This is a genomic window from Nocardioides sp. Root140 (assembly GCF_001426745.1).
Taxonomy (GTDB): domain Bacteria; phylum Actinomycetota; class Actinomycetes; order Propionibacteriales; family Nocardioidaceae; genus Nocardioides.
Window position 1 is genome coordinate 57,043 of the sequence record NZ_LMFI01000016.1, and the last position, 54,794, is coordinate 111,836.

Genomic DNA, 54,794 nt, shown 5'->3' on the forward strand with positions numbered 1-54,794 from the left:
CTCATCCCCGTCGAGCAAGGTCACCGCCTTCGCGGACAACCGCATCAGTCGACCGGGGCTGCCACCGACCAGGACGCGTCCGCCGTCGTACTGCCGGACGTGGGGGTTCATCCGCAATCGTGCGCCCTCGGGGAGAAGCGGCGGGCGCGGCACTCGCTGCGGCGCGGCCAAGGTCGGCGGCACCGGGCTCACCCCGAGAATCCGCCGTCGGCGGCGACCACCGAGCCGTTGAGCACACCGCCGGCCGGTGAACAGCAGAACGCGATCGTCGCGGCCATCTCCGCCGGCTCGATGGTCCGCTTGATCAGCTGGGACTCGGCGAGCTCTGCCGGGTCGGTGAGCCCGTAGATGCCTGCGGTGGCGGCCAGCATCGCGGTGTCGGTGGAGCCGGGCGAGACCGCGACCGCGGTGACGCCGGTGCCGACCAGGTCGGCAGCCAACCCGCGGATGATCCCGAGTGCCGCGTGCTTCGACGCGTTGTAGGCGGCCAGGTGGAACAGCCCACGGCTCCCGGCGGCGGAGACGACGGCGACGAACCGGCAGTCCGACGGGTCGGGCTGGGCCAGCAGCACCGGCACGCAGGCGGCGGCGGTGTGCCACACGCCGAGTGCGTTGACGCTCCACTGGGTCTGAAGGTCTTCGACCGGCGTCTCCCACAGCGGCGCGCCGCCGGCGATGACACCGGCGGCCGCGACCACTGCGTCGAGGCGGCCGAAGCGATCCACCCCGGCCGCGACCGCCTGCCGCACGGAGGCCTCGTCGGCGACGTCGGCCTCGATCGCCTCGACACGCGCGGGGTCGAGTCGGGCGACGGCGGCGAGGTCCTCACGCGTCGCCAAGGGGTAGGACAGCCCGCTGTCGGCGCCGCGGCAGGAGTCGATCGCGATCACCCGGTGGCCGGTGTCGAGCAGCTCCGCCACAGTGGCCGCGCCGATCCCCCGGGCGGCGCCGGTGACCAGGACGACTCGTTCGGTGCCGGTCACGGCCGGCTCCCCGCGACCAGGCAGCCGCGTTCGTCAACCGCACCCGAGGCCAGGCGTCGGAGTGCCTTCTCGACGATCTGCTCGAGCAGCCGCTCCCCCTCCGCCGCAGTGGCAGTGGTCGGGTCACCCAGGACGCCGTTCGCACTCACCCCGATCACGCCCTGAGCCATCAGCGTGGGGAGTACGTCGGCCAACGCGCGTGTGTCACCGACCTCGGCGGCACCCATGTCGACGGCGGCGGGATCAAGGTGCAGCATGATCGAAGTCTCGACGTGGCCGGCGTGCAGATCAACCTCCTCGGTGGCACACGGCAGCCACCGCACGTTGTGCCCCTCCGTGCGCATCCGGGCGACGGCGGCAGTCAATGCGGTGAGGTTTCCCCCATGGGCGTTGACGAACGTGACCTCTCCAGCCCAGTCGCGCATCGACCGGACCAGCTCGACCAACATGAGCTCCAGGGCCTCGTTGCCGATCGACATGAGGCCGGGAAAGCCCTTGTGCTCGCCCGATGCGCCGAAAGCGATCGGTGGCGCGACGTACGCCGTACCACCGATGCGTGCGGCCAGCCGGTCGGTGACGGCGACTGCGATCGCCGTGTCCGTGCCCATGCCCAGGTGCGGCCCGTGCTGCTCGGTCGACCCGATCGGCACCAGCACATGGCAGTCGGCGGCCAGGGTCGGCCAGTGCGCCCGGGCCAGCGGAGTCATGAGCGGGACCTACTCCCCGAGCCGACGTTCGAAGCCCTCGGGGATGACGAGGTCGGCGGGGCTGAGCTGGTCGATCGAGGAGTGCCCCATGCCGAGCAGGGCGCTGTCGATGCCGCTGCGCAGGAGGTCGAGGACGTTCTCCACGCCGGCCTGGCCGTTGGCGCCCAGGCCCCACAGGTAGGCGCGACCGATCATCACCGCACGGGCGCCCAGGGCCAGCGCCTTCACGACGTCGCTGCCGCGCCGGATGCCGCCGTCCAGCACCACCTCGATGTCGTCGCCGACCGCTTCGGCGATGCCGGGAAGGACCCGGATCGGGGCGGGGGTGCCGTCGAGGTTGTTGCCGCCGTGGTTGGAGACCGAGATCGCGGTGACGCCGAGGTCGCGCGCCCGCTTGGCGTCGTCGAGGCGGCACACGCCCTTGAGCATGAACGGGCCACCCCACTCCTTCGCCATCCACTCGACGTCCTCCCAGGTGGGCGGCGGCGTGGTCATCCACTCGTAGTAGGCGGCGAAGAACGTCGGGCCCTTGCTCTCCCCGGGCGCGGCCAGGTTCGGCGCGGTCAGGTCCGGGATGTTGCGTTCCTTGGCGAACTGCCACGCCCACCGGGGACGGCGCGCCACCTCGGGAGCCAGCCGCAATGCCGACTTGAAGTCGATCTTCTCGGGGATCTCAGGGCTGCCCCAGTCACGTCCCATCGAGAAAGACCAGTCCAGGGTGGCGATCAGGCCCTTGGCGCCAGCTGCGCGGGCACGCTCCATGCGCTGGACCATCACCTCGCGGTCACCGGTCCAGTACATCTGGAAGAACGTGTTGGGGTTGGCCTCCACGACGTCCTCGACCGATCGGCTGGCGAAGTTGCTCAGCCCGATCACCGTGCCGCGCGCTGCCGCGGCCCTGGCCACCGCGACCTCACCGTCGGGGTGCACGGCTTGTACGCCGGTGGGCGACATGATCACCGGCAGGGAAATGTCGATGCCCATGACACTGGTGGCCATCGCACGTTCGGGGCGCTGGCCGGCGACGTGCGGTGCGAGTCCGAGCTCGCGGAACGCGGCCTCGTTGTCGGCAATGCTCTGGCCTCGTTCGGACCCGGCGACGAGTGCGCCGTAGACCGACTTCGGGAGCCGCTTCTTCGCGCGCTGCTGGGCGATCGCGACGGACTCGAACCAGGGATTCTGGGCCCAGGGGTTCTTGGACATGGGAGGAAACCTCTCGAAGGAGCTGGTGGATCTGGATCAGGCAATGGGCTCTGCCCGGCCAGCCGGCCAGACCGAGCGCACCGGACAGATCAAGGAGTGAAGCCGGCCAGCGGGTTCTCCGCGCACGCAGAGACCGGCGCCGACGTGGGCGGCGTGAAGTCGGTGGGTCGCTTCCCGAGCGTGAGCATCACCGGCTGGTTGCGTCCCGGAGTGGCCCGCGAGTGGTCCTGACTGGCGGCGGGAATGCTGCGATCAGCAGCCAGCGCGGACTCGCCGTACCCCTGCACGCACTCGGGGTCCGGACCGTCCATCGGCAGACCGGTGAAGAACTTCGCAGCCATGCAACCACCACGGCAGGAGTCGAAGAACTCGCACTTCGTGCAGGCCCCGGAGGTCTGCGGCGCGCGCAGGTCCTGGAACAGCTCGGAGGTCTGCCAGACTTCTGCGAAACCACCGTCGGCGAGCAGGTTGCCGGCCAGGAAGTTGTCGTGGATCGCGAACGGGCAGGCGTAGACGTCTCCGATCGGGTCGATCAGGCAGACCACGCGTCCGGCGCCGCAGAGGTTGAGGCCGGGCAGTGCCTCGCCGAATGCGGCGAGGTGGAAGAAGGAGTCTCCGGTGAGCACGTCCTCACCGTTGGCCATCAACCAGTCGTAGAGCTCGCGCTGCTGCTCGGGAAGCGGGTGCAGCTCGTCCCACACGTCGGCCCCGCGGCCGGAGGGACGCAGGCGGGTGAGGCGCAGCGTGGCGCCGTAGTGGTCGGCGATCGCCTTGAACTCGTCGAGCTGGCTGATGTTCTCCCGGGTGCAGACCACGGAGATCTTGGCGTCCTTGAAGCCGGCTTCCTGGAGGTTCTTCAGGGCCAGGATCGCGGTGTCGTAGGAGCCGGGGCCACGGACGTAGTCGTTGACCTCGGCGGTCGCGCCGTCGAGCGAGATCTGCACGTCGACGTAGTCGGTGGAGGCCAGGAAGCGGGCCCGTTCGGGGTTGAGCCGCACGCCGTTGGTGGAGAACTTCACGCCCACCTGATGGTCGACGGCGTACTGCAGGAGGTGCCAGAAGTCGGGACGGATCGTGGGCTCGCCGCCGCCGATGTTCACGTAGAACACCTGCATGCGCTGCAGCTCGTCGATCACCGCCTCGCACTGCTCGGTGGTCAGCTCGCGCGGGTCGCGGGTGCCACTGCTGGAGAGGCAGTGCGCGCACGCGAGGTTGCAGGCGTAGGTGAGCTCCCAGGTCAGGCAGATCGGCGCGTCGAGGCCGAGCTCGAACTGGTCGACCAGGGTGCCGCCCTGCGGTCGGGGTGCCTGCGGGCGTGGTGCGGTGATGGTCATCGCTGACCCTCCTTGCGGGGGTGGATCATGTCGGATTCGGCGAGCGTGGACAGTGCGCCGACGTACGCCGTGAACTGCTCTTCGGGCACGCCCGACTCACGCAGGGCTGTGCGTACGTCGGGTGCCGCGGCGAGTGCGCGTACGACGGTGACCAGCTCGGGTCGGCGCAGGAAGGACAGGCGTCGGTTGCCGAAGTGGTAGGCCAGGGCGCCGAACGGTTCGGGACGCAGCGCGACCCGGGGGTTGAGCCGCCACCCGTCCTCGAGACGGACCCCGACCCCGGCTTCGGGCAGGGCGTCGGGCGCGGTCTCGAGGACGGGCGCTGGTGCGGTGACTGACATCGGCTCAGTACACGCCGCACATGCCGTCGATCGAGACTTCCTCGACCAGCATCTCGGCAGTGAGCTCGTCAGTGTCGGCGGTGGTGTTCTCCGGGTTCTGCATGGTTCCTCCTCGGCTCGTATGACGTGGCCCACACATTAATGGCACTCAGGTGCGAAATGGAAGGGCGTCTCGGAAATCCTGTCCGAGCGGGTAGGTTCGCCCCGTGCAGAAGACAGGGCCGGGTCGTCCTCCCGCGACAAGTCACGCCCGGATCGAGGAGGTGGCCTTCCGGCTCTTCGACGAGCAGGGCTTCGAGAACACCACCGTCGACGAGATCGCGGCGGCCGCGGCCGTCAGCCGGCGCACGCTCTTCCGCTACTACCCCTCGAAGAACGACATCCCATGGGGTCGGTTCGACGAGAGCCTCGAGAGCCTCGCCGAGCACCTGCGCGAGATGCCGGCCGACCTCCCCGTCGCCGAAGCGGTCCAGGAGTCGGTCAAGGCGTTCAACTTCGTCGACCCCGATGCGGTGGTCCAACACCGACGCCGCATGCGGCTGCTGATGGAGACGCCGGCACTGCAGGCACACGCGGCACTGCGCCATGCCGCCTGGCGCGGCGTGATCGCGTCGTACGTCGCCGAGCGGCGCGGCCTGTCGCCCGACGACCTGCATCCACGCACGGTCGGCCGGGTCGCGCTGGCCCTCGCACTGTCGGCATACCAGCAGTGGCTCGAGGACGAGCGGGCCTCATTGCCCGACCTGCTCGACGAGACCTTCGAGGCCCTCCGAGTCCACGTCTCCGACGTCAGCGGATGAACCAGCGCCCGAGCAGCGTGCCGTCCTCCTCGAGGAGCAGCGCCAGCTCAAGGGGTACGTCGAGGGTGAGGCCTGCGGTGATGCGGGTGTGCGTGCCACCGACGAGGCGCGGGATCTGGGTGGCGCACAGCTCGTCGGCGACACCGGAGGCGAGCAGTCCGTCGAAGAGGTGGGGTCCGCCTTCGCAGAGCATGTCCCGGAACCCGCGCCCAGCAAGGGAATCCTTGAGTGCGGCGAGATCAACTCGTTCCTCACCCAGCACGAGCACGTTGTCCTCACCCAGCAGCGACCGGGCATCCGCGAGGCCGGGGGCCGTCGAGACGGTGGCCATCAGGACGCGACCGGGCTCGGCCTCGCGCAACAGGTCAGGCACCTGACCGCTGAGGCTGACCACGACGACCGGCTTGTCGGAAGGGCGGTAGTTCTCGGCGCGGGCGGTGCCGGCGCCGACGATGACCGCGTCGCACAGCTTGCGCAGCAGGTGGAAGACCCGGCCGTCCGCATCGTTGTTGATGGAGCCGCTGCGTCCGTCGCTTCCGGTCGCCGCGCCGTCGACGGTGCTGACGAAGTTCACGCGTAGCCACGGCGCGGACGGCGCGGCGTACAACGCGAGCAGGTCGTCGTCGGTGACAGACCCGCTCGTTGGTCGAGTAGGGCGTTCTGCGCCCGTATCGAGACCTTGGCCAGCAGACATCAGGACGCGCATTGCCACCTCGCCACCCAGTACTGGACGCCGAGCGGATCGCCGGAGTAGGTCATCTCACATGTGTGCTCGGCGCCGCCGGCCAACGCACCGAGCGCGCGGAAGGCCGGGACCCCGGCGGCCAACAGCTCCGCGCCCAGGTCGACCGACAGCGTGGCAAGTGTGTCCGCATCGCAGGCACGAAGCGCCGACTCGATCGTGGAGTCGAAAGTGAAGGCACGGTCGTCGAGGTGCCCGGGCGCCTTCTCCCCGCGGCGGGCAGAGCCGTCGCCGACGATCAGAACCCCTGTGCTGACTGGCGATTCCGACTCCGAGGTGGACACGACGATCTCGCGGTCGAAGCCCGCAGCCGACAGCAGCGACCGCGCCACTCGCTCGCCCAACGGCGTGGTGACCCCGCGCGCGACGTTCGCCGGATCAGCGGGCGAACACAGCACCTGGATGCGGTCGGGTGACGAGGCGACCAGCCAGCGCACGGAGTCCAGCGCCAGGGCGCGTACGCCGGCCAGCGGGTCGGCCGTGCCACCGGCGGCGATCATCAACGGTGTCGACGGGACGACCACCGCGTTCCAGCCGGATGAAGGAGCAGGGGTCATGCCAGGCCTCGCGTCACTCGGGCGGGCTGCCGGGAGCCCATGATCGTCGCGACCATGTCGACCACCTGGCGGGTCTCGACCACCTCGTGCACCCGATAGATGCGGGCGCCGGCCTGGGCGCAGAACGCCGTGGCGGCAAGGGTTCCGATGAGGCGCTCCCCCACGGGCAGGTCGAGGGACTCGCCGACGAAGTCCTTGTTGGACAGGGAGACCAGCACCGGCCACCCGGTGTCGACCATCTCGCCGAGGCGCCTGGTGACCTCCAACGAGTGCGCGGTGTTCTTGCCGAAGTCGTGGGCCGGGTCGATCACGATCGAGTCGCGTGAGACGCCCGCGGCCAGTGCGCGCTCCGCGTACGCCGTGGTGTCGGCGATCGCGGCGGCGACGACGTCGGCGTACTCAATGCGGTGCGGGCGGGTGCGCGGCGTGACGCCGCCGGTGTGCGTGCAGATGATGGCCGCGTCGAACTCCGCGGCAACGTCGACGAGCTCGGGGTCGGCGCCGCCCCACGCGTCGTTGAGGAGGTCGGCGCCCTCGCTGCACACCGCGCGGCCGACCTCAGCGCGCCAGGTGTCGACGGAGATCACCAGTGAGGGGTACGCCGAGCGCACGCGGCCCACGAACGACCCGACCCGGCTGATCTCCTCGGCGGCGTCGATCTCGACACCCGGCGCTGCCTTGATGCCGCCGATGTCGACGATCTCCGCACCCTCGTCGACGACCTGCGCGACCCGGTCGAAGGCACTGTCCTCCGCCCAGGTGGCGCCCTTGTCGTAGAACGAGTCGGGCGTCCGGTTGACGATGGCCATCATCAGGGAGGCGTCATCAGCGAACGCCTGCCGGCCGAGCTTGAGGGTCATCAGGCGCCTTCCGACAGGTCAGACAGGTCTGACGGGTTCGACAGCGAGGCAGCCGGCGGGCGTTCGGCGACCTCGACGGTGCGGGTGCTCGGCTGCACGCCCTCGCCGTCGGTGACCGGCACGAACTGCCGCAGGTCGACCGAGGAAATCGAGGAGCCGGAGACCCGCGCCTGGACGGCCGCGAGGATCTGCGTGGCCATCGCGCCCAGGTCGAGCAACGCCTGGTGGCTGTGCGCCCGGCGTCCGAGGTCGACCTGTGCGATCGCGTCCAGCCCCGGCCCACGCAGGGTGTCGATGAGCGCGGCCAGTTCGACGGCGTACCCGGTCGGCACCGACAGTTGCGCGAACCACGACCGGCGGACCGCCCACTCGCCGGCCAATGGCTGCACGAGACCGGCCAGCTGCGGGAAGAGCAGCGCGATCAGCGGACGGGCGACCAGCTCGGTGACGCGTCCCCCGTCGTACGAGGGCACGGCGGAGCCGTCGAGGAAGGGACGCTCGTAGAAGCCCTTCACCAGCGCCACGTCGGGCTCGGTGAGCAAGGGACCGAGCAGGCCGGGCACGAAGTGGGTGTCCCAGTCGAGCAGGTCGGCGTCCATGAAGACGATCACCTCGCCGGTCGTGACGAACTGCGACTTCCACATCGCCTCGCCCTTGCCGGGGCTCCAACCGAGATCGGGACGGATGTCGACGGCCCGGTGCACGACGGCCCCGGCGCCCTGCGCGATGGCGATCGTGTCGTCGGTCGAGTCCGAGTCGATGACCACGATCTCGTCGAGCAGCTCGACGGTCTCCATCAGCGCCTCACGCACCCGAGAGACCTGCCCGCCGACCGTGGCGGCCTCGTTGCGGGCCGGCATCACCAGACTGACCTTGGTCTCGCCCTTCGCCTTCATGAGATCGGCCAACGACCAGTCGCACCAGCGATAGGTCCGCCGCGCCGCCCAGTCGTCGATCACGCTGTCACCCTAGTTCGGCGCGTGAAGGGACCGCGCACAACCCCGCTGGTTGGGAAGGTCGCGCAGCGAGCGGCTCGGACCGGAGATGTGGCGTGGACTCACCCGCGCTCGAGCTGCAGTCGTCCCACCTGAGCGTCGGAAACCCGCACTGCCTTGAATGAACGTTTGTGCAAGACAGACTTTGAACAAACGTTCATTCAACGTGGGTCAGTCGTCGTCGAGCAGGCCCTTCTTCGCCGCTTTGGCGACCACACGTCGTACGTTCGTCAGCGAGCCGCAGCCTTCGTCGATCAGCTGGTTGCGTCGCGCGGCCCACTTCTCGCCGAGCTCGCGACGGACCCGGTCCGAGACCTCCTCGCGGGCAGGCGCGATGATGCTCAGCTCCTCCTCCGCGATGTGGTGGGCGACCATGTTGCTGAGCTCCTCGACGGCGTCCACGAAGGCCTTCGTGTCGGTGCCCTTCAGCTCGAGGACGGCGAGCAACGCCTCGTTGCCCTCGGCGTGCTCCTCCGAGCCGTGCTCGATGTCGTGGGCGTCGACGTCCTCGGCCTTGCGACGGAGGACCGGATAGACGATCTCCTCCTCCGCCTCACCATGGGCGATCAGGACGTCGGCGAAGGCATGGCGGACGGCATCACGATCGGCCGTGCCCTGGCGCAGCTGGGCCAGCAGCCGCTCGAAACGACGGTGGTCGTCGACGATCAGGTCGAGGACGTCGCCCGAAGTGGGGCGACCCAGGTCGATTCCAGTAGTCATGGGTCGACCGTACCTGCCCGGAGAGGCCCGATGGTCGAGCAGCGACGAAAGAGCCTCCGTCCCCGGTGGTCGAGCAGCGACGAAGGAACGTCCGTCGAGGCCACTCAGAACCAACGCTCGAGCTCCACGGCCACGCCGTCCTCCACCACTGTCCCGGTCGAGGCGTCGGCGGCATCATGCACTTCCTGCACGGCCTGCCCCATGGCCACTCCGCGGCCGGCCCACTGCAGCATCTCGATGTCGTTGTGCCCGTCGCCGATCGCCAGCACGTCGTCCCGCCGTACGCCGAGCTGCCCGGCGACGTACGCGAGCGCCGCGGCCTTGTTCACTCCCACCGGCGAGATGTCGAGCCAGCTGGACAGCTGCGCCACGTAGTCGGTGCTGGACAGCCCGAGCTCGTCCGCCAACGACGCGAGCGCGTCGGAGGAGCCTTCGGGGTGCCGGATCATCACCCGGCAGGCGGGGCGTACGCCGAGCTCGGCCGGGCTGGTCACCACGGACCCGCCGGACAGCTCCCCGCGTGGGAACAGGCGATTCACCCGATAGTCGAGCCCCGGCTCCTCGACCGCGACCATCGCATCGGGGAACCTCTCGAGCACCGCAGCCACGGCAGGTCGCGCGTCGAAGGTCGTGGCCCGCACGACCTCGAGCGGCGCGAAGCGCGCCACCACGGCACCGTTCGACCCGACCAACCAGCCGGGTGACGGCAGGCTGGCCAACCTGGCGACGTCCACGAGCCCGAGCGGCGATCGCCCGCTGGCGAGTACGACGGGAATGCCGGCACGCACCACGCGGGCCACGGCGTCGACCACGGCCGGCGCAATGGCCTCCTCGGACTTGTCGGTGCCGCGGACCCACTCCAGCAGGCAACCGTCGACGTCCAGCGCCACGAGTCCGGGTCGCCAGGTCATGCGAGCACAGTAGCGACCACCCTTCCGTGCGCCGCTATCACCCGAAATGGCGATTACCCCTCACTCCTGCCGGGTCCAGAGTGAAGCCATGAGGGCGGACAAAACGGTCAGCGCGCTCGCCGGCTTGTGCGCGGTTCTGCTCCTCTCGGCGGGCAGCTGCGTGGACGACGTGGCCAAGGGCGCCTCGAAGGGCGGCGGCGGGCTGGTCCGCTCCGAGGGAGATGACGCCATCGTGCTCGGGACCAGGCGCGCGGACGACATCCTCCTGCAGGTGCCGACAGCGATCCAGCCGACGTTGGGCGCCCGCCTCCGGTCCAGCGTCGACCAGCTGAGCAGCAACACCGAGGTGCAGGACGCCTTGGAGGGCCTCGCATGGGAGACGACGTGCGCTCTGGTGTTCGACAGGGTGCCCACGAGCCTCGACGAAGTCGCCAGCTTCCTGGTGGAACGGGCCGTCAGCTTCGGCATCTCGTTCTTCGACGAGGGCGAGCAGCAGATGGCCGAGATCGTCCTCGACGCGTTCAGCGAACAGGGAAACGAGGCCCAGGACGCATGCAACGACATGTACTCCCAGTAGCCGGCGATCCACTCGAGATCCGCGTGCACGGCATCGGCGACCACGACGACTGGTCCCAGTTGGGCAGCCCCACCTTGCTCGAGCGGCCACCGGAAGGACCCGAGGCGGCGCTCCCGCCAACTGTGCCTCAGCACGACCTCCTGCTGGTCAACTGGTCCCGCGCATCGCGTGGCGTTGCCGGCTTCCTCTGGTACGTCGCACTCCCATTCACCTTGGTCAATGCGGCGGGCTACATGACACCGCCCGACGGCCTTGGCCCGACGGCCGAACGACGCACCAGGTTCGCGGTCGTGCTCACCGGCCTGCTGCTCAGCCTGCTGACGTTCGTGTGGGCACTGGCCCTCGCGGAGACGATCGCGAGGCGGACGTTGGTCACCTGGACGTCCTCACCGGACGCCGGGCGCTGGCTCGCGGGGGCGATCGGGTTGGCGCTCATCGCGGGCATGCTGGGCCGGCAACGACGTACGGCTTCACACACCAAGCCCTTGGTGCTGTGGCTCAACGTGCTGCTGGTCGGCAGTGCCGCGGCCGTCACCGCGTTCACCCGGCCGGCCCACTGGCAGGTGACGTGGTCGAAGATGCCCGACTTCCTCACCACGTGGGGCCCGAGCGCGACCTTCGTGCAGGCGCCTGGGGACCAACCACCCGGTGAGTTCAAGGCCCTGGTCGCCAACGGCCAGCTCGTGCCGTACGTCGACCCGGTGGTCAGCGTGAGCCTCTTCTGCATCGTGGTCGTCGTGCTGACGGGTGCGGTCTTCGCGATCCGCGGGCTCATCGCGGCCGGAACCGGACGGCCGGCCACGCCGGAGTACGTCGTCGACGTGGCGCTGGTGGGCTCGGTGCTCCTGATGGTGTCTGTGGCGTCGGCGCTGCGGCTCTTCGCGGACAACCTCGTGCTCTACCTGTCGAACCATCACGTGCCGTTGTTCGCGGAACCGGGCGAGACCGCAGGATTCGGGAGCCGTGCGCTGCTGCCGCCCCGGAACAGGTTGTACGTCGGGCGGGACGACGCCCTGGTCGACATGCTTCCCCTGGTCGGACTGCTGGCCCTGCTTGCCTTCGCCCTGGCCTTCGTGGTGGCCAACTGGACTCCCCGAGGCGCAGGACGTCCGCGGTTCGGCAAGCGAGGTTCGACGCTCGCCAAGCGCCTTGCCGCCGCACGGTGGCACCGCCGTCTGGTCCTGAGTCTCGAATCGACGCTCGGTCCGACGATCCTGCTGTCGACGTTCCTCTGGGGAGTCTCCATGGCAATGGTCGTGAACTGGATACTGGACGGTTCGAATGCCACATGGGACCGCGCCATCTTCACGGTGCAAGCACTCTCGGTGCTGGCGATCTTCATGGTGGTGGCGGGGCGCAGCCTCCAGAAGGTCCGCAAGGTCGTCGGCATGGTCGCCGACGTGCTGGGCTTCTGGCCGGTCGCCAGCCACCCGTTTGCGGGCGCTTCCTACCGGAACCAGGTCGTCGACGGCATCATCGACGAAGTTCGTACAGCGGGCCGTCGCCCCACGGTGCTGATCGGACACAGTCAGGGATCCGTTCTCTGCGCATGGGCCGTGCACCGGATCCGCACGGAGGAGGAATTCCACGACACCGGCCCCGCCCTGACCCTGGTCACCTGCGGCTGCCCGCTCGAGTCGCTCTATCGCGAAGTCTTCCCTGCCTACTTCCCCGGCTCGTTCTACACCTCGATCTGGGCGACGACGCCGTGGCTCAACTTCTGGCGGGCCACGGATCCGATCGCGACTCCCCTGCCACTGCCCCAGCCTCAACCAGTGGACGCGACCACGGACAACCTCGAGATCGCCGACCCCGACGCGGCCCGCCGGCTGCAGGTCCACTCCGACTACTGGATCGCACCGGAACAGGTCGAACGGGTCGCGCTCTGCCTCCCTCAAGCCGGTCGACACCGGGACGTCGGTCGCAGGCCGGACGTCGTTCCAGCGGCCGGCAAGGCCAAGGGTTGAGGGCAAGGATCACCCGTCGGGTGCGGCGACACCACCCCGTCTCATGCCGCCTCGAGCATGCCGGCGCCGACCCACAGCGTGACGATCGACCAACCGTCGGAGTCAGGCGCAGCCACGGCGATGTGGCCCTCCCAACCGGCCGTCGGGCTCACTCGCCGCCAGCCGATGAGCAGGGCGGCCTGGCGGCCGTGCGGGCCGGCGTACCAGCAGTGCCGCAGGTCTGGTCGTTTCGAGACGGTTCCTGAGGAGGCGAGGAACGAGGCGTCTCGAAGGACGGGCGCCGGAGCGCCCTCCTCGCCCATCGAGTTGCGGCGGGTGGCGGCCACGCGCTCGGCCATCGTGCCGTGATCACCGAACCTGCGCGCGCCTCCTGCCATGCGGCAGATGCTAGGTCGACGTGGGGACAGCGGTCCCCGGAATCGACCTAGGAGGCCTCGCGCTCGGAGACCAGGTTGAGCGCGATGTCCATGATCATGTCCTCCTGGCCACCGACCAGACCACGGCGACCGCACTCGACCAGGATCGTGCGGACGTCGAGGCCGTAGCGCTCGGCGGCGGTCTCGGCGTGGCGCAGGAAGCTGGAGTAGACCCCGGCATACCCGAGCGTCAGCGTGGCGCGGTCGACCCGCACCGGGCGGTCCTGGAGCGGCCGCACGATGTCGTCCGCGGCGTCCTGGAGCGCGAACACGTCGCAGCGGTGGTCCCAGCCGTAGATGTCGGCGACCGCGATGAACGCCTCGATCGGGCAGTTGCCCGCCCCGGCGCCGTGACCGGCCAGGGAGGCGTCGACCCGGTAGATGCCGTTCTCGACAGCGACGACGGAGTTGGCCACCGACAGCGAGAGGTTCTCGTGCGCGTGGATGCCGATCTCGGTCTCCGGCTCGAGGATGTCGCGGTAGGCCTTGGCCCGCGCCTCGACGTCGGGCATGGTCAGGCGGCCGCCGGAGTCGGTGATGTAGACGCAGTGCGCGCCGTACGACTCCATCAGCTTCGCCTGGCGGGCCAGCTCCTCCGGGGGCGCCATGTGGCTCATCATCAGGAAGCCCGAGACGTCCATGCCGATCTCGCGGGCGGTCGCGATGTGCTGGGCCGAGACGTCGGCCTCGGTGCAGTGGGTGGCGACGCGCACGGAGCGGACCCCGAGGCTGTAGGCGTGCTTGAGCTCCTCGATGGTGCCGACGCCCGGGAGCAGCAGGGTGGTCAACCGGGCCTTGTCGATCGCGTCGGCCGCGGCCTCGATCCACTCCCAGTCGGTGTTCGAGCCGGGACCGTAGTTGACCGACCCACCGGCCAGCCCGTCGCCGTGGGCCACCTCGATGGCGTCCACGCCGGCGGCGTCGAGCGCCGACACGATGCGGCGTACGTCGTCGGGCTTGATGCGGTGGCGCACGGCGTGCATGCCGTCGCGCAGCGTGACGTCCTGGATGAAGAGCTCGGTGCTCATCGGCTGGTCTCCTTCTGGGCCGCGATCCGCTCGGCGACCTGGAGGCCGGCGGAGGTCATGATGTCGAGGTTGCCGGCGTACGCCGGGAGGTAGTGGGCCGCGCCCTCGACCTCGAGGAGCACGGTCACCTGGTGCGTGGGTCGGGTCGTGGAGCCCTCCGCGAGGAGCGTCTCGACCGGGGAGTCGGCGGCGATCTCGGTGATCTGCACCTGCTGCTTGAGCCGGTAGCCGGGCACGTACGCCGACACGTCGCCGACCATCTTCTCGACCGACGCGCGGATCTCGTCGTGCACGGACTCGTCAGCGGCGTCGACCAGGCAGAACACGGTGTCGCGCATGATCAACGGCGGCTCGGCCGGGTTGAGGATGATGATCGCCTTGCCCCGCTTCGCCCCGCCGACCGAGACGATCGCGTTCGACGTGGTCTCGGTGAACTCGTCGATGTTCGCGCGCGTGCCGGGGCCGGCCGACTTCGACGAGATCGAGGCGACGATCTCGGCGTACTGCACCGGCACCACCCGCGACACGGCGGCGACGATCGGGATCGTCGCCTGGCCACCGCAGGTCACCATGTTCACGTTCTGCGCGTCGATGTGCTCGTCGATGTTGACCGCGGGCACGACGAACGGGCCGATCGCCGCGGGCGTGAGGTCGATCAGCCGCTTGCCGTACGGCGCCAGGCGGGCGTTGTTGGCGATGTGCGCCTTGGCGGAGGTCGCGTCGAAGACGATCTCGATGTCGTCGAAGCCGTCCATCGCGATCAGGCCCTCGACACCCTCGGCGGTGGTGGGCACCTTGAAGCGTGCGGCGCGGGCCAGACCGTCGGACTCGGGGTCGATGCCGACCATGGCGCCCATCTCGAGGTGCTGCGAGTGGCGCATCACCTTGATCATCAGGTCGGTGCCGATGTTTCCGGAGCCGATGATGGCGACCTTCGTGCTCATGCGTTGTCCTCCTGCGTCGTGGTGCCGAACCGGGTGGAGACCGTGCCCAGTCCGGTGATGGTGGCGGTGACGTGGTCACCGGGTGCGAGCGGGCGCATCGGGCCGAGTGCGCCGGAGAGGATCACCTGGCCGGCGCGCAGCGGCTCACCGAACGTGCGGGCCTGGTGGGCCAGCCACGCCACGGCCTTGAGCGGGTCACCCAGGCAGGCGGCCCCGTTGCCGGTCGAGACCTCCTCGCCGTTGATCGACATCGTCATGGTGACGTCGACCGGCTCGACCTCGTCGAGCGTGAGGTGCTCGGTGCCGAGCACGTAGAGGCCGGACGAGGCGTTGTCGGCCACGGTGTCGGCGAAGGAGATGTCCCAGTCGCGGATCCGGCTGTCGACGATCTCGAGCGCGGCGACGGCGTAGTCGATCGCGCCGCGGATCTGGGCGTCGTCGAGCGGGCCCTCGGCCAGGTCGGCCTTCAGCACGAACGCGACCTCGGCCTCAGCCTTGGGCTGGATGAGTCGATCCGACGGGATGACCTCGCCGTCACCGAAGCCCATGTCGTCGAAGAGCACGCCGAAGTCGGGCTGGTCGACACCGAGCTGGGTCTGCACCGCCTCGGAGGTGGCGCCGATCTTGCGACCGACGACGCGCACGCCGCGCTCCACCTTGGCGGCGTTGAGCCGCTCCTGGATCTGGTAGGCGGCGGCCACGTCGTCGCGTCCGATGAGGTCGCGGACCGGCGTACAGGCCTCTCCGCCGAAGTGGGCGGCGACCAGGCGGTCGGCAGCCTCGGCGATCGCCTCCGGTGAGACGTCGGTCGTCGGCGCCGCGGCGGCGGCGGGGTGCGGGCTGGTGCTCATCAGCGACCTTAGGTGCGTGGGGGCGGGAACGTGTGACCCACACTCTCGCGTCGATTCACCACCGCGCGAGGGAAGCGTCCCGCTCAGCGATACGCTCTTCCGCGGAGGTTCCGATGGCCGAGGACGTTGACCTGGACACCGTCCTGGGCAAGGCGGTGACGATCCTGCGCGCCTTCCGCGCCGAGGACAAGGCGTTGCCGCTCGCCGAGCTCGTGCGGCGCACCGGCCTGCACAAGGCGACCGTGCACCGCCAGGTCGGTGAGCTGGTCGCGACCCGCCTGCTCGACCGGGTCGAGGGCGGCTACCGGCTCAGCGGCGGACTGTTCGAGCTGGGCATGCGGGCCTCGGTGGAGCGCAGCCTGCTCGAGGTGGCGATGCCGTTCCTCCAGGACCTCTACGAACGCACCCACGAGACCGTGCACCTGGGCATCCGTGAGGGCCACGAGGTCGTGTACGTCGCCAAGATCGGCGGCCACCGCCAGGCCGCGGCGCCCTCGCGCACGGGCGGCCGGATGCCGGTGCACTGCACCGCCATCGGCAAGGCGCTGCTCGCGTGGGCCGATCCCGAGCTGCGCCGCGAGGTGCTGGCCGGCCCGCTGGAACGACGTACGCCGCGCACCGTGGTCGCACCCGGCCTGCTCAGGCGACAGCTCGACGCCATCGTCGAGCGCGGGGTGTCCTACGAGCACGAGGAGTCGGCGGTCGGCATCGTGTGCGTCGCCGCGCCGGTGCTCGACGCCGACGAACGCCCGCTCGCCGCGGTCAGCGTCACCGGCCCGGTGACCCGCTTCCACCCGGAGTCACACGCCAACGCCGTACGCGCCGCGGCGGCCGGCATCGCCGCCACCATCGCCCGGCGCCGGGTGATGACCGACCGCTGATCGTCGCTTCGGGGCCGGCGCTCCGTTGCTTCGGGGGCGGCGCTGCCATCGGCGTTCACTTGAACCTGCAGTTCACACCGCTGGTCCGCTGATTGAGCGCGGGCACAGGACGTCGTACGGCGAACTGCATGCTCAGGTGAACGGATCCTCGAGACGCAGGACCAAATGCGGAGCGCCCGCCGCCGAGGGTTCCTCGGGCGACGGGCGCTGCACACCGGGTCAGGAGACCGGCGTCGCCTCACGTTGGTCGAGGGCGGGCTCCGTAGGGGCGTCGGCGTCCTTGCCGAACGTGCGCTTGAGCAGGGCACGCGAGGCCACCAGCGAGATGAACGTGGTGATCACGCCGAACGCGACCGGCAGCACGACGGTGCCGGAGGAGTCCAGCAGCCACTGGAGGATCAGCGGGGTCATGCCGCACAGTGCGCCGGACAGGCCGTAGGCCACCGAGATGCCGGTGTAGCGCACCTTGGTCGGGAAGGCCTGGGCGAGCATGCCGGCCATCACGGAGTAGAACATCACGTCCGGGATCGTGGCGACCACGGCGCCGAGCATGGCCAGCCAGTAGTTGCCGGTCGCCATCAGGATGAACATCAGCGCCAGCGCCGGGATCTCGATGCCGAGCAGGACCGTGACGATCTTGCGGACGTCGTACCTGGTGGTGAGCAGGGCACCGAAGGGCTGCACGAAGAACTGCAGCACGCTGGCGACCAGGATGATCGACAGGAACGAGTCGCGGGAGAAGTCGAGCTCCTTGGTGGCCCACGAGAGAGCGAACGTGTCACGGGCGTAGACCACCACGAACACGCAGAGGATCGAGAAGACACCGAGCGTGACCTCGCGGCCGTTGTGGCGGAACAGCTCGACGACCGGGACCTTGGCGGTCGCGTCGTTCTTCTTCAGCTTCTCCATCTCCGGCGACTCCTCGAGCCGGAGCCGGATCACCAGGCCCACGACCACGAGCACGGCGGAGAAAAGGAACGGTACGCGCCAGGCCCAGTCGAGCAGCGCCTGCTCGGGCAGCAGGCTGGTGACCGCGAGGAAGGCGAGGGTGGCCAGGATGCGGCCGGCCGGCGAGCCCTGCTGGGCGAAGGCACCGAAGAGGTAGCCGCGGTCCTTCTTGGTGTGCTCGGTCGCGATCAGCACCGCACCGCCCCACTCGCCGCCGACGGCGAGGCCCTGAACGAGCCGGAGCACGATCAGCCCGATCGGCGCGAGTGCACCGATGGTGGCGTACGTCGGGAGGAGGCCGACGCCGAACGTCGTGACACCCATCAGCATCAGGGTGAGGATCAGGGCGCGCTTGCGGCCGATCTTGTCGCCGAGGTGGCCGAACACCACACCGCCGATCGGGCGGGTGAGGAAGCCGACCGCGAAGGTCGCGAACGAGAGCAGGGTGGCCACGGCGGGGTCGGAGCCGCTGAAGAACAGCGGACCGAACACGAGGGCCGAGGCCGTGCCGTAGATGTAGAAGTCGTACCACTCGATGGTGGTGCCGACGAAGGCGGCGATGCCGGCCTTCCTCGCCATCCTCTCATCGGGGTTGAACCTGGTGGTGCTCGACATGGGGGGCTCCTTGGGGATGGTGCTAATTCGTGGCTGGCCGGCCTGTGACCGCATTCACGTTAGGTGGGTTTCGTGATGCACGTCCAACACCAAATCCGCACACCATTTGTGCCGTTTGAGGTATGAATACGGACGTGTGCGCCCTACTCGTCGGTCACTTCACCGGACGACGAGGGTCAGCGTCTCGGCGACGCAGACCGGCTTCGTGGCGCGGTCGCACTCGACCACCCACCGCACGGTCACCTGGTCGCCCGCGGGCACCTCACGGACGCCGACGATGGTGGGCGTGGCACGGATCCTGGACCCCACCGGGACGGGTGCCGGGAAGCGCACCTTGTTGACGCCGTAGTTGAGCCGTGAGGCCCCTGCCTCGAGCCGGTAGAGGGTCGCGGCGAAGGCCGGCAGCTTCGCCAGCGTGAGGTAGCCGTGCGCAATGGTGCCGCCGTACGCCGACGAGGCGGCGCGTTCGGGATCGACGTGGATCCACTGGTGGTCGCCGGTGAGATCGGCGAAACGGTCGACGGACTCCTGGTCGATCTCGACCCACTCCGTGGTGCCGAGGGGCTCGTCGACGACCTGCTGCACCTCGTCCATCGAGGCCAGCACGCGGGGCGCCATCAGGCGATCCGCTCGAAGACGGCGGCCAGGCCCTGGCCGCCACCGATGCACATGGTCTCGAGGCCGTAGCGGGCCCGGCGCCGGTGCAGCTCACGGGCCAGGGTGCCGAGCATGCGGACTCCCGTGGCACCGACGGGGTGGCCGAGCGAGATGCCGGAGCCGTGCACGTTGGTGCGCTCGTGGTCCTCGTCGGTGAACTTCCACTCGCGCATGACGGCGAGCGCCTGCGCGGCGAAGGCCTCGTTGAGCTCGATGACGTCCATGTCGGCGATCGTGAGGTCGGCCCGCGCCAGCGCCGCAGCGGTGGCGGGCACCGGGCCGATGCCCATGACGTCGGGACGCACCCCGGCCACCGACCAGCTGACCAGCCGGACCAGCGGAATCAGGCCGAGGTCCTCGGCAATGTCGGCGGTGGTGACCAGGCACATGGCTGCGGCGTCGTTCTGGCCGCTGGCGTTGCCGGCGGTGACCGTGGACTCGGGGTCGTCACGCAGGATCGGCTTCAGGCGGGCCAGCGACTCGAGGGTGGTGTCGGCGCGCGGGTGCTCGTCGGTCTCGACGACCACGTCGCCCTTGCGGGAGGGAACGGTCACGGGGACGATCTCCTCGGCGAGGATGCCGGACTGCTGGGCGGCCACGGCGCGTTCGTGCGAGCTGACCGCCAGACGGTCCTGCTCCTCGCGACTGATGGCGTACTCCCGGCGCAGGTTCTCCGCCGTCTCGAGCATGCCTCCGGGAACCGGGTGGAAGCGGCCTCCGGGGGTCTGCCGCCCGCGGGTCAGGCCGTCGTGGATCTGGACACCGTTGCGGGCTCCGCCCCAGCGCATGTCGAGGGAGTAGAAGGCCACGTTGCTCATCGACTCGGCACCACCGGCGACGACGACGTCGCTGGCCCCGCTGGCCACCTGCATCGCGGCATTGATCACGGCCTGCAGGCCGGACCCGCAGCGCCGGTCGACCTGCTGGCCGCCGACGCTGACCGGCAGGCCGGCGTCGAGACCGACGACCCGGCCGATCGCGGGCGCCTCGGCGTTGGGGTAGCAGTGGCCGAGGATCACGTCGTCGATGCGGTCGGGGTCCACCCCGGTGCGGGCGAGGAGGCCCTGGAGGGCGGTCACGCCGAGGTCGACCGGGCTGAGGTCCTTGAAGACCCCGCCGTAGCGGCCGATGGGGGTGCGGACGGGTTCGCAGATGACGACGTCGCGGGAGCTGTTCATGGTGGTGCCTTTCAGGGGAGATCGGTGTCGGCGGTGAGGGTGACCAGGACCCGGTCGTCGAGGTCGCACAGGGCGACCTCGGTCGAGTCGGTGCCCGAGCCGGTGTCGGAGTCGGTGCCGGCGGTCAGCGAGATGCGGGCGGGTTGCGCGCAGAAGAGCGGTGCCAGGTTGCGGTGCCGCAACCGGCGCGGGGCGGCCGAGTCGCCGAGGCGCAGGGCCTCGGCCAGCAACAGCGTGGACAACGGTCCGTGCACGACCAGGCCGGGGTAGCCCTCGACCCGGGTCGCGTACGGCCAGTCGTAGTGGATGCGGTGCGGGTTGGCGGTGGCCGCGCTGAACCGCATCAGCAGGGTCGGGTCGGTGACCACGTCCCAACCGTCATCGGTCGCTCGCAGCGGTGGGCCGGTTGGCTCCAGCTCGGATGCCGGTTGCGGGTCGGCACCGCTGTCGACGACCGACGGGCCGTCGCGGAACACCAGGTCCTGCCGTTCCTCGATGCGTACGTCGTCCGCCGGCCCGCGCAGCACGTGACGGACCCGGACCACGACGAAGTCGCCGCTGCGGCCGCTCTTCTCGTCGACGGACTCGACGATCGACTCGCGGCGTACCCGCTCCCCCACGCGCAGCGGGGCGTGCAGCTCCAGCGATCCGCCGGCGAACATCCGCCGGGGCTGGGGCAACGGCGGCAGCAGGCCACCACGGTGGGGATGGCCGTCGACCCCGAGCTGGGAGGAGAGCGGCCAGGCCGGCAGTGCGACCCAGTGCCACAGGGGCGGCAGGTCGTCACCCTCGGCCGGGACCGGTGCCCCCGAGTCGAGAAGTGCTGCGAGCGCCGCGACCCGGCCGGGGTCGACGTACTCCTCGCTGGTCACCTCGTGCGGCGACCAGCCGGTGCCTTGCTGATCGGTGGTGGACACGGTCACATGAACCGTCCGCCGGTCACCTCGGCGACCGTGCCGGTCATGTACGACGACAGGTCCGAGGCGTAGAAGACGGCGACCGACGCGACCTCGGCCGGCTCGCCGGCGCGGGCCATCGGGATCTCGGCCATCTTGCCGTCCCATGCCTTCTGCGGCATGGCCTCGGTCATCGCCGAGCGGATCAGGCCGGGCTGGATCGCGTTGATCCGCACGCCGTGGTGCGCCATCTCCTTGGCGGCCGCCTTGGTCATGCCGACAATGCCTGCCTTGGCGGCGGAGTAGTTGGTCTGGCCGATCATGCCGACCTTGCCCGAGAGCGACGAGATGTTCACGATCGCACCGGACTTCACCTCACGCATCCGGGCGGCGGCCAGGCGGGTGCCGTTCCAGCAGCCCTTGAGGTGCACGGAGATGACCTGGTCGAAGTGCTCCTCGGTCATCGTGCGCATCGTGGCGTCGCGGGTGATGCCGGCGTTGTTGACCACGATGTCGAGCGAGCCGTACGTCGACTGCGCCAGGTCGAGCGCGGCCTCGACGTCGTCGGCCTTCACCACGTCGCAGGCGATGCCGACGGCGACGTCGGGTCCACCCAGGCCCTTGGCGGCGAGCTCGGCGGCGGCACCGTCGAGGTCGGCCAGCACGACCCGCGCACCCTGCGCGACGTAGGCCTCGGCGATGGCCAGGCCGATGCCCTGGGCGCCACCGGTGATGACGGCGGTCTTGTTCTCGAGCAGGTTCATCAGGAGTTCCCCTTCTGGGAGTGTGCGTCTCGGGCCACCACTTGGGCCGCGATGACGTTGCGTTGGATCTCGTTGGTGCCCTCGCCGACGATCATCAGCGGGGCGTCACGGAAGTAGCGCTCGACGTCGTACTCACGCGAGTAGCCGTAGCCGCCGTGCACGCGGATCGCGTCGAGGGCGACCTCCATGGCCGCCTCGGAGGCGAACAGCTTGGCCATCCCGGCCTCCATGTCGGCGCGCTTGCCCTCGTCGAGGCGCTCGGCCGCGTCGACCGTCATCAGCCGGGCGGCGCGGACCTTGGTGGCCATGTCGGCGATGAGGTTGCCGACCGACTGGTGCTTCCAGATCGGCTTGCCGAACGACTCGCGCTGCTGCGCGTAGGAGACGGCGTCACCGAGTGCGGCCTGGGCCACGCCGACCGCACGGGCGGCGACCTGGATCCGGCCCACCTCGAGGCCGCGCATCATGTGGCCCCACCCGAGGTCGGGCTCGCCACCGAGCACGGCGTCGGCCGGGACCCGCATCGAATCGAAGACCAGCTCGCAGGCCTCGACGCCGCGGTAGCCGAGCTTGGGGATCTTCTCGCTGACGGTCATGCCGTCGCCGGGCTCGACCAGCAGCACGCTCATGCCGCGGTGGGCGGGCTCGGCGTCGCGGTCGGTGACGCAGAGCAGCCCGATCAGGCCGGCGTGCTGGGCGTTGGAGATCCAGGTCTTGGAGCCGCGGATGACGTAGTGGTCGCCGTCGCGGACGGCGTACGTGCGCATCGCCTGGAGGTCGCTGCCGCCGGACGGCTCGGTGAGCGCCATCGTCGCCCGGATCGAGCCGTCGGCCATCGCCGGGAGGTACGTCGCCTTCTGCGCGTCGGTGCCGAACGTGCGGATCAGGTAGGAGATCACCGAGTGGCCGCCGATCGCGCCGGCCAGGCTCATCCAGCCACGGGCCAGCTCTTCGGTGACCCGGGCGAAGCAGGCCGTGCTGACGTCGACGCCGCCGTGCTCGGCGGGGACGAGGAGCCCGAAGAAGCCGAGCTTCTTCATCTCCTCGATGAACTCCTCGGGGTAGGTGTCGGTCGACTCGTACTCGCGCACGTTCGGCCGCACCCGCTCGTCGACGAAGTCGGCGACCAGTCGGACCATGTCCTTCTCGTCGGGTGTCAGCGTGCTCATGGGGTGCCTCCGGTTTCGGTGGTGCTGCTGGTGAGGATGCGTCGGGCCCGGTCGACCACGGGCAGGTCGACCATGCGGCCGTCGACGAGGAGTACGCCGTCCCCGGCGGCCTCGGCCGCGGTGACGACCCGCTGTGCCCACGCCACTTCGGTGGCGTCGGGCGCGAAGGTGGCCGCGGTCGGGGCGACCTGGGCCGGGTGGATGCAGAGCTTGCCGGCGAAGCCCAGGGCGGCGGCCCGGCGTACGTCGGCAACGAGTCGGTCGGCGTCGCGCACGTCACCGGTCACCCCGTCGACCGGTCCGGCGAGGCCCGCGGCGGCAGACGCCAGGACCAGGGCGCCACGGGCGGACGCCATCGCGGCGACGTCCTCGGGATCGACGCCGAGCTCGGTGGCCAGGTCGTAGGTGCCGAGGGCGAGCCGGACCACGCCCGGGACGGCGGCGATCGGCTCCGCGCGGAGGACGCCGCGGGCCGTCTCGAGAAGCGCGACGACCCGCGCGCCGTCACCCAGCGAGGCGACCGTGGCGGCGACGGCTGCGGGGTCCTGGGCCTTGGGCAGCATGACGGTGCATGCCACGCCGCTCGCCAGGAGCTCGGAGAGCGCGGCCAGGTCGGCGTCGTGCCACGGGGTGCCGTGGGCGTTGACCCGCACAGCGGCGGCCGTCGTGGTGGTGCGCAGCCAACTGACGACGTCGTCGCGGGCGCGGTCCTTGGCGTCGGGTGCCACGGCGTCCTCGAGGTCGAGGACCACGAGGTCCGCACCGGCTGCGGCCGCCTTGTCGAAGCGGTCGGGCCGGTCGCCCGGGACGAAGAGCAGGGTGCGTGCGTCCATGTCAGGCCACCTCGGTCTTCGGGGCGTGGCCGGTCGTGCGGACGACTCCGCGGGCGAGCAGGTCCGCCACGGCAGCGGCATCGAGGCCGAGCACGTCGCCCAGCACGTCGCGGGTGTGTTGACCGACCGCCGGGGCAGGACGAGGTGGCGCGCTGGCGCGGTCGACGTACACGGGTGAGCCGGGGGCGAGCAGGCGGCCGACGCCGGGCTGGTCGACGGTGCCGAAGAGCGGGTGGCTGCGGAGCACGGCCGCGTCGTCGGCGACCAGGTCGCCGAAGGTGCGGTACGGCGACCAGAGGATGCGGGTCTCTCCCAGGGCGGCGGTCACCTCCTCCTCGGTGTGCCGCTCGAACCACTCGGCGACCAGGCCGGCCAGCACGCCGCGGTGGCGGTAGCGGTCACCCTCGTCGTCGAAGTCGGCTGCGAGTGCCCCGGCCAGGGTGTCGATGACGTCGCCGAGCCCGGTCATCGACCGCAGGTCCGACCACTGGCGCGGGGTGAGCGCGACCAGCATGAAGCGGGCGCCGTCGCTGGTGACGAAGTCGCGACCGAACGTGCCGTAGACGTAGTTGCCGTCAGCGGTGCGCTCCGAGGACGGTTTCAGCATCGCATCGGCGAGGTAGCCGAGGTGCCCGGCGGCGGCGAGGGCGACGTCCTCGAGGGCGACCCGCACCTCGCTACCCCGGCCGGTGGCGGCGCGGCGGCGCTCGGCTGCGAGCAGCCCGACGGCGAGGTAGAGGCCGGCGGCGAGGTCCCATGCGGGGAGCAGGTGGTTGACCGGGGCGGCCTGGTCGGCCGGGCCGGTGACCAGCGGGAAGCCGGTGCCGGCCTGCACGGTGTAGTCGACCGCGGTGCCGCCGTCGTGCTTGCCGGTGAGCAGCACGGTGACCACGTCGGGTCGGCGCTCGCTCAACGCGGTGTGGGTGAGCTCGGGCCAGCGCTCGGTGTTGGTGACCAGGATTCCGGCCTCGGCGACCAGGTCCGCGATGAGGAGGCGCCCCTCGGCCGTGCCGAGGTCGACCTCGATGGCCTGCTTGCCTGGGTTCAGCCCGTTCCAGTAGAGGCTGGTGCCGTCGTCGGTGAGTGGCCAGCGGGTGCGGTCAGGTCCGCCGCCGATCGGCTCGACCCGGATCACCTCGGCACCGAGCTGGGCGAGGGTGAGTCCGCACAGCGGCGTGGCGACGAAGCTGGAGACCTCGACGATCCGCAGGCCGGCGAGCGGGCCGGCGAGCGGGCCGGTGGCTTGGCCGGCCGAGGCACCCGCGGGTGCCGGGTCCGGGCGGGGTTCAGTGGACGTCATCGAGAAGGGTCCTTTCGGGGCGGGACGGGACGCGGTCCGATCGGGCGGCGCCTGCGAGCAGCCAGGTGGCGGCGATCACCGCGACCGGTGCGCCGTACACGAGGAGGAGGCGGTCGGGCGCCCACGTGGCGGCCACCCAGGAGTAGCCGACCGCGAGACCGGCGAAGCGGAGCATGTTGGAGACGCCCAGGGCGGTGCCGTGGTCGGCTGCCGACGACGTCATCAGCACGTGCGCGGACGTGGCCTGCACGGCGCCGATGGCGCAGCCGGTGACTGCGAGGAGCGCGACGGCGAGCGGCAGGGAGTCGTGGTCGAGGGCGAACGCGAGGCCGAGGGAGAACAGTGCTGCGGCCAGCACGACGAGTCCGACGCGCATGGTGCGGACCGCGGTGAAGCGCTCCGAGAGGCGCGACGTCACCGGCGCGAACAGGGTCAGCGGGACGGCCAGCGACAGCATCATCAGGCCGATGTGGCCGGGCCCCAGCCCCACGTCGCGTCCGAGGTGGAGCGGCGTGGCGGTGATCGCGACGCCGAGCGCACACATGACGGTGCCGGCCGCCGCGGTGCCGGCCAGGAAGCGCGGGTCGGCGAGGTGGTCCGGGTCGACGAATGCCCTCTCGCTGCGGCGCGCGATCAGCACGTGCAACAGGAGGGCCAGCGCACCGACGATCACCAACGCGATGCCGACGACGGCACTGCGGTGCTGGCCGGCCCAGGCGAAGGCACCGACCAGGGCGCCGACTCCGGCGACCAGCGTCATCATCCCGGAGACGTGCAACGGGGTCGGCACGGCCGGGACCGAGGGCACCAGGGTCACCACGAGCACGAGCAGGACCAGGCTGAGCGAGGCGTGGGTGAGGAAGACCCAGCGCCAGCCCAGGGTGTCGGCGATCAGTCCACCCAGCGGCGGGCCGATCGCCTGGCCGACCCCGATCGCGGAGGCCCACGCGGCCATCACGCGGGCCCGGTTCTCCGGCCAGTGCCGACCGAGGACCTGCTGGACCGACGACGGGATGGCCGAGCACGCGACACCTTGAAGGGCCCGCATCAGCACGAGGTACCAGAGGTCCTGGGCCGCCGCGGCGCCCGCCCCGGCGATGACCATCAGCACCAGCGAGGCGCCGAGCACGAGCCGGGAACCGAAGCGCTGGCACATCCACCCGGCGACCGGGGAACACAGCACCATGGCCAGGGTGAAGGCGCTGACCGCGAACACGATGCCGCTGGCGCTGGCGTCGACCGCTTCCGCGATCACGTTGATCGGCGCGCTGATGATGGTGCTGGACAGGGTGCCGAGGGTCGAGCACGCCAGCAACGCCGCGTAGGCGTGGCGACGTGAGGAGTCCCGGCGGTGTGCGCTCATCGCAGGTAGAGCCGCACCGTGTCGATCTCCTCGCGGAGCAGGCGCACGTCCTCGACGGTGGGGCGCTCGGTCTCGCGCACGTCGTCCGCGACGACGATGTCCCACCCGGTGGCGGCGCGGACCTCGTCGACGGTGACGCCCGGGTGCACCTCGCTGACCTGCAGCTCGCCGAACTTGTCGGGACGGCGCAGCACGGCCAGCGGCGTGATCACGGTCGAGACGCCGTGGCCCGGAGGCACCATGCGCGGGTCCTCCTCGCGGGCCCGCACGGGGCTCGGCGAGGTGCAGAAGTCGACCTTCGCGGGCAGGGCGCCCGGGTCGTGGCGGCGGAGCACGACGATGCACTCGCCGGCGTTGGGCACGATCTCGGCGGCGCCGCCGGCTCCGGGCAGGCGCACGGTGGGCTTCTCCCAGTCACCGATGAAGGTGGTGTTGAGGCTGCCGAAGCGGTCGACCTGGGCGGCACCGAGGAAGCCGACGTCGACGTGGCCGCCCTGGAGCACGTAGCCGAAGAGCGCGTGCATGCTGAGCACTGCCTCCGCACCCGTGACCAGCACCGAGTCGGCGATGCCCTCGGCCAGGCCGTCGGGGTGGGCACCGCAGACACCGGACTCGTAGACCAGCTCGACGTTCGGGTTGACCGTGCGCAGGGCCAGGTCGACCGCCAGTGTGGGCAGGCCGACACCGGCGAAGACGCGGCGCAGGCCGACCAGCTGGCGGGCGGCGACGGTGGCCAGGAACTCGGTGCTGCCGGGTGCGACGTCTGAGTAGGTCATGCCCGCTCCCCCGTCTCGAGCTCGGACCAGCGTGAGGCGCCGAGTTTCGCCAAGTAGGTCTGGCGATCCGGGAGGTCGTGCACCCACTCGTCGAGCCAGGCCAGCAGCCGTGCGCGGTCGCGGCTGATCGGCTCCCAGTCGCGGTAGAAGTCGTTGTCGCGCACGTAGTGGTCGTGCGTGTACGACGGGTGCGCACCGCCGGGCACCGCGACCACGGCGTCCACGGCATGTGCGGGGAGCAGCGTGCGGTTCGGGTCGGCGCGGACCACCTCGTCCTCGACGATCTCCTCGACGGTGACGATCACCCGCGTGGCGGCGTACGCAGCTTCCTGCTGGGCGCCGGTGATGCCCCACATCTGCACGTTGCCGAGCCGGTCGGCCCGCTGGGCGTGCACGATGGTCACGTCCGGACGCAGCGGCGGGACCACGTAGATGTCGGGTCCGCCGAACGGGTCGGCGACCTTGCGGATGTTGGGGTTCAACTTCGGGAGGTCGCTGCCGGCGTACGACCGGAGGGGGAAGAACGGCAGGTTGGCCGCGCCGGCCTCGTAGCGGCAGAGCATGCCGTAGTGGCTGTACTCCTCGACCTCGAGCGGCTCCGGGTCGGCGCGCTCGATGCGTCGGCGCACCTCGTGCAGCGAGCCCGCGGAGCCGCTGGCGAAGAACGAGGCAACCAGCTTGCTCACGCAGCCTGCGGCGACGAGCTGGTCGTACATGATGTCGGGCGTCATGCGGCAGACGGTGAGGTCACGGCGGCCCTGGCGGATGATCTCGTGCGCGGCGGCGAACGGGATCAGGTGACCGAACCCCTCGAGGGCGATGGTCATGCCGTCGCGGACGTGCGCCGCGATCGCGGCCGGCAGGTCGGTCACCTTGTCGGTCACCTCGCCGGTCACCTTGGTCGCGATCGTCGCAGTCAACGCGGGCTCCTCGAGGCTCAGTGATGGGTGTCGAGTGCCAACGATGCCGCCGGAACGGTGCAGAACTCCAATACTTCTTGGGTGGCCCATTGATACCTGATCCGACATGAAAAACGTGAGACAGATATCGCAGACGGTTCCAAACCGCTGCATCATGGATGCCGTGGACGACACCCTCACCGACCCCGTCACCGCACCTGCCGTGACCCTGCAGGACCTTCTCGGGCTGCTCGATCTCGAGCGGCTCGGGTCGACCGACCGCACGGTCACCTGGCGGGGCCAGCCCCAGGCGCACCCCGAGGACCGCATGTTCGGAGGCCTGCTGCTGGCCCAGGCCCTGGTGGCTGCCGGACGCACGGCGCCGACCACCCAGCGGGCGATCAGCCTGCAGGCCGACTTCCTCGAGGGCGCGCCCACCGACCGGCCGATGACCTGGCGGGTAGACCTCGTCACCGACGCCAACTCGCTCAGCACACGACGCAGCACGCTGGTCGCCGACGACGGCGCCGAGCTGTTCACCGCCACCACCCGCTGGGCGACCACCCGCGAGGACCTGCCGTCCTTCTCGTCGGTGGCGCCGGCCGACGTGCCCGGCCCCGAGGCCCTGGCCGAGCTGGCCGAGCGCTACCCCGACGACCCGCGCATCCCCTCGTGGTGGCGGATCCGCCGTCCGGTGCACTTCCGGCACGTCGAGCCCCCGCCGTACGTCGCACCGGAGCCGACGACCGACCGCCAGACGGCGCACGTCCGCAGCACCGACCCACTGCCCGAGGACCCGGTGCTGCGTGCCGGCGTGGCGGCGTACGTCACTGACATGAGCCTGCTGGAGCCGGCCTTCCGTGCACTCGGCGCCGCCCGGCACGCGCCCGGGTCACGCATCCTCAGCCTGACCCACGGGCTGACCTTCCACCGCGAGCCCGACCTGTCGACCTGGCACCAGTTCGACTCCCGGGTCGGCGCGGTCGCCCATGGCCGCGCGTACGGCGTCGGGGAGCTCTTCGACGACCGGGGCCGGCACGTGCTCACCGCCACCCAGCTGGGCCTGGTCAAGACCGTCTCAACACCGACGCAGTAGAGGGGCCGGAATCAGTCGACGACCTCGACGGTGACCTCGGCGCGTTCGAGTCGGGCCAACTGTTCGACCGAAGCATCGAAGGTGCCCAGGGGGATGGTCTGGTCGGAGTATCCGACGCAATCAGCGTTGTAGAAGAAGCCCAGGCTCCCCCACGGGGCAAAGCAGATGAGGTCGCCGTTCCCCGGGTCGGAGCCGGGCGAGCCCTCGGTGTCGAGCTCCGGGGACAGGCGGCCGACCTTCTCCTTCCCCTCGAACTCCTCGAGCGTCAGGGCGAGAGGGAGCCTCGAGAGAAGATCGCGGACGGTGGGGTTGTCCTCGCTGATGGTGACATCGACCGAGGTGTCTTCCGAGGTGAAGCGGATGACCGTCCCCACGACCGCGGCGTCTCGAGCGCCTGTGCTGAGGTCGGGCCTCGGGCCTGTTGAAGAGGTCACGGAGACCGAGGAAGGCGTCGCACCGGACGATGCATCGCCGTCCGATGACCTGCATCCAGTGACGACACCGAGGGCCACCAACAGTGCAGCCGTGAACAGCCCTCGCCGAACGACGGCCATCTCAGAACGTTGCCGCATCGATGACGAAGCGGTAGCGAACGTCGGAGTCGAGGACTCGCTGGTAGGCGTCGTTGATCTCGCTGGCGGGGATGACCTCGATCTCTGCGCCGAGGCCGTGCTCGGCGCAGAAGTCGAGCATCTCCTGGGTCTCGCGGATGCCGCCGATCATGGAACCGGCGAAGGAACGGCGGCCCATGATCAAGGAGAACGCCTGCACAGGGAGCGGTTGTGCGGGCGCTCCGACGTTGACGAGGGCACCGTCGAGGGCAAGGAGTTGCAGGTAGGCGTTGATGTCGATGGAGGCGCTGACGGTGTTGACGATCAGGTCGAAGCTGCCGGCCAGGTCGGTGAACGTGTCCTCGTCGCTGGTGGCGTGGTAATGGTCGGCTCCCAGGCGGAGGCCGTCCTCCTGCTTCTTCAGCGACTGGGACAGGACGGTGACCTCGGCGCCCATGGCGTGGGCGAGCTGGACGCCCATGTGGCCGAGGCCTCCGAGCCCCACGATCGCGACCTTCTTGCCGGGTCCGGCGCCCCAGTGGCGCAGCGGGGAGTAGGTGGTGATGCCCGCGCACAGCAGCGGGGCTGCGACGTCCAGGTCAAGGCCGTCGGGGATGCGGAGAACGAACTTCTCCGTCACCACCACGTGCGTGGAGTAGCCGCCCTGGGTGATGGTCCCGTCACGGTCGACGATGCCGTAGGTGCCGGTGTTCCCGGCCAGGCAGTACTGCTCCTCCCCGGCTCGACAGTTGGCGCAGTCGCCGCAGGAGTTCACCATGCAACCCACTCCCACTCGGTCGCCGACAGCGTGCGCGGTGACGGCCGAGCCGACCTCGGTGACGATGCCGGCGATCTCATGGCCCGGCACCAGCGGGTAGGGCTGGGGACCCCAGTCTCCGCGGACCGTGTGGATGTCGGAGTGGCAGATGCCGGCGTACTTCACCTCGATCAGCACGTCGTACGGGCCGAGGTCTCGGCGCTCGATGGTGGTGGGCACGAGGCCGCCAGTGGCGGATCGAGCGGCATAGGCGTTGACGGTCACCATGGGTTCTCCTGTTCGGTGTTCAAGGGGTCTGTGGAGTGGAGTGGGAATTGGGCATGGCCGGTGACTCACGGCCTCATGGGGAACGCCGTACGGCGTCCGAGGAACGCCAGCGTCAGGGCAGTCAGGGCGAGCACGACCATGACGATCGGGAGGGCGATGCCGTCGAAGTTGCCGATGACGACGGCGCCGACCACGCCGGCGGCGAAGATGGCCAGGTTGAAGGCGACGCCGAGCATGGAGTTCGCGACATCGGCGTTGTCGCCACTGGCGATGCTGATGGCCGTCTGCAGTTGGGCTGCCGCGCCACCGAAGGCCAGCCCCCACAGGACGATCGCCATCAGGACTGCGACGACGGAGTGGTGGCCGACGATGAAGAGTGCGCCGGCGGCGATGAACAGAGCGATGCTGGTCAGGACCAAGGGCCGCAACGTGTGATCGATGACGGCGCCGGTGACGCCGATGCCGAGCAGGGCCGCGACGCCGAAGGTGACCAGCGCGACGTCCACGGAGAGGTCGAGTCCACCCGAGCTGAGATAGGCCGAGATGTAGGTGTAGACGATGTTGTGCGCGAGCATCCACGCCACGATCACGGCGAGGATCACCGCGACACCGGGAAGGTGCAGCACGCGGACCAGCGCGATCTGCGTGGTTGCGGCCTGGCCGGGTGCGTCGGGGATCAGGAGTGCGGCCAGAACCGCGGTGATCAGCGTCAGGACCGCCAGGGTTCCGAAGGACCAGCGCCAGTCGGATGTCGCGCCGAGCCACGAACCGAAGGGTGTTCCGACGGCCAGGCCCAGCGGCACTCCGATCGAGGCGATCGCCAGTGCCCTGCCGGTGTACCGGGGTGCGGTGATGCGCCGTGCGTACCCGGCGGTCATCCCCCAGACCAGGCCGGCGAACGCCCCACCCACGAACCGTGCGGCGAGGGAGAGGGCGATCTCACTGGAGAGCGCAGTCACGACGTTGGCGGCAAGGATCCCGAGGATGCCCACGATGAAGACCGGCTTGCGGCGCATCCCCCGGGTCAACGCAACCGCGGGGATCGCTGCGATCACCGTGCCCAGGGCAAAGGCGCTCACGAACTGCCCCGCGACTCCCTCACTGACGCTCAGCCCCACAGCGATCTGCGGCAACAGGCCCGCAGGCATGGTCTCGGTCGCGATGAGCAGGAATCCCATCAGTGCCATCACCAACAGGGCCGCCAGGGGAAGCCGGTCCCCGTCGTCGGTGGACGCCTCCGCCATGCGGTCGGACGTGGTGGTCTGGCAAGTCACGGAGCGGTTCCTCTCGGGTCAGCGGGTCTGTTGCATCCATGTCACCTGATCGGCGGACGCCGAGGAAGTCACGGTCGGAAGGTGTACCGACAGGGCACCCCACGAGGCCGGCAGCCGCCGTACCGTTGGCGGCATGGACAACCGAGCCGAGGTGCGTGAGTTCCTCACCAGCAGGCGAGCAAAGCTGACACCTCGCGACGTGGGCATGCCCGACGTGGGTCAGCGGCGAGTCCCCGGCTTGCGCCGCGGCGAAGTGGCTGCCCTGGCGGGGGTCAGCATCGAGTACTACTCCAAGCTCGAACGCGGCGCCCTGGCCGGCGTCAGCGCCTCGGTGCTCGACGCGATCTCGCGGGCACTGAAGCTTGAGGAGGCCGAGCGCGCTCACCTCTTCCACCTCGCGCAGGCTGCCGACGGCACCAGCGCGATCCTGCGCCCCCGTCGGCGTGCCAAGCGTGCCTGGACGGCACCGCCCACGCTCCAGTGGGTGTTGGACGCCTTCGCGAACGGTCCGGCGATCGTCCGCAACGGGCGGATGGATCTGCTCGCATCCAACGAACTCGGCCGCGCGATGCACGCCTCGCTCTACGAACGGGCCGGGACCGAGGTCCCCAACTTTGCCCGCTACACGTTCCTCGACGAGGACTCCCGACGGTTCTATCCCGACTGGGACACGGCCGCTGACACGTGCGTCTCGATCCTGCGCACCGAGGCAGGTCGGGATCCCCATGACAAGCACATGCACGACCTGGTCGGCGAACTCTCCACCTGCAGCGACGACTTCCGGCGACGATGGAGCAGCCACGACGTACGTCTGCACGGTTCCGGAACCAAGCAGTTCCACCACACGGTCGTCGGAGATCTCGATCTGGCCTACGAGAGCGTCGACATGGTCTCCGAACCCGGCCTCACGCTCACCTTGTACGCCGCCGAACCGGCCTCGCGAACCGCAGAGGCACTCGCACTGCTCGCCTCGTGGACCGCGCCAGCAGTGCCGACACGGAACAGCTGAGGATCGGCGTCACCACCGCTCCGGGGCCACGCTGAGCGACAACCCAGCTCAGGACCGCTCCGCACCCTCGGGCGTAGGCAGCGCCTCCTCCGAGGAGCGCAGCACCGCGAGCAGGGCCGGGTTGCGGTCCCCCTTGCGCCAGACCAGCTGTTGGTACGACGCCCGGTTGCCCTCCTGGAGCGGGATCACACCGATGCCGCGCTGGACGACGTTGGCGACCGCCGTGTCGAGGGTGAAGGTGATGCCGACCCCGGCCGCCACGAGCGCGATCACGGTCCACGAGTCGGGTGCGGTCTGCACGACGTTGGGCTGGAAGCCGGCCGCCTTGGCCAGGTCGAACATGCCGTCGCGCACGCTGGATCCGGGGTCGGCGGGCAGGGCGACGAACTGCTCGTCGCGCAGGTCGGCCATGGAAAGCCGTTTGCGTGAGGCGAAGCGGTGTCCGTGCGGGACGACGATCACGTAGCGCTCGGCCGCGATCGGGCGGTAGTCCACACCTTCGGGCTCGATGCGCCAGCGCGCGATCACGAGATCGAGCTCGCCGTCGACCAGGGAGCGCAGGGCCTCGTAGTTGTAGGTGGTGCTCCGCAGCGAGAGCTCGATGCCCGGGTGCTGCTCGCGCACGACCCGGCCCAGCTGGCCGACCAGCACGTGCGACGACGGGCCCGCGAAGCCGAGGCGGACCCGGCCGGTCTCGCCACGGCCGGCCGAGCGTACGGCGCGCTTGGCCACGCGCACTCCCTCGAGCACGTCGTTGGCCGGGCGCACCAGCGCCTCGCCGGCGGTGGTCAGGCGCACGCTGCGGGTGGTGCGCTCGAACAGCGGCGACCCCAGCTCACGCTCCAGCTGCTTGATCATGCGGCTCAGCGGCGGCTGGGCCATGTGCAACCGGTCGGCGGCCCGGCCGAAGTGCAGCTCGTCCGCGACCGCGAGAAAGGCCTCGAGGTGGTGCAGTTCCATCCGCCAACTATTGCGTCAGAAGCAATGATTGTCCACCGATTGGGTATTGGACGCGCAATAGACTCCTCGGCGATGCTGAGGGCATGACCTCACCGCTCCTGCCGCTCGACGGAATCACCGTGGTGGCCCTCGAACAGGCCGTCGCCGCGCCCCTCGCCACCCGGCACCTCGCCGACCTCGGCGCCCGGGTGATCAAGCTCGAGCGCATCGGTGAGGGTGACTTCGCCCGCCAGTACGACACGGCAGTCAACGGCCTGGCCTCGCACTTCGTGTGGCTCAACCGCGGCAAGGAGTCGGTCGCGCTCGACCTCAAGGACCCCGACGGCCTCGCCCTGGCCCGCGAGCTGATCGCCGGTGCCGACGTGTTCGTGCAGAACAACGCCCCGGGCGCCGCAGCCCGGCTCGGTCTCGACCTCCAGGAGCTGGCCGACGAGAACCCGCGCCTGGTCGTGGCCTCCATCTCCGGATACGGCACCGACGGACCCCTGCGTGACCGCAAGGCCTACGACATGCTGATCCAGGCCGAGTCGGGCCTGGTCTCCGTGACCGGCACTCCCGACACCGCGACCAAGACCGGCGTGCCCAGCTCCGACATCGCCGCCGGCCTCTACACCGCGCAGGCCGTGCTCGGCGCGCTGTTCCGTCGCGAGCGCACCGGCAAGGGCGGCGTGGTCGACATCTCGATGTTCGACGCCACCGTCGAGTGGCTCGGCCACCCGCTCTACATGCACCTCTACGGCGGCGTGCAGATCCCGCGCATGGGACTCAGCCACGCCTCGATCGCGCCGTACGACGCCTACCCCAGCTCCGACGGCCAGATCCTGATCGGCGTGCAGAACGACCGCGGCTGGCGCGCGCTGGTCACCCACGTCCTCGAGCTGCCCGAGCTCGCCGAGCACCCCGACTACGCCACGAACCCGCAGCGCGTCGCGAACCGCGCCGAGGTCGACCGGATCGTCGGCAAGGCGACCCGCGGCTTCACCACCGCAGAGCTCGACCGGCGCCTGGCCGAGGCCGGCGTCGCCGCCGCGCAGGTCAACGACATGGCCGGCCTCGCCAAGCACCCGCAGCTCTCCGAGCGCGACCGCTGGCGCACGGTCGAGACGCCGTCCGGCCCGGTCGACGCGGTCCTGCCGCCGACCACGTTCCGCGACGTCGAGCTGCCGATGGGTCCGATCCCGGCGTTGGGCGAGCACACGGCCGCCGTGCTCACCGAGCTCGGCCGTGACGACGTCGCCATCGCCAAGCTCGCCGCCACCGGCGTCATCGGCCTCGCCTGACTGCCACTCCCCTCACGACCTCCACCGAACGAGCCCCCAGGAGTCCCCATGGAACCCGACGAATTCGCCTTCGTCCTCGACGCCGTCCGCACCTTCATCCGCAAGGACGTGGTCGCGGCCGAGGACGAGATCGAGGAGAGCGACCGTATCCCCGACCGCCTGCGCGACAAGGCCAAGGCGATGGGGCTGTTCGGCTACATGATTCCCACCGAGTACGGCGGCCTGGGCATGTCGGAGCTCGAGGACGTGCGGCTGGCGATGGAGTTCGGTTGGACCACGCCGAGCTTCCGGTCGATGTTCGGCACCAACAACGGCATCGCCGGGCAGGTCCTGGTCAACGCTGGCACCGAGGCCCAGAAGGAGCGCTGGCTGCCCGGGTTGGCCAGCGGCGACCTGGTGGCGTCGTTCGCGCTCACCGAGCCCGAGGCAGGCTCCGACCCCAGCGGCCTGCGCACCAAGGCGGTCCGCGAGGGCGACGACTACGTCATCTCCGGCCAGAAGCGCTTCATCACCAACGCGATGTACGCCGACCTGCTGATGGTCTTCGCACGCACCGGTGACGTCACTGACGGCACGAAGGGCATCTCGGTGTTCGTCGTACCCACTGACACACCGGGCGTCACCGTCGGGCCGAAGGACGCCAAGATGGGCCAGCGCGGCGCGGCCACCTCCGAGGTGTTCTTCGACAACGCGCGCGTGCCGGTCGGCAACCTGGTCGGCGAGGTCGAGGGCGAGGGCTTCGGCACCGCCATGCGGTCGCTGGTCAAGGGCCGGATCCACATCGCCGCGATGTCGGTCGGACTCTCCAAGCGCCTGATCCACGAGAGCCTCAAGCACGCCACCACCAACACCCAGGGCGGCACGAAGCTGGCCGACTTCCAGCTGGTGCAGGCGATGCTCGCCGACAGCGAGGCCGAGTCGTTCGCCGGCGAGTGCATGGTGCTCGAGGCGGCCCGCCGCTACGACGACGAGTCCGACCGGCGCATCGCACCGTCGAGCGCGAAGCTGTTCTGCACCGAGATGGTCGACCGGGTCGCCGACCGGGCCGTCCAGATCCACGGCGGCATGGGCTACATGAGCGAGGTCCCGGTGTCGCGGTTCTACCGTGACGCCCGCCTGTTCCGGCTCTACGAGGGCACCAGCGAGATCCAGAAGCTGATCATCGCCAAGCAGATGATCCGGGCCTTCGAGGCATGAGCGCCCCCACCAGCCCTGGCCTCCTGGTCGAGGACCACGGCCCGGTCCGCGTCCTGACCCTCAACCGCCCCGAGCGCCGCAACGCCGTCGACCTCGACGACCGTGCCACGCTGCTCGACGCGCTCGTGCTCGCGGAGCGGGAGTCACGCGCGATCGTGCTCACCGGTGCCGCCCCGATGTTCTGCTCCGGCGGTGACATCGGCTCGATGACGACGGACCCGGAGATCAGCCGCCGCCGACTCGAACTGGTCAACGCGATCGCCCGACAGATGGTCACCTCGGCGACACCGATCGTCGCGGCCGTCGAGGGCGGTGCCTTCGGCCTCGGCCTGGCCCTGGCCTGCGCCTGCGATCTCGTGGTCGCCTCCGAGTCGGCCCGGTTCGCCGCGTCGTTCGCGAAGATCGGGCTGGCCCCCGACACCGGCCTGCTCTGGTCGCTCCCCCAGCGGGTGGGGCCGGCGCTGACCCGACGGATGGTGCTGACCGCCTGCACCCTCGATGCTCCCGCCGCCCTTGCCTGCGGCCTGGTCGACGAGCTGGTCGACGACAGCACGGTCCTCGACAGGGCGCTCGTCCTGGCCGGCGAGCTCGCCACGAAGTCCGCACCGGCGCTCGCCGGCGTACGCCGCATCCTCGCCCAGCCCGACCAGACCCTCGAGGGCATCCTGACAGCGGAGGCCGAGGTGCAGATGAGTCTCTTCTCAACCCCTGAGTTCGCCGAGGGCCGCGCCGCCTTCTTCGAGCGCCGTCCCGCGGACTTCGCGGGCGCTGCCGCGTCCCCCGTCTCGGTCGAGGTGTTGTCATGACGGCACCGGCGCCCCGCCTGCGCACCAGGTTCACCGAGCTCTTCGGTGTCGAGCACCCGATCATCCAGGGCGGCATGCAGTGGGTCGGCCGCGCCGGGCTCGTCGCCGCCGTGGCCGAGTCGGGGGCACTGGGCTTCCTCACCGCGCTGACCCAGCCCACGCCCGAGGACCTGGTCAAGGAGATCCTCCGCACCCGCGACCTCACCGACCGGCCGTTCGGGGTGAACCTGACCATCCTGCCGACGATCAACCCGCCGCCGTACGCCGAGTACCGGCAGGCGATCATCGAGTCCGGTGTACGCATCGTCGAGACCGCCGGCAGCATGCCCGCCGAGCACCTCGAGGTGTTCCGGCCGGCCGGCGTGAAGGTGATCCACAAGTGCACGAGCGTGCGACACGCGCTCAAGGCCGAGGCCCTCGGCGTCGACGCGGTCAGCATCGACGGCTTCGAGTGCGCCGGCCACCCCGGCGAGGACGACATCCCCGGACTCGTGCTGATCCCCGCCGCCACGCGAGCACTGTCGATCCCCGTGGTCGCCTCGGGCGGCTTCGCGGACGCCCGAGGCCTGGTCGCCGCGCTCGCGCTGGGCGCCGACGGCGTCAACATGGGCACCCGCTTCCTCTGCACCGAGGAGGCGCCGGTGCACCGCCGGATCAAGGAGCAGATCGTCGCTGCCACCGAGCACGACACCGAGCTGATCTTCCGGCCGCTGCGCAACACCGCCCGGGTGGCCCGCAACGCGGTCAGCCAGGAGGTCGTACGCCGACTCGACGCCGGCGCGGAGTTCGCCGAGGTGCGCGAGCTGGTGGCCGGCGTACGCGGTCGGTCGGTCTACGAGAACGGCGACCCCGAGGCCGGCATCTGGAGCGTCGGCATGTGCCAGGGCCTGATCGACGACATCCCCACCGTCGACGCCCTGGTCAGCCGGATCGTCGCCGAGGCCGTCGACCTCATCGCCGGTAGGTTGGCCAGCGCGGTCAGCTGATCCGAGGCCGAGTCCGCCGCACGGCTCCGCGTCGCGAACTGCGGCAGTTGGCGCCTCTCGTGCGGTCGCTCGAGCGGAACCGCGGACGCCGCACGAGCGAACTGCCGCAGTTCGCGACAGGTTCTCCCTGCTCGGGGACGCAACGCCCCCAGCGAAAGGATCAGGCCTGCAGTGGACCGGCCCAACGCCAGTGCTTGTCAGGTCCGAAGTACTCCACACGGTTGACGCCGTCCGCGGTCTCTTCCTCGATGCGGGCCCACTCGAGAGCTGCGGCGTGGTCTGGATGGTCGCCCTCGGCCACGACCTGGCCGAGGGCGTCAAGGAAGCGGTAGCTCACCATGGCCCACACGATTCACTCTTGTGCCGGCTCCACCGGTCTCAAGTTGAGACGAAGGCCGTCAGCCCTACTCGGACCCCCCGATCCAGCTCATCGCCATTGATGGTGGGGACGGAGTGGAAGGACGACGTTCGCGGCGGCCCTCATCACGCGTGCGGGTTCACCAGCACCTTGGTGTGACTGCTCTTGCCCGAGTCGAGCTCCTCGAGGAGGTCGCCGAGTTCGGACAGGCTGACGGTGCCGGTGTGCAGCGGGGCAACGTCGATCCTCTTCTCGGCGATCAACCGGATGGTCGCGACGAAATCGTCGTGGTTGTAGGCCAGGGAGCCGATGACGGTCAGCTCGCGGACCTGCCAGTCGCCGTAGCTCACCGTCGAGGTGTCCAGCGGGAAGCCGAGCAGGGCAAGCGTGCCGCCGCGGCGTACGAGTTCGGCGGACGGCTGCAGTAGTGCGGCGACGCCCGTGCATTCGTAGAGCACGTCGGCGCCACGGCCGTCGGTCATGGCCTCCACGCGAGCCTTCAGCTCGCTCGGGTCCACCACATCGGTGAATCCGAGACCGGTGGCCATGTCGCGACGCGCGGACGAGGGCTCGGAGACGATGACGTGGCCGGCACCGGCGTTGCGTGCGTTCTGCGCGGTCAACAGTCCGATCGGGCCGGCTCCCTGGACAACGACGATGGCGCCGGGGGCCGCGGCGACCCGGCGTACGGCGTGGAAGGTGACGGTGGCGGGCTCGACCAGGGCAGCCTCGATGTCGGTGACCTCGTCCGGGACCGGGATGAGCCGGCGGGCCGAGACATGCACCTGACCGGCGAAGGCGCCGTGCTCGGGGGCATCCGGGTCGACGCCATTTGCTTCGGCGAAGGCGGTGTCGCACTGGCGCGTGTGTCCGGCGATGCACTGGGAGCAGGTGCCGCAGGCCGGTCCGACACCGCCGACGACGCGCTGGCCGACGTCGAGTCCGGTCACTCCGTCTCCGACGGCGCTCACGCGTCCGGTCCACTCGTGGCCGAACACGGCCGGGGGCAGCATGTGCCCGTCGGTGTAGCCGTGGACGTCGGTGCCACAGACGCCGGTGTAGGTGATGTCAACGATCGCGCGGCCCGGCTCAGGCAGGGTGAGCGTCTCGTTCGACTCGTGCAGTGTGCGGGGTCCGGTGACGGTCACCACCGGGTGTGCCTTGGGCGTGCCGCTCTCGTTCACTGCGCCGGCCATGGCTCCACTCCTTCGGTTCGCAGGGCTGTGCGCCCATTTGGTTGAATGTTCAACAATCATACCCGGCAACCCCAGCGATGGACCCTGCTGGTCGATCAGGCCAGGCGCGTCGGGAAGCCGCCGGTCGCGATGGGACCCCACGTGGTGGGCGTGATGCGCAGCAGCGACTTGCCCTGGTCGAGCATCGCCTGGCGGTATTCGGCCCAGTCGGAATGCTCACCGGCAATGTTGCGGAAGTACTCGACGAAGGCGTCCAGGGCTTCGTCGCCTTCGGTGGCGTCGAGGACCTCGCACGTTCCTGAGACCTGCACCCAGGCTCCGTTCCACTCGTCGGAGACCACCACCACGGAGACGTCGGGACGTCGTCGCACGTTGCGGGTCTTGGCGCGCTCGGGGTAGCTGGCGATCACCAGCCGGCCGGAGTCGTCGACGCCGCCGGACACCGGCGAGGCCTGCACGCCCCCGTCGGCTCGTTGGGTGATCAGAAGCATGTGGTGGCGCGGGCGGACGAACTCGAGCAGTCCGTCGAGGTCGACCTTGGTGTTGGTGGCGATCGTGCGGGCCATGGTCGCTCCGTTCGGGGAGGGGAACGTGTCACCTCAACCCTAGTGCGCCCGGCCCAAGGGTTGAGGCCCGCGCGAGCGGGTGCGCGGTGAGCCCACCGCTCCCCCTCCCGCATGTAACGCGCTGTCCATGACGGTGTGCACCCCGCTGGCGGGGTGTGAGGTGGCGACAGGGGCGCGGTGGTGCCGGTGTACGGCGGCTCCTGTTGTTTGGTGTGGGCTAGAACGTCCGCCAGGCGAGGGCGACGAGGGTGCAGACCAGGCCGGCCAACCCCAGCGGCAGGACCGTGGCGAGGGTCGTCCATTTCACCGATCGCGTCTCCCGCCAGATCGTCAACATCGTCGTGCTGCACGGGTTGTGGAGCAGGCAGAAGAGCATCAGGTTCACCGCCGTCAGCAGGGTCCACCCTCCGATGTCGACCAGCACGGTGCCGGCTTGGGCGTCGGAGAGGTTGACCATCACCCCGGCGGCTGCGTCGGCGGCCGCACCGGTGGTGTGGCCGAGGGTGAGGGTGAGCATCAGGATGGTCGGGATGACGATCTCGTTGGCGGGGATGGCGACCAGGTAGGCGAGCAGGATGATCCCGTTGAGGCCGAGCACCCACCCGGCGGGTTCGAGGCCGGTCACGAGGTGCGCGGCCAGGCTGGTGCCGCCGAGGTGGAGGTTGCCGAGCAGCCAGATCACCGCACCGGCCGGGGCGGCCATCACCAGTGCCCGGCGTAGCACCTTGTAGGTGCGGTCGATCATGCTGGTGTAGATGGTGCGCCAGACCTGGGGTGGCCGGTAGGGCGGCAGCTCGAGGGAGTAGACCGAGGTCTCGCCCCGCAGCACGGTGCGGGACAGGGCCCATGACACGGCGAGGGTGGTGAGGATGCCGAGTACGGCGACGAGGACCACGCTTGCGGCGGCGAGGACCCCGGCGAGGGCGGGTGGTGCGAGGGAGCCGATGAAGATCGTGCCCATCAGGATCAGGGTGGGCCATCTGCCGTTGCAGACGCTGAAGTTGTTGGTGATGATCGCGATCAGTCGCTCGCGGGGGCTGTCGATGATGCGGGTGGCCGTCACGCCGGCGGCGTTGCAGCCGTAGCCCATCATCATCGTGAGGGACTGCTTGCCGTGGGCGCCGGCGCCGGCGAAGAGGCGGTCGAGGTTGAACGCCACGCGGGGCAGGTAGCCGAAGTCCTCCAGGAGGGTGAAGAGCGGGAAGAAGATCGCCATCGGGGGCAGCATCACCGCCACCACCCAGGCCGTGCCCAGGTACACCCCGTCGACCAGGAGGCCGGTGACCCACCAGGGCGAGCCGACCACCGCGAACCCGGCGCGGAGCCAGGTGTGGCCGTGGTCGACGAGCAGCACGTAGAGCAGGTCCGAGGGGACCGCGGCACCGGCGATGGTGAACCAGAAGACCCCGAAGAACAGTGCCCCCATCACCACGAAGCCCCACACCCGGTGGGTCAACGCCCGGTCGAGGACCTGGTCGAACGCCGGACGCCTCGTGGCACCGTCCTCCCCGGCGGTCGAGACACTGGCGCGTGCGATCCGGGCCGCGTCGTCGAAGATCGAGGTCACCACACCGTCACCGAAGTCCTCCGGCAGGGTGCGCCGTAGACGGGCCGCGGTCTCCAGCACCGAATCCCTGCTCATGAGGCCAGCCGTCCGGTCTGCTGGCGGGCCAGCTCGCCGAGGGTGCCGTCCTGGACGGCGCGCTCGATGCCGGGGTCGCCCTCGAGGAGCCGCAACGCCACCCAGCGCGCGTTGGCGATGCCGGGGAACTCCTCGCGCAGCTGGTCGGCCAGCTCGTCGACGGCCCGCGAGACGTCCGGCTCGAACTTCTGCTTGCGCAACCGCCGCCCCGATCCATGACCGTGCCCGTGCCCGGGTGCGTGTCCGGGTGTGTGCCCGTGTGGGTGTGTGTGTGCGGGTGCCGATTCGGCGATCGCGGCCAGCAGCTCCGACATGCCCTCGCCCCGTCGCGCCACCATCGGCACTGCCGGTACGCCGAGTGCCCGGGTCAGGTGGCGTACGTCGATCTCGACGCCATGCCGCCTCGCCTCGTCCATCAGGTTGAGGGCCACCACGACCCGGTCGGTGACCTGCAGGATCTGCAGCACCAGGTTGAGGTTGCGTTCCAGCCGGGTCGCATCGACCACGACCACGGTCACGTCGGGGTCCCCGAAGAGGAGGAAGTCGCGTGCCACCTCCTCGTCGCTGCTGGTGGAGAGCAGCGAGTAGGCGCCGGGCAGGTCGACCACCTTGAACCCACGGTCACCGAACCCGTAGGAGCCCTCGGCCCGGGTGACCGTCGTACCGGGCCAGTTGCCCACGTGCTGCCGCAGGCCGGTCAACGCGTTGAAGACCGTGCTCTTGCCGGTGTTGGGGTTGCCGGCCAACGCGACCACCACGTCGGCATCGCCGGCAGCCACGCCGAACCTCTTGAGGTTCGCGACACCGTGCAGGGCGCAGGTTCCACAGGCCGGACCGGCGGCCCCGGGAGACTCGTTCGGCATCGGCAGATCGACGTTCATCGCTCGCCCCACAGGACGACATGGATGCCACGGGCCTGCACCCGACGCAGGGCGATCACGGTGTCCCGGACCCGGTACGCCGTCGGATCCCCCAGAGGACTGGTGCCCTCGGCAGTCACCTCAACACCCGGCAACACCCCGAGGTCCATCAACCGACGCCGCGCCGCACCGCTCGCATCGAGACCAGTCACCATCGCCCGCCCCGACCGGGGCAACTCGTCGAGGGTCATCGCCGCACCTCAGAGGGAACCAGGGCCCTGTCGCCGGCCCGGTCGGGCTCCGGGTCGCCGAGGGCCGCCCTGGCGTGCTCCATCCCGTGCTCGGTCAGGGTCACCCACCCGTTGCCCCCGGCCTCCACGAGACCGTGCTCGTGGAGGCCACGCAGGGTGACCCTGGCCGCAGCGCTCGAGGTGCCGACGCGTACGGCGATCGCCGCGACGGTGGCCCTTTCACGAACGTCGGCGAGGGCGAAGACCGCCGAGAGGAACGCGGCGAACCCCTGCTCCAGCTCGGGGTCGCAGCAGGTCCCCCGGTCGACGGCCGACCGGTCGTGGGAGGTGGACACCATCGTCATGCCGTGACCCTAGGGTGATCCACTTCACACCCCTGTCGCAATTTGAGAAAGCACGATGAGCGCGATGCCACCGAGCAGCACGGCCGTCGCCGCGACCAGGAGGACCGGCGACAGCCGGTTGCTGAGCCGGAGCCGGCCGGCCAGGCAGGTGGGCACCATGTCGGGCGTGACGTGGCCTGCTGCCGCGTTGCGCAGCAGCAGGCTCGTCACGAGCAATGCACCGACGGCCACCAGGAGCAGTCCGCTGTCCATTGCCCGATCACCTCAGTAGATGTTCGAGGGCCGGACCATGCCCTCGGCCAGGTCGCCGAAGCCGGGCGCCATGATCGCTCCCGGGTTCCCGAAGACTTCCTCGACCACTGCGGTCTCGGTGGTGATCAGCAGCGCGGCGATCGAGGCGGCACTCTCCAGCGCGGCCCTGGTCACCTTGAACGGGTCGATGACACCGTCGACGAACATGTCGACGTACTCACCCGACAGCGCGTTGAAACCCTGCGCGGGCGGCAACGTGGCCACCTTCTCGACCACCTCGTCGCCGTCGTAGCCGGCGTTGATCGAGATCCAGCGCAGCGGCTCGGCCAGTGCTCGCCGTACGACCTCACGGCCGACCGCGTCGTCGCCGGTCAGCTCCACCCGCGACACCGCGTCCTGGGCGTGCACGAGTGCAGCGCCGCCGCCGGCCACCACCCCTTCCTCGAGCGCGGCCCGGGTCGCGGACAGGGCGTCGTCGACGCGCAGCATCCGCTCCCTGAGCTCGACGCTGGTAGCGCCTCCGACCTTGATCACCGCGACCGTGCCGGCCAGCCGGGCGAGCCTCAGCTGCAGGCTGTCCTGGTCGGCGTCGAGCCGGGCCCGCTCGAACTGGGTCTCCAGCTGCTTGATGCGGGCATCGAGCAGCTCCTTCTCACCGTGCCCACCGACCATCGTGGTGTCGCTCTCGGTGATCGTGATCCGATCGCAGGAGCCGAGGTGCGCAGCGGTGACCTCGCTCAGCTCGAGCCCGGTGTCCTTGGCGATCACCTGACCGCCCAGAGCCACCGCGAGGTCCTGCAGCTCGGCGACGCGGCGGTGCCCGAAACCGGGAGCGCGGACGACGACCGACTGCATGGTGTTGTGCATGTTGCCGCCGACCAGGAGCTGCAACGCCGGCCCGTCGACGTCCTCGGCGAGGACCACCAAGGGCCGTTCAGCGCGCTTGGCGAGCTCGAGGGTCGGCATGATGTCCTGGACCTGGCTGATCTTCTTGTTCGTCAGCAGGATCACCGGGTTCTGGTAGACCGTCTCCATCTTCTCCTGGTCGGTGACCATGTAGCCGGAGATGTAGCCGTGGTCGAACTCGATGCCGTCGACCACGTCGACCGAGAGGCCCAGGGACTCCGACTCCTCGGTGGTGACGATGCCGTTGCGACCGACCCGGGCCACCGCCTCGGCGATCACGACGCCGATCGACTCGTCGTCGCTGGCCGCCAGGGTGGCGATCCGCTCGAGGTCCTCCTGCCCGGTGACGTCGACGGCCATCTCGGCCAGGGTCTCGATCAGGACCGGGATGGTGCGCTCGATCCCGCGACGCACGCGCATCGGGTTGGCACCCGCAGTGACCGCGGCCATCCCCTCACGGACCATCGCCTGGGCGAGCACGGTGGCGGTCGTGGTGCCGTCACCGACCACCCCGTTCGTCTTCATCGCGACTTCCTTGACCAGCTGGGCGCCCATGTTGGCGAACGGCTCCCGCAGCTGGATCTCCTTGGCGATGGTCACCCCGTCGTTGGTGATCGTGGGTGGGCCGGTGAGCTTCTCCAGGACGGCGTTGCGTCCCTTCGGGCCCAGCGTCACCTTGACCGCGTCGGCCAGGGCGTTGACCCCGGACTCGAGCAGTCGCCGAGCGTCTTCGTTGAATCGCAGTTCCTTTGCCATGTCGAGCAACCCTTCACGTAGTGATCGATGGTCTGTTGATGGGTGGGTGGGTCGGTGCGGTCGGGCCGTCAGGGCACAAGGATCGCCCGGCCCCTGACCCGGCCGGCGTCGAGATCGTCGAGCGCCCGCTGGAAGTCCTCGAGTGGGTACGTCGTCGTGTGCAGGCGTACGTCGCCCCTGGCCGCGAGGACCATGAGCTCCTGCAGGTCGTTGTAGGAGCCGACGAGGTTGCCGATGAAGTTGATCTCGGTGGAGATCACGTCGATCGTCGGGACGTCGATGTTCTCGCCGTACCCGACGACGTAGTAGTTGCCGGCCCGGCGCAGCATCGCGATGCCCTCGGCGGTCGCGCCGCCCTCACCGACGAAGTCGACGACGGCCTCGGCCCCGTTGCCACCGGTGAGCTCCAGCACCTTCTCGACGTGGTTGCCGTCGGCCAGGATCGCGTGGTCGGCGCCGATCTCGAGGGCCAGGTCGAGGGCCGCCTGGTTGCGGTCCACGACGACCAGCGTGGCCGCGGAGATCGCCTTCATCACCTGGATGCCGATGTGGCCGAGCCCCCCGGCGCCGATCATCACGCAGACGTCTCCCGGTCGCGTGGCGGCGGCCGTCTTGGCGACCGCGTGGTACGCCGTCAGACCGGCATCGGCGAGTGCGGCCACGTCGGCCGGTTCGAGCGAGTCGTCGATCCTGACGACGCTGCGTGCGTTGGTGAGCAAGTACTCGGCGTACCCGCCGTGGGTGTCGATGCCCGGGAACTGGCTGTTCTCACAGTGCACGTCGTCACCGAAGCGGCACGCGCGGCACAGGCCGCAGGTCATCAACGGGTGCAGGATCACCTTGTCCCCCACCGCGACGTTGGTGACCGCGTCGCCCACGGCGTGCACCCAGCCGGCGTTCTCGTGGCCGATCGTGTACGGGAGCTCGACGCCGGACTTGGCCTCCCACTGGCCCTCGAGGACGTGCAGGTCAGTGCGACAGACCCCCGCGCCACCGATCCTGACGACGACGTCGAACGGTCCCTGCACCTCGGGGTCGGGAACCTCTGTCAACTGCATCTTGGTGTGGTAGCCCACGACCTGCACTGCCTTCATGACGCCCTCCTTGCTGACCCGCCACTCGAGGAGCGGGTGTTGGTGATGCGGGTGGCGAGGTCCTCCCCCTCCTCGTAGCGCGTGGCCAGCAGCCCGCGGCAGAAGTGGGAGTTGCCCTCGATGGAGATCCGGACGGCCTTGGCGAAGCGGAGTCGCAACGGCACCTCGTCCGGCGGCACGGGTTCCCCGTGCTCGTCGACGAACACCCGTGCGTGGGGGCCGATGCCCAGCCCGATCGCCGTACGCCGCCGCAGCAGCGCCTCCTTGAGCCGTCCGCCCGGCAGGTTGTTCAGCCGCAGGCGGTAGATGTCCGCCACGGTGAGGCCGGAGTGCTTGAGGCGGTCCTCGATGCAGCGCTCCATGGCCGCGGTGTGCGCCTTGCGCTGGAAGATCAGCCGTAGCTCGTCGAGGCTGTCCTCGGCCTCGACCCCGAAGGTGCCCCGGTAGCCGGCGTCCGCGGCCAACCCGGCGTTGATCTTGTCGGAGTCGTGGTGGTCGTCCAGGAACACCCGGACCTGACCGATGTCCTCCACGCGACGCAGCGCGTCCACGGCGTCGGAGGTCATCAGGTAGGCGAAGTTCGGTGAGCAGAACGACGTCGGCAGCCGCACGTGCACGGTGACACCGGTGTCGTCGATGGCCACCGAGCGGACGAAGCCCAGGTCCGTGATGGGCTCGTCCAGCTCGGGGTCGAGCACCGTCGACAGCTCGGCCATCACTTCGGACTCGAGGGACGTGGCCAGGAGTGTCATGACGCCACGGCCTGCTTCGCGCCCGGGGCGACCTCCGTCTCGGCGTCGCCGGCCGAGGTCGGCAACCGGAGGTGCTCGGGCACCTCGATGTCGTAGAGCGCGGCGGCATTGAGCCCCAGGATCTTCTTCTTCTGGTCGGTGGTGATCTGCGCGTAGTCGGTGAGGTCCTCGGGGATCTGGAAGTCCACGAACTTCTCGATCAGCCACTTCGGCGTCCACAGCGCGTAGTCGCTGGAGAACGTCATCTTGTCCTCGCCCACCCAGTAGAGGAGCTCGCCGATCACCTCGGCGAAGTAGCGCGGCCGGGTGTGGATGAACGGCATCACGACCGAGAGTCCGGCGTACACGTTCGACTCCTGGGTGGCGATCCAGCAGAAGTCCTCCAGGCGCGGCAGCCCGCAGTGCTCGACGATGAAGTTCAGGTCGAGGTAGTCCGAGGCCACGGCGTCGACGTCGGCGACGTCGAAGGCGTCGCGGTCCAGCGGCTTGAGGGTCGGGCCCTTGTGCACGTGGATGTTGGTGATCCCCAGCTCGAGGCACTTCTCGAGGTAGGTGCGACAGCCCGGGTCGCTGAGCTTGTAGCCGCGCGAGTCGCCGTGCCATTCAGCCGTGTAGAGCTTGACGCCCCGGAGGTCGAACTTCTCGGCATCTTCCACGAACTGCTTGAGACCCGCCTCACCGTTGCGCGGGTCGAAGGAGTGGTTGTAGGTCAGCTTGTCCGGGTGCTTCTGGGTCAGGGCCCAGCTCTCGTCGGAGCAGGAGAACCCCCGCTCGTAGAACTCCATCAGCATCGTGGACTGGAAGACGGCGTGGTCGACGTACCCGTCGTCGAAGAGGTCCTTCATCAGGCGCTCGCCGCCGTAGTAGACGTACTCCTCGTAGCTCCACTTCTCGGAGTCGGGGCTCAGGTTGCTGTGGTAGTCGAAGAAGCAGTCGATGAACTCCTGTCCGTGGACGTTCTTCTGGTTCTCCTTGCGGCCGTCCCACAGGTGAACGTGACTGTCGACGATGAAGTAGTTCTCGCCATCCTTGGTGTACATGTCGTGCCTCGCTTCTCGTGCGTCTGGTGGTCTGTTGGTCTGTTGGTCTGCTGCAGGTCCCGCCCGGGGCCACAGACCCGGGCCCCGGACGGGACGCTCGTGGGTGGCTCAGCTGCTGGCCGTGAGGTCGAAGCCGATGTACTCGGCCGCGTCCTCCGGGCTGGCGAACAACATGGTCTTGTCGTCCAGGTGCACCATCCGGCCGTAGTGCGTGGAGCTGATCTCCTCGAAGACCGAGCCGTCGAACACCGTGCCGAGTGCGTCGGTCAGCTCGTCGTACTCGAACTCGAGGAGCCGGACTCCGTCGACGCGGATCATCGAGGGGTACTCGGTCAGCTCGACGCCGTCCTTGCCGCCCATGACCTCCGCGACGACGCGCCCGATCGGGGTGTTCATCAGGGTGACGCCACACATGTTGGAGAACTCCGTGGCGGATCCGAATTGCATGTTCACTGGTCAAGCTCCTTCGGGATGTCGAGGCCGAGGTCCTCGAGGAGGGATACGAACTTCGCGGTGGCGTTGGCCCGGCTGGTCGCGAACGTGACCGGCTTCTCGGCGGCCTGGGACCAGATCGGCTGGAGGGCGTGGGCGGCCTCCTGGCAGCGGGGCACCCACTTGGCGAGCCACGAGCCGAAGAGCTCCTTGTTGGCCGCGCCGTGCTCCTCGTCCTGGGTGAGCAGGCGGAACAGCACCCGGGTGTAGCCCAGGTCGCGGTCGTAGTCGTTCTCGCCGGTGCCGACCAGGGTCGGGGTGATGTAGTCGCTGTTGCGGGCCGCGACCTGCATCACCAGCTCGGTGCGGAACAGGGACCCGATCAGCTGCTCGAAGACGATGTTGGTGGCGAACAACAGCTCGCACCAGTCGCCCACGGCGGTCAGCTGCTCGACGACCTCACGGGTGGGCTGCCACTCCGGCGCCTCCTGCCAGACCTCCTTGTGCGCCGAACCCTCGAACGCGACGTCGGCCTCCGCGAGGTCCAGGTTGAACAGCGCCAGGTCCTGGGCGAAGCGCATCTTGTGGGCGGCGTTGAAGGCCACGGCGGTGTTGATCATGTTGGTGGGGCCCGAGCGCTGGATCGAGGTGAACACGTGCAGCGCCAGACCGTTCTCGGCGTGCATCCACGCGCCCACGTTGCGCTCGATGAACTTCAGCCACGGGCCGTTCCACGAGTCGTAGACCCGGGCCCGCTTGGCGTTCTTCAGGCACAGCTCGACCTGGTGCACCACGGCGGAGTTGTTGCGGTAGATCGACTGCTCCCACTCCTCGTTGGGGTCGAGGAACGCGTGCCAGTTCGACGACTTCGCCGTCGTCCACTCCTGGGGGTAGCCGCCGGGACCGTCCCCGAAGCCGTAGATCCACCCTTGGGTGAGGTGCCGTTCGGGGTCAGGCTGTACGTCGACGGTGACGTCTTCGTACATCGTGGCCCGCAGCTTGGCCGGCTTGTAGTAGTTGTAGCTGCGACTCTTCGAGCTCGGGAAGGTCAGCGCTCCGGCCTCCGAGTCGGTGAACTCGATCTTCGGAAAGCTCCGTTCCTTCTGATCGGTGATGTCTGCCATGTCTTTCAACTCCTTGGTTGATCTGCTTGTTGATCTGCCGGGTTGATCTGCTTGTTCGGCTCGGGTGGTGCTGCTCAGTCCCCGGTCACGGGGCTGGTGAACGAGTCGTGGAAGACCTGGTCCTTCGGCACCCCGTGCTGCTCGAGGAACTCCATCGCCGCGTCGACCATCGGCGGCGGACCGCACAGGTAGACCTCGGCCTTGTTCAGGCTCTCCTCGCGGCGGGCCACCACGTCGGTGACGTTGCCGGCCTCGGCCTCGAACGGGTACGCCCCGGGGTCCTCGGGCATCGACTCGGACAGGCAGACGACGAACTCGAAGTCCCGCAGGCCCTTGCCGATCGTGGTGATCAGGTCGACGTAGAAGAGGTCGTCGGCCGTCCTGGCGCCGTAGTAGAAGCGCACCGGCCTGGTGCTCCCCGTCTCCTCGAGGCACCGGAGCAGGGACAGGATCGGCGCCATGCCCGCGCCACCGCCGATGCAGACCACCGGCAGCACGTGACCCTCCTTCAGGGTGAACGACCCGTAGGGGCCGGTCAGCTTGATCTCGTCGCCGACCGACAGGCCGTCGTCGAGCAGGGCGGAGAACTTCCCGCCCGCGTACTTCTTGATCAGGAACTCGACCTCGCCCGGTGTCGACTGGGTCGTCGCCATCGAGAACGAGCGGGTCTCGTCGGTGCCGGGGATGGTCAGGTCGGCGTACTGCCCGGGCTTGAAGTCGTACGTCGTGGGCTCGGTCGCCGTCAGTCGCAGGGACACGATGTCGCGGGTCATCGGCTCGATCGCCGCGATCCTGGTCGTCACGTCCTGGATCGGGACGCCGCCGAGCAGCTCGTCCTCGTCGAAGTTGAGCAGCTCGATGGTGCAGTCGCTGTAGGCGTGGGCCCGGCAGAGCAGGACGTAGCCCTCGTCGACCTCGGCATCGTTGCAGGCGAACGTGGAGTAGCGCTCCATCTGGATCTCGCCGTCCAGCACGTAGGACTTGCAGGCCGAGCACTGGCCTTCGCGACAGCCGTGCATCAGGTGGATGCCCTGGCGGAACGCGGCGTCCAGGATCTTCTCGTCCTCGCCGACGTCCATCTCGATGTCGACGGGCTCGAAGTAGATCTTGTGCGTCTCGGGCATGGGGGCTCCTCTCGTCGTGATGCTTCGATGTCCGTGGGGGCGGGTTGGCGGGAAGGTTGTCGGCCGGGTTGGCGGGAAGGTTGTCGGCCGGGTTGGCGGGAAGGTTGTCGGCCGGGTTGGCGGGAAGGTTGTCGGCAGGATCGGCGGCGCCGCTGATTCGTGGCGGCGCCGCCGACCCGTGCTGGCCGAGAGTCCCGGCGGCGGACGAAGGTCGCTCAGGCGATCTTCGACATGTCGTTCAGCCGGTACTCGGCGATGTGCTTCTCGCGCTCGTCGTCGGACATCTGGTTCAGGAGCACGTTGGGGCTCATGAACTGGATGCCGCGCACGTCGTCGAGGGTCCACATCTTCTTCGGGTCATCGAGGTGGAGGTGCGGCTGACCGATGAGGGTCTTGCCGTCGTCGCGCACATAGCCCAGGTCCTCGACGATGTCGGCGAGGTCCTTGTCGTGGTGCAGCGTCTCCCACTCGCGGAAGCCGGTGAGGCGACCCATGTTGGGCGTCTCGCGACCCTCGTACTCCGCACGGAACGCGACGGCGTCGGTCCAGTGGCAGGTCTCGGAGCAGTAGGTCTTCCACTGGCCGTCGACCTTCTCGCACACGGTGTCCTCGCGGATGAGGCACGGCACCATGCAGGTCCAGCAGCGGTGCGGGTAGTTGTAGCCCACGTCCTCGAAGGCGATCGGCTTGTTGTTGCCGGGGTAGGCGAGCCGGTTGTAGTTCTCCCACCACGCGCCGAACTTGCTGTACCAGCCTGGGTACTTCTCCTCGAACCACTCGAAGTCCGTGTCGGTCATCGTGTCGATCCGCCAGTAGTTGACCGGCCAACCGGTGGCGAAGAACTGCGCGACGCGGTGCACGTAGTCCTTGTTGACGATCCGGTTCCAGGCCTCCTCGACCAGGTCGTGCGGGATGGTCAGCCCGTACTTCTCCAGCGGGAGGAGGTAGCTGCGGTAGTAGTCGTCGTAGATCCAGCGACGCCACATCTCGGCGTAGCTCTCGCGGTCCTTGCGGCGGTCCTTGGTGCCGTACTCGATGAAGGTGCCGATCGCGGCGTCGACCACGCAGTGGTTGTTCCACCAGGCGTAGCGCATGTCGCGCTCGAGGAGGGGCCGGTTGCGCTCGTCGGCCAGCGCCATCAACAGGATGGAGTAGCCGTTGGAGATGTGCCGGGACTCGTCGGACTGGACCGAGTGGAAGACCGTCGGCAGCAGGTAGTCGCCGTTGGCGGCCGCCTCGTCGGGCATCGCGACGAACAGCGTGTTGGTGAACGCCGTCTCGGCGACCACCGTGAGGTAGATGTTGGCTGCGGTGATCGCGTCACCGGTGATGAAGCCCTCGCCGAACTGACGGCCGATGGTGCCGGCGTAGTTGTTGGCGAACGCCTTCTCCGTCATGTCGAAGCCGGCCGGGTCGATGTAGTTGTTCATGTACAGCTTCTTGAGGTTCATCTGGATCGTCGAGTGACGCACCTCGTCGATCATCTGGACCGCAAGCCCGTTGTGGATCTCCGGGTTCGGGACCGCGTCGATGGCCATCGGCATCGCACGGGCCGCCGAGATCTCCGGGAACGGGATGATCGAGAGGAACAGCTTCTGCCACTCGAGCCAGCGCTGCTGGACCTGGCGGAACATGTTGCCGCGGATGGCGCCGTCCATGGCGCCGTACACACGGTTGTCCTTCTCCTCCTCCATCGGGAAGTAGGACCGCATGATCTGCTTGAGCGGGTCCTTCTTGGGTGCCTTCTCGAACGTGTAGTCGGTGCCGAAGCGGGTTGCCGGGGTGGCGAAGGTCGGCTCCCAGGTGAGTTCGCTGATCTTGGCGTGGGCCTTGGTGAGACTCTGTCTGCTCATGTTGCCTCCTAGGTCGGGGCGGGGAGAGCACTGATGAAACCGGGGGGCGAACCCCGGTCCTGTCTCAATGTGAGACGCGGGTCACATCCGGCGGCGGTAGCCTGAGTTTTCGTGAGCACAGTCCGCCCGTTCATCCGCATCTCGTGGGAGCGCTCACTCGCCTCCCGCGTCGACACGGACCACCCAGACCCGACGTACGTGGAGAGCGCCCCCGAGTCGGTGCTCCTGCGCGCCGCGCGCCCCGTGCTGGCCTCACTCTCCGACGAGCTGGCCAACGAGCCGGCGTGCCTGATCCTCACCGACAGCAACGGCGTCGTGCTCCAGCGCGGCGGCGGCGACTCTCACCTGCTCAAGGCACTCGACGCCGTCCACCTCGCACCCGGGTTCTGCTACGCCGAGCAGGACGTCGGCACCAACGGCATCGGCACCGCCCTGGAGATCGGCGCGCCGATCCTGGTGAACGGCAACGAGCACTACACCGGCAACCTGCGACAGTTCTCGTGTGCCGGCGCCCTGATCAACCACCCGGTCACCGGAGCTCTGCTCGGCGTCATCGACATCAGCACGAAGGCCGAGAACTCGAACTCCCTGCTGCTGTCGTTCGCCAAGCTGGCTGCCCGTCGCATCCAGGAGCGGATCCTGGAGGAGGCCAACGAGCTCGACAGCGCCCTGCTCGGCGGCTACTACGCCGCATGCCGCCACTCCGGGGGCCCGGTGATCGCGGTCGGCGAGAAGGTCTTCATGATGAACGCGCTGGCCCAGCAGCACTTCGACGCCACGGACCAGGCGGCGCTGCTCGACCAGACCCGCGAGGCAGTGGGCATGCAGGACCCGTGCACCTTCCTGGCCGACCTGCCCAGCGGGGTCATCGCACGGATGGCCTACCAGCCGACCTTCGCCGGAACGGCGCTCGCGGGCGGGATCATCCAGATCAAGGAGCAACGGACGGCCGGACATGTGCCCCGGCCGCGCGGGCCGGCCCTTCCCGGCATGGCGGGTGCCAGCGCGGTGTGGCGCCACGTCACCCAGGAGCTGCTCGAGACCGTCGCCAAGCGCGAGTGGGTGGTGCTCCAGGGGGAGTCCGGCGCGGGCACGCACACGCTGGTCACCGCCGTCCACCAGCACAGCGGGTCCAACCGCCAGCTGAGCGTGCTGGACGTCGAGACCGCGGGCGCGGACCTCGTGCAGCGGGCGCGCGCGGAGCTGGAAGCCGGGACAGACCTCGTGATCCGTCACGCCCACGCACTCGACGAGACGCAGCTCGACGAGCTCACCGAGCTGTTCCAGGAGATCCAGGACGCCTCGGTCGCCCAGGACCCCTGGGTGGCCCTGACCACGCGAGCCGGCGCGGTCGACGACAAGCTCGACCTCCACCTGCTGCACTTCTTCCCGCGCACCGTGCTGGTCCCGCCCCTGCGGCACCACCTCGAGGACGTGCCGGCGCTGGTGCGCCTGCTGCTGAACCGTGCCGGCGCACCCGAGCTGATCCTGTCCAAGCCGGCGATGAACCAGCTCATGCGGCTCCCGTGGTCCGGGAACGTCACGCACCTCAAACAGGTGATGAGCGCGATCGTGCGGGTCCGCCGGTCCGGCGTCGTGGAGGTGGAGGACCTGCCGCCGGAATGCCGTGCCACCACCCGTCGCAACCTGACGCGGATGGAGACCCTCGAGCGCGACGCCGTGATCGACGCCCTCGCCGACCACGGCAACGACAAGTCCGCCGCCGCTGAGGCACTCGGGATGTCACGGGCCACGATCTACCGCAAGATCCGCGACTACGGCATCGTCACCTGACCCCGCGCCCGTCTGCTCCCCTCCCGCGAGT

Annotated in this window: 59 protein-coding genes (1 of these 59 running past the window's edge); 11 read left to right on the top strand and 48 right to left on the bottom strand. The window is 69.6% G+C overall.

Annotated features, from left to right (window positions below):
- The 7 genes from mftF to mftA form a co-directional block, all read right to left on the bottom strand.
- Positions 1-111 carry the start of a mycofactocin biosynthesis glycosyltransferase MftF gene (gene mftF / locus ASD30_RS24245; protein ID WP_056688410.1) on the bottom strand. The gene continues 1,287 nt to the left of window position 1, outside the view, so only the first 111 of its 1,398 coding nucleotides appear in the window; it begins with the start codon at positions 109-111; the stop codon falls past the left edge of the window.
- A 77-nt stretch (positions 112-188) separates the two neighbouring features.
- Positions 189-983 (bottom strand): mycofactocin-coupled SDR family oxidoreductase, encoded by a 795-nt coding sequence (locus ASD30_RS24250; RefSeq protein ID WP_056688413.1) that lies wholly within the window; start codon positions 981-983, stop codon positions 189-191.
- On the bottom strand, positions 980-1,690 hold the full coding sequence (gene mftE / locus ASD30_RS24255) for a mycofactocin biosynthesis peptidyl-dipeptidase MftE (protein WP_056688416.1): 711 nt from the start codon (positions 1,688-1,690) through the stop codon (positions 980-982). The genes ASD30_RS24250 and mftE overlap by 4 nt, the downstream gene beginning before the upstream one ends.
- Before the next feature lie 9 nt (positions 1,691-1,699).
- On the bottom strand, positions 1,700-2,893 hold the full coding sequence (gene mftD, locus ASD30_RS24260) for a pre-mycofactocin synthase MftD (RefSeq protein ID WP_056688419.1): 1,194 nt from the start codon (positions 2,891-2,893) through the stop codon (positions 1,700-1,702).
- Between the two features lie 89 nt (positions 2,894-2,982).
- The gene (gene mftC / locus ASD30_RS24265; protein WP_056688421.1) at positions 2,983-4,227 is read right to left on the bottom strand and encodes a mycofactocin radical SAM maturase; all 1,245 of its coding nucleotides are present in this window, start codon (positions 4,225-4,227) and stop codon (positions 2,983-2,985) included.
- Positions 4,224-4,568, bottom strand: a complete 345-nt coding sequence (mftB, locus tag ASD30_RS24270; protein WP_082564151.1) for a mycofactocin biosynthesis chaperone MftB — start codon at positions 4,566-4,568, stop codon at positions 4,224-4,226. Before mftB ends, mftC begins: the two co-directional genes overlap by 4 nt.
- Before the next feature lie 4 nt (positions 4,569-4,572).
- On the bottom strand, positions 4,573-4,671 hold the full coding sequence (mftA, locus tag ASD30_RS26220) for a mycofactocin precursor MftA (protein ID WP_156388536.1): 99 nt from the start codon (positions 4,669-4,671) through the stop codon (positions 4,573-4,575).
- A gap of 103 nt (positions 4,672-4,774) precedes the next feature.
- Between mftA and mftR the strand changes: the two genes are divergently transcribed.
- A complete protein-coding gene (mftR, locus tag ASD30_RS24275) occupies positions 4,775-5,368 on the top strand; it encodes a mycofactocin system transcriptional regulator (RefSeq protein WP_056688424.1) in 594 nt (197 codons plus the stop codon).
- On the opposite strand, the gene ASD30_RS24280 is transcribed toward mftR, so the two are convergent.
- The 6 genes from ASD30_RS24280 to ASD30_RS24305 form a co-directional block, all read right to left on the bottom strand.
- Positions 5,358-5,942, bottom strand: coding sequence for a dihydrofolate reductase family protein (locus ASD30_RS24280; RefSeq protein WP_235529962.1), 585 nt, complete (start codon positions 5,940-5,942; stop codon positions 5,358-5,360). The genes mftR and ASD30_RS24280 overlap by 11 nt on opposite strands.
- Positions 5,943-6,061: 119 nt before the next feature.
- On the bottom strand, positions 6,062-6,667 hold the full coding sequence (locus tag ASD30_RS24285; RefSeq protein WP_156388537.1) for a hypothetical protein: 606 nt from the start codon (positions 6,665-6,667) through the stop codon (positions 6,062-6,064).
- Positions 6,664-7,527, bottom strand: coding sequence for a dihydropteroate synthase (folP, locus tag ASD30_RS24290; protein WP_056688433.1), 864 nt, complete (start codon positions 7,525-7,527; stop codon positions 6,664-6,666). Before folP ends, ASD30_RS24285 begins: the two co-directional genes overlap by 4 nt.
- Positions 7,527-8,486: a glucosyl-3-phosphoglycerate synthase gene (locus ASD30_RS24295; RefSeq protein WP_056688437.1), complete on the bottom strand. Its 960-nt coding sequence runs from the start codon at positions 8,484-8,486 to the stop codon at positions 7,527-7,529. The genes folP and ASD30_RS24295 overlap by 1 nt, the downstream gene beginning before the upstream one ends.
- A 207-nt stretch (positions 8,487-8,693) precedes the next feature.
- Positions 8,694-9,242: a hemerythrin domain-containing protein gene (locus ASD30_RS24300; RefSeq protein WP_056688440.1), complete on the bottom strand. Its 549-nt coding sequence runs from the start codon at positions 9,240-9,242 to the stop codon at positions 8,694-8,696.
- 104 nt (positions 9,243-9,346) lie between these two features.
- Entirely contained in the window at positions 9,347-10,153 is an 807-nt protein-coding gene (locus ASD30_RS24305; RefSeq protein ID WP_056688444.1) for an HAD family hydrolase, read from the bottom strand.
- Between the two features lie 88 nt (positions 10,154-10,241).
- Between ASD30_RS24305 and ASD30_RS24310 the strand changes: the two genes are divergently transcribed.
- On the top strand, positions 10,242-10,730 hold the full coding sequence (locus ASD30_RS24310; RefSeq protein ID WP_056688447.1) for a hypothetical protein: 489 nt from the start codon (positions 10,242-10,244) through the stop codon (positions 10,728-10,730).
- The gene (locus ASD30_RS24315; RefSeq protein WP_156388538.1) at positions 10,706-12,697 is read left to right on the top strand and encodes a hypothetical protein; all 1,992 of its coding nucleotides are present in this window, start codon (positions 10,706-10,708) and stop codon (positions 12,695-12,697) included. Before ASD30_RS24310 ends, ASD30_RS24315 begins: the two co-directional genes overlap by 25 nt.
- Before the next feature lie 41 nt (positions 12,698-12,738).
- Here ASD30_RS24315 and ASD30_RS24320 read toward each other — a convergent pair whose 3' ends face one another.
- Genes ASD30_RS24320 through ASD30_RS24335 form a run of 4 tightly spaced genes read right to left on the bottom strand, consistent with a single transcriptional unit; the run spans position 12,739 to position 15,936 of the window.
- Positions 12,739-13,074, bottom strand: a complete 336-nt coding sequence (locus ASD30_RS24320) for a hypothetical protein (RefSeq protein WP_156388539.1) — start codon at positions 13,072-13,074, stop codon at positions 12,739-12,741.
- 47 nt (positions 13,075-13,121) lie between these two features.
- Positions 13,122-14,141, bottom strand: a complete 1,020-nt coding sequence (gene dmpG, locus ASD30_RS24325; RefSeq protein ID WP_056688457.1) for a 4-hydroxy-2-oxovalerate aldolase — start codon at positions 14,139-14,141, stop codon at positions 13,122-13,124.
- Positions 14,138-15,085: an acetaldehyde dehydrogenase (acetylating) gene (locus tag ASD30_RS24330; protein ID WP_056688460.1), complete on the bottom strand. Its 948-nt coding sequence runs from the start codon at positions 15,083-15,085 to the stop codon at positions 14,138-14,140. Before ASD30_RS24330 ends, dmpG begins: the two co-directional genes overlap by 4 nt.
- Positions 15,082-15,936 (bottom strand): 2-keto-4-pentenoate hydratase, encoded by an 855-nt coding sequence (locus ASD30_RS24335; RefSeq protein WP_056688463.1) that lies wholly within the window; start codon positions 15,934-15,936, stop codon positions 15,082-15,084. Before ASD30_RS24335 ends, ASD30_RS24330 begins: the two co-directional genes overlap by 4 nt.
- Positions 15,937-16,049: 113 nt before the next feature.
- On the opposite strand from ASD30_RS24335, the gene ASD30_RS24340 reads away from it, so the two are divergent.
- The gene (locus ASD30_RS24340; RefSeq protein ID WP_056688466.1) at positions 16,050-16,817 is read left to right on the top strand and encodes an IclR family transcriptional regulator; all 768 of its coding nucleotides are present in this window, start codon (positions 16,050-16,052) and stop codon (positions 16,815-16,817) included.
- Positions 16,818-17,036: 219 nt separating this feature from the next.
- Here ASD30_RS24340 and ASD30_RS24345 read toward each other — a convergent pair whose 3' ends face one another.
- From ASD30_RS24345 to ASD30_RS24395, 11 genes are all read right to left on the bottom strand, one after another.
- On the bottom strand, positions 17,037-18,380 hold the full coding sequence (locus ASD30_RS24345) for an MFS transporter (protein ID WP_056688469.1): 1,344 nt from the start codon (positions 18,378-18,380) through the stop codon (positions 17,037-17,039).
- Positions 18,381-18,539: 159 nt separating this feature from the next.
- Positions 18,540-18,998 carry a MaoC family dehydratase gene (locus tag ASD30_RS24350; protein WP_056688472.1) on the bottom strand — a complete coding sequence of 153 codons (459 nt, stop codon included), beginning with the start codon at positions 18,996-18,998 and terminating at the stop codon, positions 18,540-18,542.
- Positions 18,998-20,215: an acetyl-CoA C-acetyltransferase gene (locus ASD30_RS24355; RefSeq protein ID WP_056688475.1), complete on the bottom strand. Its 1,218-nt coding sequence runs from the start codon at positions 20,213-20,215 to the stop codon at positions 18,998-19,000. The genes ASD30_RS24350 and ASD30_RS24355 overlap by 1 nt, the downstream gene beginning before the upstream one ends.
- Positions 20,216-20,226: 11 nt before the next feature.
- Positions 20,227-21,132 carry an FAS1-like dehydratase domain-containing protein gene (locus ASD30_RS24360; RefSeq protein ID WP_082564176.1) on the bottom strand — a complete coding sequence of 302 codons (906 nt, stop codon included), beginning with the start codon at positions 21,130-21,132 and terminating at the stop codon, positions 20,227-20,229.
- A gap of 2 nt (positions 21,133-21,134) precedes the next feature.
- A complete protein-coding gene (gene fabG, locus ASD30_RS24365) occupies positions 21,135-21,875 on the bottom strand; it encodes a 3-oxoacyl-ACP reductase FabG (protein WP_056688480.1) in 741 nt (246 codons plus the stop codon).
- Entirely contained in the window at positions 21,875-23,044 is a 1,170-nt protein-coding gene (locus ASD30_RS24370; RefSeq protein WP_056688482.1) for an acyl-CoA dehydrogenase family protein, read from the bottom strand. Before ASD30_RS24370 ends, fabG begins: the two co-directional genes overlap by 1 nt.
- Complete coding sequence (locus ASD30_RS24375) at positions 23,041-23,877, bottom strand: HpcH/HpaI aldolase/citrate lyase family protein (protein WP_056688485.1); 837 nt, start codon at positions 23,875-23,877, stop codon at positions 23,041-23,043. Before ASD30_RS24375 ends, ASD30_RS24370 begins: the two co-directional genes overlap by 4 nt.
- 1 nt (position 23,878) lies before the next feature.
- Complete coding sequence (locus tag ASD30_RS24380) at positions 23,879-25,177, bottom strand: CoA transferase (protein ID WP_082564153.1); 1,299 nt, start codon at positions 25,175-25,177, stop codon at positions 23,879-23,881.
- Positions 25,164-26,540 (bottom strand): MFS transporter, encoded by a 1,377-nt coding sequence (locus ASD30_RS24385; protein WP_056688489.1) that lies wholly within the window; start codon positions 26,538-26,540, stop codon positions 25,164-25,166. Before ASD30_RS24385 ends, ASD30_RS24380 begins: the two co-directional genes overlap by 14 nt.
- Positions 26,537-27,316 carry a CoA-transferase subunit beta gene (locus ASD30_RS24390; RefSeq protein WP_056688492.1) on the bottom strand — a complete coding sequence of 260 codons (780 nt, stop codon included), beginning with the start codon at positions 27,314-27,316 and terminating at the stop codon, positions 26,537-26,539. Before ASD30_RS24390 ends, ASD30_RS24385 begins: the two co-directional genes overlap by 4 nt.
- Positions 27,313-28,236, bottom strand: coding sequence for a CoA transferase subunit A (locus ASD30_RS24395; RefSeq protein WP_200951243.1), 924 nt, complete (start codon positions 28,234-28,236; stop codon positions 27,313-27,315). Before ASD30_RS24395 ends, ASD30_RS24390 begins: the two co-directional genes overlap by 4 nt.
- Positions 28,237-28,399: 163 nt before the next feature.
- Between ASD30_RS24395 and ASD30_RS24400 the strand changes: the two genes are divergently transcribed.
- The gene (locus ASD30_RS24400; protein WP_200951244.1) at positions 28,400-29,311 is read left to right on the top strand and encodes an acyl-CoA thioesterase; all 912 of its coding nucleotides are present in this window, start codon (positions 28,400-28,402) and stop codon (positions 29,309-29,311) included.
- 11 nt (positions 29,312-29,322) lie between these two features.
- Here the strand turns inward: ASD30_RS24400 and ASD30_RS24405 are convergent, their stop codons facing one another.
- The 3 genes from ASD30_RS24405 to ASD30_RS24415 form a co-directional block, all read right to left on the bottom strand.
- A complete protein-coding gene (locus tag ASD30_RS24405; protein WP_200951245.1) occupies positions 29,323-29,685 on the bottom strand; it encodes a cyclophilin-like fold protein in 363 nt (120 codons plus the stop codon).
- Positions 29,686-29,866: 181 nt separating this feature from the next.
- Positions 29,867-30,907 (bottom strand): NAD(P)-dependent alcohol dehydrogenase, encoded by a 1,041-nt coding sequence (locus tag ASD30_RS24410; protein ID WP_056688501.1) that lies wholly within the window; start codon positions 30,905-30,907, stop codon positions 29,867-29,869.
- 65 nt (positions 30,908-30,972) lie between these two features.
- Positions 30,973-32,181 carry an MFS transporter gene (locus tag ASD30_RS24415; protein WP_200951246.1) on the bottom strand — a complete coding sequence of 403 codons (1,209 nt, stop codon included), beginning with the start codon at positions 32,179-32,181 and terminating at the stop codon, positions 30,973-30,975.
- Positions 32,182-32,314: 133 nt separating this feature from the next.
- On the opposite strand from ASD30_RS24415, the gene ASD30_RS24420 reads away from it, so the two are divergent.
- Positions 32,315-33,190 carry a helix-turn-helix transcriptional regulator gene (locus ASD30_RS24420; protein WP_056688504.1) on the top strand — a complete coding sequence of 292 codons (876 nt, stop codon included), beginning with the start codon at positions 32,315-32,317 and terminating at the stop codon, positions 33,188-33,190.
- A gap of 48 nt (positions 33,191-33,238) precedes the next feature.
- Here ASD30_RS24420 and ASD30_RS24425 read toward each other — a convergent pair whose 3' ends face one another.
- Entirely contained in the window at positions 33,239-34,150 is a 912-nt protein-coding gene (locus ASD30_RS24425) for a LysR family transcriptional regulator (RefSeq protein WP_056688506.1), read from the bottom strand.
- Between the two features lie 83 nt (positions 34,151-34,233).
- Here ASD30_RS24425 and ASD30_RS24430 point away from each other — a divergent pair, with 83 nt between their 5' ends.
- The 4 genes from ASD30_RS24430 to ASD30_RS24445 are packed head-to-tail and all read left to right on the top strand — an operon-like array spanning position 34,234 to position 38,419.
- Positions 34,234-35,430: a CaiB/BaiF CoA transferase family protein gene (locus tag ASD30_RS24430; protein WP_056688509.1), complete on the top strand. Its 1,197-nt coding sequence runs from the start codon at positions 34,234-34,236 to the stop codon at positions 35,428-35,430.
- Positions 35,431-35,478: 48 nt separating this feature from the next.
- Positions 35,479-36,627: an acyl-CoA dehydrogenase family protein gene (locus ASD30_RS24435; RefSeq protein ID WP_056688512.1), complete on the top strand. Its 1,149-nt coding sequence runs from the start codon at positions 35,479-35,481 to the stop codon at positions 36,625-36,627.
- Positions 36,624-37,433 (top strand): enoyl-CoA hydratase/isomerase family protein, encoded by an 810-nt coding sequence (locus tag ASD30_RS24440; protein ID WP_056688515.1) that lies wholly within the window; start codon positions 36,624-36,626, stop codon positions 37,431-37,433. The genes ASD30_RS24435 and ASD30_RS24440 overlap by 4 nt, the downstream gene beginning before the upstream one ends.
- Complete coding sequence (locus ASD30_RS24445) at positions 37,430-38,419, top strand: NAD(P)H-dependent flavin oxidoreductase (protein WP_056688517.1); 990 nt, start codon at positions 37,430-37,432, stop codon at positions 38,417-38,419. Before ASD30_RS24440 ends, ASD30_RS24445 begins: the two co-directional genes overlap by 4 nt.
- 160 nt (positions 38,420-38,579) lie before the next feature.
- On the opposite strand, the gene ASD30_RS24450 is transcribed toward ASD30_RS24445, so the two are convergent.
- From ASD30_RS24450 to ASD30_RS24525, 16 genes are all read right to left on the bottom strand, one after another.
- Positions 38,580-38,759: a hypothetical protein gene (locus tag ASD30_RS24450; protein ID WP_056688520.1), complete on the bottom strand. Its 180-nt coding sequence runs from the start codon at positions 38,757-38,759 to the stop codon at positions 38,580-38,582.
- Positions 38,760-38,902: 143 nt separating this feature from the next.
- On the bottom strand, positions 38,903-39,973 hold the full coding sequence (locus ASD30_RS24455; protein ID WP_056688523.1) for a zinc-dependent alcohol dehydrogenase: 1,071 nt from the start codon (positions 39,971-39,973) through the stop codon (positions 38,903-38,905).
- 95 nt (positions 39,974-40,068) lie between these two features.
- Positions 40,069-40,539: a TIGR03618 family F420-dependent PPOX class oxidoreductase gene (locus tag ASD30_RS24460; protein ID WP_056688526.1), complete on the bottom strand. Its 471-nt coding sequence runs from the start codon at positions 40,537-40,539 to the stop codon at positions 40,069-40,071.
- A gap of 217 nt (positions 40,540-40,756) precedes the next feature.
- Positions 40,757-42,181, bottom strand: a complete 1,425-nt coding sequence (locus ASD30_RS27320) for a nucleoside recognition domain-containing protein (protein ID WP_056688529.1) — start codon at positions 42,179-42,181, stop codon at positions 40,757-40,759.
- On the bottom strand, positions 42,178-43,062 hold the full coding sequence (locus ASD30_RS27325; protein WP_200951247.1) for a FeoB small GTPase domain-containing protein: 885 nt from the start codon (positions 43,060-43,062) through the stop codon (positions 42,178-42,180). The genes ASD30_RS27320 and ASD30_RS27325 overlap by 4 nt, the downstream gene beginning before the upstream one ends.
- Positions 43,059-43,292, bottom strand: coding sequence for a FeoA family protein (locus tag ASD30_RS24475; protein WP_056688532.1), 234 nt, complete (start codon positions 43,290-43,292; stop codon positions 43,059-43,061). Before ASD30_RS24475 ends, ASD30_RS27325 begins: the two co-directional genes overlap by 4 nt.
- On the bottom strand, positions 43,289-43,636 hold the full coding sequence (locus tag ASD30_RS24480; protein ID WP_056688535.1) for a hypothetical protein: 348 nt from the start codon (positions 43,634-43,636) through the stop codon (positions 43,289-43,291). Before ASD30_RS24480 ends, ASD30_RS24475 begins: the two co-directional genes overlap by 4 nt.
- Positions 43,637-43,660: 24 nt before the next feature.
- The gene (locus ASD30_RS24485; protein ID WP_056688537.1) at positions 43,661-43,888 is read right to left on the bottom strand and encodes a hypothetical protein; all 228 of its coding nucleotides are present in this window, start codon (positions 43,886-43,888) and stop codon (positions 43,661-43,663) included.
- Between the two features lie 12 nt (positions 43,889-43,900).
- Positions 43,901-45,550: a chaperonin GroEL gene (groL, locus tag ASD30_RS24490; RefSeq protein ID WP_056688936.1), complete on the bottom strand. Its 1,650-nt coding sequence runs from the start codon at positions 45,548-45,550 to the stop codon at positions 43,901-43,903.
- A 68-nt stretch (positions 45,551-45,618) separates the two neighbouring features.
- Complete coding sequence (locus tag ASD30_RS24495; protein WP_056688540.1) at positions 45,619-46,644, bottom strand: NAD(P)-dependent alcohol dehydrogenase; 1,026 nt, start codon at positions 46,642-46,644, stop codon at positions 45,619-45,621.
- Positions 46,641-47,396 (bottom strand): iron-sulfur cluster assembly protein, encoded by a 756-nt coding sequence (locus ASD30_RS24500; protein ID WP_056688543.1) that lies wholly within the window; start codon positions 47,394-47,396, stop codon positions 46,641-46,643. Before ASD30_RS24500 ends, ASD30_RS24495 begins: the two co-directional genes overlap by 4 nt.
- Positions 47,393-48,436, bottom strand: a complete 1,044-nt coding sequence (locus ASD30_RS24505) for an amidohydrolase family protein (protein ID WP_056688546.1) — start codon at positions 48,434-48,436, stop codon at positions 47,393-47,395. Before ASD30_RS24505 ends, ASD30_RS24500 begins: the two co-directional genes overlap by 4 nt.
- Before the next feature lie 108 nt (positions 48,437-48,544).
- On the bottom strand, positions 48,545-48,883 hold the full coding sequence (mimD, locus tag ASD30_RS24510; RefSeq protein ID WP_156393772.1) for a propane 2-monooxygenase effector subunit MimD: 339 nt from the start codon (positions 48,881-48,883) through the stop codon (positions 48,545-48,547).
- Positions 48,884-48,885: 2 nt separating this feature from the next.
- Positions 48,886-49,992 (bottom strand): aromatic/alkene monooxygenase hydroxylase subunit beta, encoded by a 1,107-nt coding sequence (locus tag ASD30_RS24515; protein ID WP_056688552.1) that lies wholly within the window; start codon positions 49,990-49,992, stop codon positions 48,886-48,888.
- Positions 49,993-50,066: 74 nt separating this feature from the next.
- Positions 50,067-51,116, bottom strand: coding sequence for an FAD-binding oxidoreductase (locus tag ASD30_RS24520; RefSeq protein WP_056688555.1), 1,050 nt, complete (start codon positions 51,114-51,116; stop codon positions 50,067-50,069).
- 215 nt (positions 51,117-51,331) lie between these two features.
- Positions 51,332-52,969, bottom strand: a complete 1,638-nt coding sequence (locus ASD30_RS24525; RefSeq protein WP_056688558.1) for a methane monooxygenase — start codon at positions 52,967-52,969, stop codon at positions 51,332-51,334.
- 111 nt (positions 52,970-53,080) lie between these two features.
- Between ASD30_RS24525 and ASD30_RS24530 the strand changes: the two genes are divergently transcribed.
- Entirely contained in the window at positions 53,081-54,763 is a 1,683-nt protein-coding gene (locus ASD30_RS24530; RefSeq protein ID WP_200951248.1) for a sigma-54-dependent Fis family transcriptional regulator, read from the top strand.
- The last annotated feature ends 31 nt before the right edge of the window (positions 54,764-54,794 follow it).

Bases quoted from the DNA above. Each gene is read 5' to 3' on its own strand.
- mftE (WP_056688416.1), bottom strand. From the start codon at position 1,690: ATGACTCCGCTGGCCCGGGCGCACTGGCCGACCCTGGCCGCCGACTGC.
- mftD (WP_056688419.1), bottom strand. From the start codon at position 2,893: ATGTCCAAGAACCCCTGGGCCCAGAATCCCTGGTTCGAGTCCGTCGCG.
- mftC (WP_056688421.1), bottom strand. From the start codon at position 4,227: ATGACCATCACCGCACCACGCCCGCAGGCACCCCGACCGCAGGGCGGC.
- mftB (WP_082564151.1), bottom strand. From the start codon at position 4,568: ATGTCAGTCACCGCACCAGCGCCCGTCCTCGAGACCGCGCCCGACGCC.
- mftA (WP_156388536.1), bottom strand. From the start codon at position 4,671: ATGCAGAACCCGGAGAACACCACCGCCGACACTGACGAGCTCACTGCC.
- ASD30_RS24285 (WP_156388537.1), bottom strand. From the start codon at position 6,667: ATGACCCCTGCTCCTTCATCCGGCTGGAACGCGGTGGTCGTCCCGTCG.
- folP (WP_056688433.1), bottom strand. From the start codon at position 7,527: ATGACCCTCAAGCTCGGCCGGCAGGCGTTCGCTGATGACGCCTCCCTG.
- ASD30_RS24300 (WP_056688440.1), bottom strand. From the start codon at position 9,242: ATGACTACTGGAATCGACCTGGGTCGCCCCACTTCGGGCGACGTCCTC.
- ASD30_RS24305 (WP_056688444.1), bottom strand. From the start codon at position 10,153: ATGACCTGGCGACCCGGACTCGTGGCGCTGGACGTCGACGGTTGCCTG.
- ASD30_RS24310 (WP_056688447.1), top strand. From the start codon at position 10,242: ATGAGGGCGGACAAAACGGTCAGCGCGCTCGCCGGCTTGTGCGCGGTT.
- ASD30_RS24315 (WP_156388538.1), top strand. From the start codon at position 10,706: ATGCAACGACATGTACTCCCAGTAGCCGGCGATCCACTCGAGATCCGC.
- ASD30_RS24320 (WP_156388539.1), bottom strand. From the start codon at position 13,074: ATGGCAGGAGGCGCGCGCAGGTTCGGTGATCACGGCACGATGGCCGAG.
- dmpG (WP_056688457.1), bottom strand. From the start codon at position 14,141: ATGAGCACCGAGCTCTTCATCCAGGACGTCACGCTGCGCGACGGCATG.
- ASD30_RS24330 (WP_056688460.1), bottom strand. From the start codon at position 15,085: ATGAGCACGAAGGTCGCCATCATCGGCTCCGGAAACATCGGCACCGAC.
- ASD30_RS24335 (WP_056688463.1), bottom strand. From the start codon at position 15,936: ATGAGCACCAGCCCGCACCCCGCCGCCGCCGCGGCGCCGACGACCGAC.
- ASD30_RS24340 (WP_056688466.1), top strand. From the start codon at position 16,050: ATGGCCGAGGACGTTGACCTGGACACCGTCCTGGGCAAGGCGGTGACG.
- ASD30_RS24345 (WP_056688469.1), bottom strand. From the start codon at position 18,380: ATGTCGAGCACCACCAGGTTCAACCCCGATGAGAGGATGGCGAGGAAG.
- ASD30_RS24350 (WP_056688472.1), bottom strand. From the start codon at position 18,998: ATGGCGCCCCGCGTGCTGGCCTCGATGGACGAGGTGCAGCAGGTCGTC.
- ASD30_RS24355 (WP_056688475.1), bottom strand. From the start codon at position 20,215: ATGAACAGCTCCCGCGACGTCGTCATCTGCGAACCCGTCCGCACCCCC.
- fabG (WP_056688480.1), bottom strand. From the start codon at position 21,875: ATGAACCTGCTCGAGAACAAGACCGCCGTCATCACCGGTGGCGCCCAG.
- ASD30_RS24370 (WP_056688482.1), bottom strand. From the start codon at position 23,044: ATGAGCACGCTGACACCCGACGAGAAGGACATGGTCCGACTGGTCGCC.
- ASD30_RS24375 (WP_056688485.1), bottom strand. From the start codon at position 23,877: ATGGACGCACGCACCCTGCTCTTCGTCCCGGGCGACCGGCCCGACCGC.
- ASD30_RS24380 (WP_082564153.1), bottom strand. From the start codon at position 25,177: ATGACGTCCACTGAACCCCGCCCGGACCCGGCACCCGCGGGTGCCTCG.
- ASD30_RS24385 (WP_056688489.1), bottom strand. From the start codon at position 26,540: ATGAGCGCACACCGCCGGGACTCCTCACGTCGCCACGCCTACGCGGCG.
- ASD30_RS24390 (WP_056688492.1), bottom strand. From the start codon at position 27,316: ATGACCTACTCAGACGTCGCACCCGGCAGCACCGAGTTCCTGGCCACC.
- ASD30_RS24410 (WP_056688501.1), bottom strand. From the start codon at position 30,907: ATGGTGACCGTCAACGCCTATGCCGCTCGATCCGCCACTGGCGGCCTC.
- ASD30_RS24420 (WP_056688504.1), top strand. From the start codon at position 32,315: ATGGACAACCGAGCCGAGGTGCGTGAGTTCCTCACCAGCAGGCGAGCA.
- ASD30_RS24425 (WP_056688506.1), bottom strand. From the start codon at position 34,150: ATGGAACTGCACCACCTCGAGGCCTTTCTCGCGGTCGCGGACGAGCTG.
- ASD30_RS24430 (WP_056688509.1), top strand. From the start codon at position 34,234: ATGACCTCACCGCTCCTGCCGCTCGACGGAATCACCGTGGTGGCCCTC.
- ASD30_RS24435 (WP_056688512.1), top strand. From the start codon at position 35,479: ATGGAACCCGACGAATTCGCCTTCGTCCTCGACGCCGTCCGCACCTTC.
- ASD30_RS24440 (WP_056688515.1), top strand. From the start codon at position 36,624: ATGAGCGCCCCCACCAGCCCTGGCCTCCTGGTCGAGGACCACGGCCCG.
- ASD30_RS24445 (WP_056688517.1), top strand. From the start codon at position 37,430: ATGACGGCACCGGCGCCCCGCCTGCGCACCAGGTTCACCGAGCTCTTC.
- ASD30_RS24450 (WP_056688520.1), bottom strand. From the start codon at position 38,759: ATGGTGAGCTACCGCTTCCTTGACGCCCTCGGCCAGGTCGTGGCCGAG.
- ASD30_RS24455 (WP_056688523.1), bottom strand. From the start codon at position 39,973: ATGGCCGGCGCAGTGAACGAGAGCGGCACGCCCAAGGCACACCCGGTG.
- ASD30_RS24460 (WP_056688526.1), bottom strand. From the start codon at position 40,539: ATGGCCCGCACGATCGCCACCAACACCAAGGTCGACCTCGACGGACTG.
- ASD30_RS27320 (WP_056688529.1), bottom strand. From the start codon at position 42,181: ATGAGCAGGGATTCGGTGCTGGAGACCGCGGCCCGTCTACGGCGCACC.
- ASD30_RS27325 (WP_200951247.1), bottom strand. From the start codon at position 43,062: ATGAACGTCGATCTGCCGATGCCGAACGAGTCTCCCGGGGCCGCCGGT.
- ASD30_RS24475 (WP_056688532.1), bottom strand. From the start codon at position 43,292: ATGACCCTCGACGAGTTGCCCCGGTCGGGGCGGGCGATGGTGACTGGT.
- ASD30_RS24480 (WP_056688535.1), bottom strand. From the start codon at position 43,636: ATGACGATGGTGTCCACCTCCCACGACCGGTCGGCCGTCGACCGGGGG.
- ASD30_RS24485 (WP_056688537.1), bottom strand. From the start codon at position 43,888: ATGGACAGCGGACTGCTCCTGGTGGCCGTCGGTGCATTGCTCGTGACG.
- groL (WP_056688936.1), bottom strand. From the start codon at position 45,550: ATGGCAAAGGAACTGCGATTCAACGAAGACGCTCGGCGACTGCTCGAG.
- ASD30_RS24495 (WP_056688540.1), bottom strand. From the start codon at position 46,644: ATGAAGGCAGTGCAGGTCGTGGGCTACCACACCAAGATGCAGTTGACA.
- ASD30_RS24500 (WP_056688543.1), bottom strand. From the start codon at position 47,396: ATGACACTCCTGGCCACGTCCCTCGAGTCCGAAGTGATGGCCGAGCTG.
- ASD30_RS24505 (WP_056688546.1), bottom strand. From the start codon at position 48,436: ATGTACACCAAGGATGGCGAGAACTACTTCATCGTCGACAGTCACGTT.
- mimD (WP_156393772.1), bottom strand. From the start codon at position 48,883: ATGCAATTCGGATCCGCCACGGAGTTCTCCAACATGTGTGGCGTCACC.
- ASD30_RS24515 (WP_056688552.1), bottom strand. From the start codon at position 49,992: ATGGCAGACATCACCGATCAGAAGGAACGGAGCTTTCCGAAGATCGAG.
- ASD30_RS24520 (WP_056688555.1), bottom strand. From the start codon at position 51,116: ATGCCCGAGACGCACAAGATCTACTTCGAGCCCGTCGACATCGAGATG.
- ASD30_RS24525 (WP_056688558.1), bottom strand. From the start codon at position 52,969: ATGAGCAGACAGAGTCTCACCAAGGCCCACGCCAAGATCAGCGAACTC.